Genomic DNA, 56,267 nt, shown 5'->3' on the forward strand with positions numbered 1-56,267 from the left:
CACCCAAGCCTGAAAAACTGCCACCAACCTAAGCAAATCCGGGCCTGCGCAGGGGCTTGTTTTTTCTCCCGTAGTTGGCGTAGAGTTTGTTCACTGTGTTTGCATGGGTCGCTTGGAATCGTGACCTGGGCAGTAGCCTACAAGTTAGCTACATCCCGTTCGACGTCTTCTTACTCTCCTGCAACCAGCCCCAGTACTCTTTCATGAGAAAGAGACTGTCATTAATTTTAGCGTCAAAGGAAATAAGAAATGTCCCAACGTCAGAGCGGTACCGTCAAGTGGTTTAACGACGAGAAAGGTTTTGGTTTTATCACTCCAGAAAGCGGTCCGGATCTGTTCGTGCATTTCCGCGCTATTCAGGGCAACGGTTTCAAGAGCCTGAAAGAAGGCCAGAAAGTGACTTTCGTTGCTGTGCAAGGCCAGAAAGGCATGCAGGCTGACGAAGTACAAGCAGAAGCCTAATCTTCTGTAACGAAAAAGCCCCTGATGCTGACATCAGGGGCTTTTTTGTGCGCGTAAATCCGTAAAATGGCTTCTTTTTCGCCCAGAGGCTGCCATGTCGAAACACCTGCTCAAACCCCAGGGCGACTTCCCCGCCGTTGGCCTGGGTCGTCGCCTGGCAGCGATGTTTTATGATTTCTTGCTGTGCACCGCCCTGCTGATCGTCACCAGCGGCATCTACAAGATGATCCAGATGGCGATCATCGGGGAAGACAAAATGCGCGCCCTCACTGAAGCTGGCGCACTCGACGGTGATCCGCTGCTCTCGACGGTTTTGCTGTTCGTGCTCTTCGGCTTCTTCGCCAAGTTCTGGACCCACACGGGTCAGACGTTGGGCATGCAGGTCTGGGGCGTTCGCGTGCAGAACGCCGATGGTTCATCCATCAGCCTGTGGCAAGCGTTGCTGCGCTTTGTGGTATCAATCGCATCGCTGCTGTGCGTTGGCCTCGGGTTCGCCTGGTCACTGCTCGACAAGCAGAAGCGCAGCTGGCATGACATGTATTCCAATACCCAGCTAGTACGCATTCCAAAGAAACAAAAGTAACGCCCATAAAAAAGATCGCAGCCTTCACCAGCTCATGTAGGAGCTGCCGAAGACTGCGATCTTTTGATCTTGCCCTTAAGCGTTGCCAGCCAACTTCATCCGCGCAGCCTGAGTAAAGTCCAGCATCCGCTTCAGCGGCCGAATGGCCTGCGGAATCAACGCCGGATCAACAAAGATCTCGTTCGCCCCTTCCTTCAAGCTCTTCAGCGTGCGCTCAAGGGTGTTCATCGCCATCCACGGGCAATGCGCGCAACTGCGGCATGCCGCGCCGTTACCGGCCGTTGGCGCTTCAATAAACACCTTGTCCGGACACAACTGCTGCATCTTGTAGAAGATGCCACGATCAGTGGCGACGATCAGGGTTTTGTTCGGCAGGCTCTGTGCCGCCGCGATCAATTGACTGGTAGAACCAACGGCGTCCGCCAACTCGATCACCGATGTCGGCGACTCCGGGTGCACCAGAATCGCCGCATCCGGATACAGCGCCTTCATGTCCTCAAGCTGCTTGGACTTGAACTCTTCGTGAACGATGCAGGCACCGTCCCACAGCAACATGTCGGCACCGGTCTGGCGCTGAATGTAGGTGCCCAAATGCTTGTCCGGGCCCCAGATGATGGTCTCGCCGTTATCCATCAGGCTTTCGACGATCTCCAGCGCACAGCTGGAAGTCACGACCCAGTCGGCCCGGGCTTTAACCGCCGCGGAGGTGTTGGCGTAAACCACCACCGTTCGCTCCGGGTGCTGATCGCAGAACGCGGAGAACTCATCAACCGGGCAACCCAGGTCCAGCGAGCAGGTCGCTTCCAGGGTCGGCATCAGGATGCGTTTTTCGGGGTTGAGGATTTTGGCCGTCTCGCCCATGAATTTCACCCCGGCGACCACCACGGTCTTGGCCGGATGAGCGTTGCCGAAACGGGCCATCTCCAGCGAATCGGAAACACAGCCACCGGTTTCTTCGGCCAGAGCCTGAATGATCGGATCGCAATAGAAGTGGGCAACCAGCACCGCGTCCTGAGCCTTGAGCTCGGCAGCGATAGCAGCACGGTAATAGGCCTCTTCGTCGGCGGTCAGCGGCTTGGGCTGCTTGGCGTCGAGGTGGGCTTGAACCAGAAGGCGTTCGGAAATTTGCGTCATGTTCGCAAGACCTGCAAGCGCATTCGCGCGAAAGTCGAGTATACACCCGGCTCCGGACCCTACAGGGTACCGCCGGGAAAGTGAGTATTCATCAGGCACGGACAGCGTTGAAGCTGGGCAAGGCTACAGAATATCCAGTGGATGCAAAAGATGATTTTGACCTGCGTTACGCGGTGCAGCTTCGGGACAGCACTAAATCGCAGGCAAAAAAAAATCCGGAAATCCTCACTTTCGTGGGCCTTCCAGACTTTTAAAACTGCTTGAAAATGGTGGGTCGTGTGGGATTCGAACCTACGACCAATTGGTTAAAAGCCAACTGCTCTACCAACTGAGCTAACGACCCGCTGTGTGGTGGCGCGTATAATACTGATTTTTAAGGACTATTCAACACCTATTTTGAAATAAATCAAAAATAAGGTGTTGGGTCGCTGATTCCGGCTGCCGCGAAGCCTTCCGCACGCAGTCGGCAGCTGTCGCATTTGCCGCACGCACGGCCGTTGTCGTCGGCCTGATAGCAAGAAACGGTGAGGCCGTAGTCCACGCCAAGCTTCACGCCGGCCTGAACGATTTGCGCCTTGCTGAGGTTTTGCAGTGGCGCCTGAATCCGGAAACCATTCCCTTCCACACCAGCTTTGGTCGCCAGATTGGCCATGCGTTCAAAGGACTCAATGAACTCGGGTCGGCAGTCCGGGTAACCGGAGTAATCCACCGCATTGACGCCGATAAAGATGTCACGCGCGCCAAGCACTTCAGCCCAGCCCAATGCCAGGGACAGAAACACCGTATTACGCGCAGGCACGTAAGTCACCGGAATGCCCTCACCCAACTCTTCCGGAATATCGATGCTGCTGTCGGTTAATGCCGAGCCGCCCATGCCGTTCAGGTTGAGACCGATCACCTTGTGCTCAACCACTCCCAAATCGCGGGCAACACGTTCGGCGGCATACAGCTCAGCGTGCGAACGCTGACCGTAGTCGAAACTCATGGTGTAGCAGCTGTAGCCTTCGGCCCGAGCCATGGCCACGACGGTTGCCGAGTCCAGACCGCCGGACAGCAGGATGACCGCACGTTTTTCCGCAGTGTTCAGTTGTTCCGTCATTTCAGCGCCCCGGCTCGTCATTCCAAAGATATTTATGCAGCTGCAGTTGCAGACGCACTGGCAGATTGTCCGCCACCACCCAGTCAGCCAGGTCTCGAGCATTGAGATCATGGTGACTTGGCGAGAACAGGACTTCGCCGGCACGCTGGTCCAGACCGTACTGGATCAACTTGGACACGGACCAGTCATAGTCTTCCCGCGAGCAGATGACAAACTTCACCTGATCGTTCGGCGTGAGCAGCTCAATGTTCTCGTAGCGGTTACGGTGCGCTTCCTTCGAACCCGGAGTTTTCAGGTCGACAACGCGACTGACCCGGGAATCTACCGCCGAGATGTCGATAGAGCCACTGGTTTCCAGTGACACTTCGTAACCGGCATCGCACAACTGCTTGAGCAATGGAATGGCGTTGGGTTGCGCCAGGGGCTCGCCGCCCGTGACACAGACATAACGCGGGCGAAAACCGGCGACTTGCTCAAGGATGTCGTCGAGCGTGCGAATGGTCCCGCCAGTGAATGCATAGGCGCTGTCGCAGTATTGGCAACGCAGCGGGCAACCGGTCAGGCGCACAAAAACCGTGGGCAGGCCGGCGGTCCGAGTTTCACCCTGCAACGAGTAGAAAACTTCGGTGATTCTCAATGTGTCTTGCATAGTCGCCACGGGCGTAACAGCTAAACAGGCTGTCCGCCTCCGTCAGGCACTTGAAGGAACCCCGGCAATGCGCAGGTCCCAAAAAGCGTGTTTCAGAAAAAGGGGGTGAATTCTAACGAAAAAACCCGCGACAAGCGCGGGTTTCTTCGAAACGGGTCAAGCAGCCCTTACATTTTTTGCAGATCGCGCTGGGCCAGCTGAGCGGCGGATGTGCCCGGATATTGGGCAACCACCTGTTGCAGAATGCCTTTCACCTTGTCGGTATGACCGAGGCGACGCTCTACGTCAGCGAGCTTGTACAGCGAATCAGGCACTTTGGCGTGCTTTGGATACAGCTGCGAAACCTTGGCAAAAGCCTGACCTGCGCCTTGCAGATCGCCCTTGGCCAGGTTCACTTCGCCCAACCAGTACTGGGCATTGCCCGCATATTGGCTGTTCGGGTATTTGCGCAGGAATGCGGCGAAAGCCTGACTGGCCTTGTCGAAATCCTTGGCCTTGATCAGGTCGAAGGCTGCATCGTAATAGAGCTTTTCCTTCGCCGGATCCGCCGGTTCGCTACCTGCGGCAGGTGCTTGAGCGGCTGCCGCCCCTGCACTCGCGCCAGCTGCTGCGGCAGGGGCATTCAAATCGCCACCGCCGGAAGAATTCTCAGGAGTCGCGGCTGGTGCAACGCCGGTTCCTATGCGCCGATCAAGATCCTGGTATCGCTCCAGGCTTTCTTGCTTCATGCGCGCTACATCATTTTGCAGAACTTCGATTGCGCCTTGCTGGCGCTCGATTTGTTGCTGCATTTGTTGCAGTTGGTTGAACAGCTCGCCCTGTGCCGAGACAGGGGCCGAAACCCCTCCCCCGGCATAGGCGCCGTTCGTACCGTAACCTGCAGGCGGATAACTGCTCCCGCTGTTGGAACCGGAGTTGTTATCGACCACAGGAACCGCAGCCCACACCGCAAGCGGCGCGAGGCTGAGAGCCAGAACAGTTACAGCACGACGGCACGTTCGCATGACGAATTACTTACGCAGTTCGACGCGACGGTTTTGAGCCCAGGACTGCTCGTCGTTACCGGTAGCTACTGGACGCTCTTCGCCGTAGGAAACCAGTTCCAGCTGAGCTGGGGAAACGCCTTGCAGTACCAGGTAGCGCTGAACGGCTTTCGCACGACGCTCGCCCAGTGCCATGTTGTACTCACGAGTACCACGTTCGTCGGTGTTGCCTTCCAGAACAACGCGAGCGCCGTTTGCTTTCAGGTCTTTGGCGTGAACGTCCAGAGCGCGCATGGCTTCTGGCTTCAGGTCCGAACTGTCGTATTCGAAGTAGAAAGTAGTGATAGCGCGCAGTGCAGCTTCTTCGCTCAGGGAGCCGTCAACTGCACCAGTGTTTGCGCCGTAACCAGCGTTTGGATCTACTGCGCCTTCACCGGCATTGTCGCCGCCTTTGGACGAGCAACCTACAGCTACAGCCATGGCCAGAGCCAGCGCAGCAAATTTACCAAACTTCAGCATTTCCATCGTGAAACTCCTAATGAACCCCAGTGTGTTAAGTAAAACGTATAGCGCCGCGTCAGTTCAGGTAAGGGGACCAGGAAGGTTCTCTGACTTCGCCTTGTGCGGTAGGAAGCGGGAGCCTTACGCGTCCATTGATGGACACGAGCATCAAGACTCCCCGGCCCTGCTGGCGGGTGGCGTAGATTACCATGGTGCCGTTGGGCGCAACAGTAGGCGACTCGTCCAGAGTGCTATCAGTGAGGATTTTTACACTACCGCGCTGCAAATCCTGGGCTGCCACTTTGAAATTGGTGAAACCGTCCTGGCGGTGAATCATTACCAGGGTCTTTTCGTCCGCCGACAGCTTAGGGTTGGCGTTGTAGTTACCCACGAAAGTCACACGCTCCGCACCGCCGCCACCAACGCTGGTTTTGTAGATTTGCGGTTTGCCGCCACGGTCGGAAGTGAAGTAGATGGTCGAGCCATCCTTGCCCCAGAACGGTTCGGTGTTGATGCCAGGACCGTTGGTGACGCGAGTGATCTGACGCGAACCCAGGTTCATCACATAGATGTCCGGGTTGCCGTCTTTCGACAATACGAACGCCAGGCGATTGCCATCCGGTGACCAGGCTGGTGCACCGTTCAGGCCTTCGAAGTTGGTGATCTGTTCACGGCGACCGGTGTCGATGTTCTGCATGAAGATACGCGGACGCTTCTGCTCGAACGAAACGTAAGCGATGCGCTTGCCATCCGGTGCGAAACGCGGCGACAGGATCGGCTCGCGCGATTGCAGCAGGGTTACGGCACGAGCACCGTCATAGTCCGAACGTTGCAGCGTGTAGCGAGTGTTCTTCTCGGAGAAACGCTCGGCCGTCACGTACAGCAGACGAGTCGAGAACGCACCCTTGATACCGGTGAGCTTCTCGAACGACTGGTCGGCGATGTAGTGCGACATGTCACGCAGTTGATCGACGCCGCCCGACACACTGCCGGTCAGCACTTGCTGTTCGGTGGCGACGTTGAACAGCGCGTATTGCACCTGCAGGCGACCGCCCGCCGGAACAATGCTGCCGACCATGACGTACTGGGCGCCCAGCGCCTTGAAGTCACGGAAGATGATTTCGCTGGCCTGGCTCGGCTGGCTGATCATGTTCTGCTTTGGAATCGGCGAGTAGTAACCCGAGTTGCGCAGGTCGTTACCGATGATTTCCGCCATGTCGTCCGGCAGTACGCTGCCGCCCTGGTTGCCGAACGGTACAACGGCGATCGGAGTAGCCCGATCGCTGCCGCTGGTGACCAGAATGTTTTTCTCATCTGCCATCGCCATCCCTGCCACGCAGCAGATAACGACCAGCATTCCTCGAAGAAGGTTTCTCACAAGGCTAGATCCTCAGGTGTGAATGTCATCTTGAATGAACGATACGGAGCGAAATCGCTCGGCTTCATTCCCTGCATTTCTGTCAAACGTCCAATATTCTTCACCGCTGCTACAGCCGATGCGTCAAATGGACCGTCACCACTGGATTTGGCCACGCTGACCGAAGTCACCGTACCGTCCGGCAACATGCCGATTTGCAATACGACCGTCATGCCTTTGCGGGCCGAAGGTGGACGAGCCCAGCCTTCCGCTGCACGAGCCCGAATCAGGTCATCGAAACTGCCGGCGACTTCGTCACCCTGCTCATCGGCCAAGGCCTGCTGACGCTGTGGCGTGTCGGAAAGCAAATCAGCCAAGGCCTGAGCCTTTTTGTCTTCGGCAGATTTACGCGCCGCATCCTGCGATTTCTTCTTCGCAGCATCGGCAGCAGCTTTCTTCTTCGCGTCTTCGGCGACTTTCTTCTTCGCCTCTTCAGCTTCAGCTTTCTTCTTGGCGTCTTCCGCGGCTTTCTTCTTCGCGTCTTCGACGACTTTCTTCTTCGCTTCTTCAGCGGCCGCTTTCTTGGCCTCTTCTTCAGCAGCCTTCTTGGCTTCTTCTTCCGCTTTCTTCTTGGCTATATCAGCCAATTGTTTCTCTTCTGCCTTCTTGGCTTCGGCGGTCTTCTTCGCTTCATCGGCTTTCTTGGCTTCATCAGCCTTTTTCACCTCTTCCGCTTTCTTCGACTCGTCGGCCTTCTTGGCTTCCTCGGCCTTTTGAGCCGCTTCTTCTTTCTTTTGTTCCGCAGCCTTCACCGCTTCCTGCTCGACCTTCTTCTGCTCCATCTGCTCTTCTTCGGTCTGGCGTGCGGCGGATTTCTTCGCCTCACCCGCAATCTTCTGATTGGTCTGGGTGGTTGCCTGACTTTTCGATTTCAGCTGGTACAGGGTCGCCTGGACAATCGGCTTGGCCGGCGGCAGCTCCGGGGTAAAGGCAAAACTGACGAACAGCATGCCGAACACCAGCACGTGCAAGCCAATCGCCCAAACACTAGGCCAGAAGTAGCTTTCCGAGGCGGACGGCTCTCGCTGTTGCTGCATCAGGGCGCCTCGGTAATCAAGCCAACATTACCGACCCCGGCTTTCTGCAACCCGCCCATGGCGCCCATGACGGCACCGTAGTCAACCGTCTTGTCGCCGCGAATGAAGACCTGCGTGCGCTTGCCGCCTTCGTTGCCGACGCGAATGATCTTGGTCACGGCGTCAGTCATCTGCGGCAGGGTCATGGCCCGGTCTTGCTGCTTTTCAGTGTCGACTTCGCTGCCAAGGTTCCAGTAGTAGGTCTTGTCAGCCTTGATCGAAATGGTCAGGACCTGGGTGTTGTTGTCCTGCGGCAAGGCTTCGCTGGAAACCTTGGGCAGATCAACCTTCACGCCCTGATTGAGCATCGGCGCGGTCACCATGAAGATGACCAGCAGTACCAACATCACGTCGATGTAAGGCACCACGTTCATCTCGGCGACCGGCTTGCGCTTGTGTCGAGCTCGAGCGATTAAAGCCATTGGAAATTACCTGCTTATTCTTCGCTGGTGTGCACTTTGCGGTGCAGGATCGCCTGGAATTCATCGGCGAAGGTGTAGTAACGGCTCAGCAGGGTTTCGCTGCGAGCAGAGAAGCGGTTGTAAGCGATAACGGCCGGGATGGCGGCGAACAGACCGATCGCGGTGGCAATCAGTGCTTCGGCGATACCTGGCGCTACCGTGGCCAGCGTCGCTTGCTGGGCAGTTGCCAGACCACGGAAGGAGTTCATGATCCCCCAGACCGTACCGAACAGACCGATGTACGGGCTGACGGAACCGACGGTGGCCAGGAACGGCAGGCTCTGCTCGAGCTTTTCTTCCTCGCGGGAGATGGCAACGCGCATGGCACGGGCCACACCTTCCATGACCGCCTCAGGGTCAACGCCTGGCTGCTGGCGCAGACGGGAGAATTCCTTGAAACCGGCGCGGAAGATCTGCTCGACACCCGAATCCGGGTCCGGGTTGCTGCCCGCCTGACGATAGAGTTTGGACAGGTCGATGCCCGACCAGAAGCGCTCTTCAAAGCTCTCCAGGGCACGTCGACCAGCGCGTATCAGATTGCTGCGCTGAAAGATCATGATCCATGAGGTCACCGATGCGGCTACCAGGATCAGCATTACCAGTTGCACCACGATACTGGCATTGCTGACCAGGCTCCACATGGAGGAATGGTCGACGACGTTAGCTTCCACGCTTTATCTCCTGCTTTGAGTGTGTACCCGCGCCGCTCACGTCGGCAAAGGCCGCTCGTAGAGCTTCGGGAATGGCCCGGGGTTTTAAACTTTCAGTGCGCACACAGGCCACCAGAAACTGCCCTTCACAGAGCAGCACATCATCCGTAGCCCGCCTGACCTGCTGTTTGAAGCGCAGGCTGGCACGGTTCAATTCGATTACTTCAGCGCTTACCAGCAGCTCGTCATCCAGTCGCGCCGGCGCGTGGTAGCGCGCTTCGCTGGAATGCACGACGAACAACAGGTCCTCCCCTGCCAGCTGCGATTGGGCAAAGCCCAGTTCTCGTAGCCGCTCGGTTCGAGCCCGCTCCATAAACTTGAGGTAATTAACGTAATACACGATGCCGCCCGCATCGGTGTCCTCGTAATAAACGCGACAACGATGTGCGAAAGGCTCAAGCCCGTTTTGCGCGCGCATACTCTAGTGCTTACTCCTCAGGTTGCCAATCCGGCCAGGCAACTGTTTTTCGATGTTCTGCGGCTTTCGCGCAAAAGTACGGTCCTGGGACCACACATTGCCCGAAAAAATCAGCACGCAAAGTTAATTAATCGTCCACGGCATCAAGGAACTCGTCTACCACGGGCATCTCGCCCAATCGTGACGGAATGTTTAAGCCGAAGTGCAAGTACGCATGCCGGGTAACGACCCGCCCCCGCGGGGTGCGCATGATGTAACCCTGCTGGATCAGATACGGCTCCAGCACATCTTCAATGGTGTGGCGCTCTTCACTGATGGCTGCGGCGAGGCTGTCGACCCCGACCGGTCCGCCATCGAACTTCTCGATCATGGTCAGCAACAGACGCCTGTCCTGGTGATCGAAGCCACGCTCGTCGACATCGAGCAAATTCAAAGCCAGGTCGGCAATCGGCTTGGTGATGTGACCCTTGGCGCGAACCTCGGCGAAATCCCGCACCCGACGCAGCAGACGGTTGGCGATCCGCGGAGTGCCGCGGGCACGGCGAGCGATTTCGAAGGCGCCTTCCGGGTCCAGCGGCAAGCCGAGGATGTTCGCCGAACGACTGACGATCGTCGCCAGGTCGGCGGTGCTGTAGAACTCCAGGCGCTGGACGATGCCGAAACGGTCGCGCAGCGGGTTGGTCAGCATGCCCGCGCGAGTGGTCGCGCCGACCAGGGTGAACGGCGGCAGATCAAGCTTGATCGAACGCGCGGCCGGCCCTTCGCCGATCATGATGTCGAGCTGGAAATCCTCCATCGCCGGGTACAGCACTTCTTCGACAATCGGCGACAGCCGATGGATCTCATCGATGAACAGCACGTCGTGGGGTTCGAGGTTGGTCAGCAGCGCCGCCAGGTCACCCGGGCGCTCAAGGACCGGCCCCGAGGTGCTCTTGATCGAAACGCCCATTTCCTGGGCGATGATGTTGGCCAGTGTGGTTTTACCGAGGCCCGGCGGACCGAAAATCAGCGTGTGGTCCAGGGATTCGTTACGCCCACGGGCGGCCTGGATGAACAGTTCCATCTGCTCGCGTACGGTCGGCTGGCCGATGTATTCGGCCAGGCTGACAGGACGTATCGCCCGGTCCTGGACTTCCTCGCGATCACGGGGGCCACCTGTGGCGGCGATCAGACGATCAGCTTCAATCACTTAAATCATTCCCTTCAGGGCGCGACGAATCAGGTCTTCGCTGCTCAAACCTTTCTCCTTGATCGCGGAAATCGCCTTGCTGGCTTCCTGCGGTTTGTAACCCAGGGAAATCAGCGCGCTGACCGCGTCATTTTCGGCGGTGTTCACTGGCGCGGGTCCATCGGGCTGATTCGGTACCAGGGCAAACATGGCCGGCACGGTTTCCCAGGCCTTGAAGCGATCCTTGAGTTCAACCAACAGGCGCTCGGCGGTTTTCTTGCCTACGCCCGGCACCTTGGTCAGCGCCGACGTATCCTGGGATTGCACACAACGGACCAACTCGTCGACTTCCAGGCTCGACATCAAGGCCAGGGCCAATTTCGGTCCCACACCATTGAGACGGATCAACTCGCGAAAAAAGTCTCGCTCACGTTTGCCGACGAAGCCATAGAGTAACTGCGCGTCTTCGCGTACGACCAAATGGGTGTGCAGCGTCAGTGGCTCACCGACCGACGGCAGACGATAAAGCGTGGTCATGGGCACTTCCAGTTCATACCCCAGACCATTTACATCCAGTATCAGATGCGGCGGCTGTTTCTCAGCCAGTGTGCCGCGCAAGCGTCCAATCACGTTTCAGATCCTTGAGCGTTGGCCAGATCAGTGCTGGCGTCTGACAGAACAAGGGTTTTGCGCCGACACCCCAGGCGCAAAAGCCTCATTCCCTAAAATTGACTGCTGATGCTATCAGAGACGCAGGCGCCCGCCACGACTGCGTGCCGTACCCAAGCCATGAGGCAACAGACTGGAACGGGTGTGCGCATGGCAAATGGCAATGGCCAGGGCATCCGAGGCGTCGATTTGCGGCTTGCTGGTCAGCTTGAGCATATGCATGACCATCATTTGTACCTGTTCTTTGTTCGCCCCACCGGTGCCGGTCACTGCTTGCTTGACCTGGGTTGCGGTGTATTCGGCGATTTCCAGGTTTTCTTCGGCTCCGGCGACGATCGCCGCGCCGCGAGCCTGGCCGAGTTTCAAGGCCGAGTCGGCATTGCGCGCCATGAAGACCTTTTCGATGCCCATCGTCACCGGGCCATAGGTCTGGATGACCTCGCGAACGCCGCGATAGACGATCTGCAAGCGTTGATGCAACTCGCCGGAACCCGTGCGGATGCAGCCTGATGCCACGTAGACACAGCCACGACCGGTATCGCGTACCACGCCATAACCGGTAATGCGCGAACCGGGGTCGATACCAAGAATTAAAGTCATAACGCCTGCGGGTTCGAAAAACACAAAATTCAATACATCGCATAACGAATGAGGGAGCTGGCTTGCCAGCGATGACGGAGTGTCAGACGACATCATTGTCTGATGTGCCGACGCCATCGCTGGCAAGCCAGCTCCCACATTGCAGCCTAGTCGCTCTTAACCGAGCTGAGCGGCCACGTCTTCCGGAATATCCGCGTTGGAGTAGACGTTCTGCACGTCATCCAGGTCTTCGAGCATGTCGATCAGCTTGAGGACTTTCTCTGCACCTTCCAGATCCAGTTCGGCACTGGTGGTCGGCAGCATGACGATTTCCGCATCATCACCCTTGAAACCCGCCGCTTCCAGCGCGTTACGCACGGAATAGAAACCGGCAAACGAAGTGAACACGTCAATGGAGCCATCTTCGTTGGTCACTACGTCGTCGGCGTCAGCTTCCATGGCCGCTTCCATCAACGCGTCTTCATCGACACCGGACGCGAAGGAAATCTGCCCCTTGCGCTCGAACAGGTAGGCCACCGAACCGTCGGTGCCGAGGTTGCCGCCGCACTTGCTGAACGCGTGACGAACGGCCGCAGCAGTACGGTTGCGGTTGTCGGTCATGCACTCGACCATCACCGCGACGCCGCCAGGGCCATAACCTTCGTAGGTCAGTTCGACCATGTCATCGGTGTCGGCTGCACCGGCACCGCGGGCCACCGCGCGATCGATGATATCGCGACTCATGTTCGCACCCAGGGCCTTGTCCAGGGCCAGACGCAGACGTGGGTTGGAGCCCGGATCGCCGCCGCCCTGACGGGCAGCAACGGTCAGTTCACGAATCCACTTGGTGAAAATCTTGCCCTTTTTGGCATCCTGACGTTCTTTGCGGTGCTTGATGTTCGCCCACTTGGAATGACCTGCCATATCTCGCTCCGAATTCTCTTTGAAACATTGCCCGCCACGCGGTATCGCGCCAGCCAGCAAACAAAAATATCGACCTGTTCCATCTATAAAGAAAGGGCGCATCCACAGATGCGCCCTTCAGGTCAGCCTTACTCGGCCTTAGGCGTTTCGCGCAAACGAATGTGCAGCTCGCGCAGCGCCTTGGCATCCACCACACCCGGCGCTTGCGTCATGACGTCCGCGGCACTCTGGGTTTTCGGGAAGGCGATCACTTCACGGATCGACTGGGCACCGGTCATCAGCATCACCAGACGGTCCAGACCGAAGGCCAGACCACCGTGTGGCGGCGCGCCGTACTTCAGGGCATCGAGCAGGAAGCCGAATTTCTCTTCCTGTTCCGCTTCATTGATACCCAGCAGGCGGAACACCGACTGTTGCATCTCTTTACGGTGGATACGGATCGAACCGCCACCCAACTCGGTGCCGTTCAACACCATGTCGTAGGCACGGGACAGTGCGCCAGCCGGGTTGGCTTCCAGCTCTTGCGGCGTGCACTTCGGCGCGGTGAACGGGTGGTGCAAGGCGCTGAAGCTGCCGTCGTCGTTCTCTTCGAACATCGGGAAGTCGACGACCCACATTGGCGCCCACTTGCAGGTCAACAGGTCCAGGTCGTGGCCGAGCTTGATACGCAGCGCGCCCAGGGCTTCGCTGACGATCTTGGCTTTGTCGGCACCGAAGAACACGATATCGCCATCGACTGCGCCCACGCGATCGAGGATCACGTTGAGGTTGGCTTCAGGGATGTTCTTCACGATTGGCGACTGCAGGCCTTCGACGCCTTTGGCGCGCTCGTTGACCTTGATGTATGCCAGGCCCTTGGCACCGTAGATGCCGACGAACTTGGTGTAATCGTCGATCTGCTTGCGCGGCATGCTCGCCCCGCCTGGAACGCGCAGTGCGGCGATGCGGCATTTAGGGTCGTTGGCCGGGCCGCTGAACACCTTGAAATCGACTTCTTTGAGTTGATCGGCAACGTCGACCAGTTCCAGCGGGTTTCGCAGGTCTGGTTTGTCGGAACCGTAACGACGCATGGCCTCTTCGAAGGTCATGTGCGGGAACTCACCGAATTCCAGATCCAGCACTTCCTTGAACAGGTTGCGGATCATGCCTTCGGTCAGGCCCATGATGTCTTTTTCATCGAGGAAGCTGGTCTCGATGTCGATCTGGGTGAATTCCGGCTGGCGGTCAGCACGCAGGTCTTCGTCGCGGAAGCACTTGGCGATCTGGTAGTAACGATCGAAACCGGCCACCATCAACAGTTGCTTGAAAAGCTGCGGCGATTGCGGCAAGGCGAAGAACGAACCGGCGTGAGTACGGCTCGGCACCAGGTAGTCACGTGCGCCTTCCGGAGTAGCACGGGTCAGGATCGGCGTCTCGACGTCGAGGAAGCCGTTCTCGTCCAGATAGCGACGGATGCTGGTGGTCATGCGCGAACGCAGACGCAGTTTTTCGGCCATTTCCGGACGACGCAGGTCCAGGAAGCGATAGCGCAGGCGGGTTTCTTCGCCGACGTCAGAGAACTCGTTCAGCGGGAACGGCGGGGTTTCCGACTCGTTCAGCACTTCCAGCTCGTAGCCGAGGACTTCGATCATGCCCGACGCCATGTTGGCGTTGGTGGCACCGGCCGGACGCGGGCGAACCTTGCCGGTGATCTTGACCACGTACTCGCTGCGCACGCGATCGGCAGCGGCGAAGGATTCAGCGCGATCCGGATCGAACACCACCTGGGCCAGACCGTCACGATCACGGATATCGAGGAAAATCACCCCACCGTGGTCACGGCGACGATGGACCCATCCGCAAAGGGTAATTTCCTGGCCTTCCAGGCTTTCGTTCAGTTGGCCGCAATAATGGCTGCGCATCATGGTAGTGGTTTCACTTCTCGTAATTCGAAATTCGGTTGGAGGGCTTGCGCACGAACCAGATGGCCGATGACGCAAGAACTCGCACGTGTCGTTCAGTTCAGACTTTCGACCCTAGTCAGCTTTGTCGCCGCCGGCCAGGTTCTTCTTCGAACCGGTCTTGAAATCGGTCTCGTACCAGCCAGTGCCGCTGAGGCGGAAGCCTGGCATGGACAGCATCTTCTTAAGCTCTGGCGCCTGGCATGCAGGGCAGTCGACCAGCGGTGCATCGCTGATCTTTTGAATGGCTTCCAACTGATGACCACAGGAAGCACATTGATAATCGTACATCGGCATGGGGGTTGTCTCGGCGATCAGATTGCTACCGCGCACGCTGGGTTTTGCGGCAAAGAGCGGGATTATATCCATTAAATGCAGCCTGTGCAGCCGTAAGACTGCACAGACTGACACTCTGCTCTTTCACTGCCCTGGCTAGGCCATGACGACGCCCCCTCCTTCCTTCAGGCTGTGCACGACACAGACGACCCGCACCAGCCCGCTGAAATTTTTCACCCCGCCATGACGCAAATGCACTTCGCGATCGACGTGGGACAACAGCGCGCTAACCGAACAGCAATTGACCTTGGCCATTTCGCCCAAAATATCCCAGTACACCTGCTCAAGCCGCAAACAGGTGGCGAAGCCATTCAAACGCACCGATCGGGAAAATGGCTGAGCCAGCCCCATATCGAACTCACTGACAAACGGATCAATCCTGATGTCCTTGTGTGAACCGACCCTCCCCTCGCATTGCCTGCTTTCATAAACCATACCGTTGACACTCCTTTGCCATCCCTGGTTTTGCATAAGCATCTGTTGGCTTATAAAACCGTGCGGGCAAAGTTATATCCAGATGACTTTTTGACCATCCGCGTAGGATAAGCCAACAACTGACGGCGGATCATGGAGCGCGTCCTAGTCCGGACCTTTTCCCACGCTGGCTGGCGAAAGATCGTTCCGCGGATAGGGTTTTTTCGACGAGAGAGTGACAGAGCGCGAACAACGCCTGAAAGGCGCTACCCGCGCACCAAGGGACTTACTCTGCCAGCAGCGATCGCAGCATCCAGGCAGTTTTCTCGTGAACTTGCATGCGCTGGGTCAGCAGGTCAGCCGTTGGCTCGTCACTGACTTTGTCGAGTAGCGGAAAAATTCCGCGAGCCGTACGCGTCACCGCTTCCTGACCCTCGACCAATTGCTTGATCATGTCTTCAGCGGCTGGCACCCCCTCCTCCTCTTTAATAGAGGAAAGACGCGAATAAACGGAATAGGCGCCAGGCGCAGGAAAACCGAGGGCGCGAATTCGCTCGGCGATGGAGTCTACCGCCAGGGCCAACTCGTTATATTGCTCTTCGAACATCAAATGCAGGGTCCGAAACATGGGACCGGTGACGTTCCAATGGAAATTATGGGTTTTCAAATAAAGTACATAAGTGTCCGACAGCAGACGTGAAAGCCCGTCAACGATGGATTTGCGGTCTTCTTCACTGATACCGATATCGATTGCCATGCTTTTCCCCTAAAGGTGATTGGTTTCATCCGACAGGTGCAGAACCACTCTAGCAAGCTTGCTGGCACGCCGCAGCCCTGAATCCCCCGCGAAGTTGCGACAAATCGCCCCGAATGCACCGCTGGACTCCTTGATTTGAGTAGCCACAAGCTTTGCTGTTAAATAGACAACGTGTCGCTGGCGTCCTTATTTTCCGGGCACTGCGCATAGGCTGATACCGGATACGTGCTCTACGCCTCTTTTATTGTTCTGAAGCGAACCGTGCCCCGTCAGCTCTTCCTTGTGATCCGTCTTAACGTGAGTTAATCAAAATGTTGAAAATCGTCCACCTGCTAATGGGCGCAGCAGCCTTGCTGCTGTCCTTCATCCCTAGCCTGCGAACCGAAGCGGTACCTTACCTGCAACAACCCGATGCGCTGTACCTGGCCTTGTTCGGCCTGCTCAACCTCACCCTTGCACCTGTCATCCCCAACTGGAACAAAGGCACGCGCCATCAACTGCAAAACCTGGTCAGCGCCCTGCTGATTCTCGCCGTTGTCTTGCAAACGCTGACGCTGATCGCGCCAATGCCGGTCATTGCCGGTCAACCTGCGGTTCTGTTCAGCCTGGTCGCCGCCCTGATCGCCGTTGTCCTGCACCTGGCCATCAGCTTCTACAAATCGTCACCGGCCGCCGCCTCGCCAAGCTATGACATGAGCAACCGCGATACCGGCACCGTCAAGTGGTTCAATACCTCCAAAGGCTTCGGCTTTATTTCCCGCGACTCCGGCGACGATATTTTCGTGCATTTCCGGGCCATTCGTGGCGAAGGTCACCGCGTTCTGGTCGAAGGCCAGCGTGTGGAGTTCTCCGTGATGAATCGCGACAAAGGCCTGCAAGCCGAAGATGTGATCGCCGCTCTGCCGCGACGCTGATTCAAGGCATAAAAAAACCGCGAACAGCCTGACTGTTCGCGGTTTTTTATTGCCCGCATTTTAGTAATGCGGTGGTGGCGCTTCTTCTTCGAATGATTCGAACTGGCCGACCATTTCTTCCTGACGCTTGAGCAGCGCGGCCATTTGCAGTTGCAGACGCTCAACCACGCGCTGTTGTGCCGCCAGCACATCATTCAACGCCTGGATGGTGTCATCCTGAAACGCCAATTGACTCTCCAGATCGGTAACGCGGTCTTCCAGGCTCATGTTTCAACCCTCCAGAAACGTGAAATCTTCGGTCAACACCAGACGCAACCGCTCGCGAATCACCGCGATTTGCTCCGCATTGTAGGGGTTGGCCGGGTGCTTGCCCCAGACCGGAGCCGGCCAGGCAGCGTCCTCTCGCTTGCGCACGATGACGTGCATGTGCAACTGGCTGACCACATTACCCAGGGCCGCGACATTCAGCTTGTCCGCGTCGAACGAGTCCTTGAGCGTTTCTGCCAGCGCAGTCGTTTCCTGCCAAAGTTGCAGCTGATCTGCGACATCCAACTGAAATATCTCACTGATATCTTCGCGGCGTGGTACCAGGATGAACCAGGGATAGTTCGAATCATTGGACAACAACAACCGACAAAGCGGGAAATCACCGATCGGTAACGTATCTTGTTGAAGTCGTGGATCTAAAGCGAACACTGCGCGCACTCCTGCCTGGTCATCATTTTTCAGCTTAGCGCCCATCCCGAGGGATCGCGCATCAAGCGACTGGACGGCAGCATACCTGCGAACGTCGCCGGCTTCACGACGAACCACAGTCGAAGCCCGCCTGCGATCGTCAAATGGCCCATCGCCCGCCCCGAGATGAGACATTTATTGCCCGGACGCACCATTACCGAACCAGCACTCCGGATAAACCCACTGGGATGACTGATAACCAACGACCCATTCAACCCGGGAGAAACGTCGAACTGTATGAATTCAGTACAGCGATTGAAATTTTTTGCACCAAAACCGCACAGCACGTCTACGCTGAGTGCTTCGACATCCGCCGATTACTCACTGGCGGGGTGAACCGGTAACGTTTTTGATTGTCACCGGGCGGTAACAAGGTGATCAACACGATAGAAACCATGGCGTCAACCCCGAACGATAGAAGCATCAGACCCCCGGTTTTATGAGGTTTTTACGGCGCCAGGCAGCTCTTCAGAAAAAAATGCCAGCGAAATTCTGATTTGTGCACGCTTGTTGCATTCACACCCACATCGTCTATAAGGCACCGCGGGAAGCGGGAACCTCCTAGACAAAAAAAACAGTGGCAGGGTAGCCCAATGGAGATTCAAACGTTTCACCAGGGACTCTTTTTAATCGATGCGCCAGCCCAGAAAAACAGCATTAAAGTTGTCGAGTCCGGTTGCATCGGGGCTGTAAATTTGCGACATCCAGCTAGCCGTTTACGACAGGGTCGTAAAGAAGCTGAAAGGTTAGATGCGCAAGTATCGCCAACATTGTCGGCGTGATATAAGTTTGCGCCGACACAAAAAGAAAGAGCCGCCCAGATAATAAAACAGGTGGAGCGGCAGTACTCTTCTAAAAACCAAAGGAGCAAATCACGATGCGCGTGATGAAGTGGAGCATGATCGCACTGGCTGTTGCAGCTGGTACCTCGCAGTTCGCTGTAGCGTCTTCCCAAGACGAATCCAAGGGTTTCTTCGGCGACCAAAGCCTGAAACTCAAAACCCGTTTTGAGTACATGAACCGCGATTACAAAAACGGTGCAAGCAACAACGCAGACTCCGGCTATCGTCAAGACTCCGGTATCAGCCAACTGCTGACTTACGAGTCGGGCTTCACTCAAGGTATTGTTGGTTTCGGTCTCGACGCCATGGCAATGGGCTCGGTCAAACTCGACGGCGGCTCGGGCCACCGCGGTAACGGCCTGTTCGCAATCGACAGCGATAACAACGAAGAAAAATCCCAGGGCAAGATCGGCGGTGCAGCCAAACTGCGCTTCTCCGACACCGTCCTGAAATACGGTCAGCAATTCGTTGCCAGCCCTGTATTCGCAACCGACGACAGCCGTATGCTGCCAGAAGTCGCTACCGGTACCCTGATCACTTCCAAAGAGATCAAAGGCCTGGAACTGAGCGCTGGTCGCTTCACCTCCCTGAGCGCCCAAACCGGCATGGGTCGTGACACCGTCGGCGGTCTGCCAGATGCAAATGGCAACCACGGCGAAGGCATCAGCAAAGGCATCAACATCTTCGGTGCCAGCTACGCCTTCACTGACAACTTCACCGGTGCCGTAGCTGCGTCGGACGCTGAAGAGTACTTCAAGAAGTACTACGTCAACCTGAACTGGACCCTGCCAATCAACGACGACCAGTCGCTGAACTTCGACCTGAACGGTTACAAAACCAAGGGCGATACCCGTGGCGACCTGGTTGACGCCATCGGCGACGGCACCCTTGGTGTGGACAACAACCTGTGGTCCCTGGCAGCTGCTTACAGCCTGGGCGCTCACAAGTTCACCCTGGCTTACCAGCAATCCAGCGGCGACAACGCTTACTACTACGGCGTTGACGGTAACAGCACCATCTTCGTTTCCAACTCCATTCAGATCTCCGACTTCGTGGGCCGCGAGGAGAAATCCTACCAAGCTCGCTATGACCTGAACATGGCTACCTACGGCGTTCCTGGTCTGAGCTTCATGACCCGTTACGTAATGGGTGACAACATCAAGACCAACGGTCTGGGTGAAGGTAAGGAAAACGAGTGGAACATCGAGTCCAAGTACGTTGTGCAGGAAGGCCCGGTCAAAGACCTGTCGTTCCGTGCTCGTTTCGCCAACTACCGTGCGAACGGCGCGTACCAGAACTACTCGCGTGACAACTACGACACCCGTCTGATCATCGAGTACCCGCTGAACATCCTGTAATCAGGGTGTAACACCGGCAGTACTGATAAGACAAAAACCGCCCACCCTTCCAGGTGGGCGGTTTTTTTATGCCTGCCACATACCGAATCCGTCAGCAAACAACTTCGCTTCATAACATTAGAACTTTTTTCAATGAACTGACTGAAACGCAGGAAAAAGCCCAAGAGACTATTTATCTCTTGGGCTCATTACTGTCAGTACCAACTAATAAAATAAGGCTTACTGCGCTGTTGCTTCCTGAACCACACGAACTACACGCTGAGGAAATGGAATGTCAATACCCGCCGTTTTCAATCGATCACGGGACTGTTCGTTAAACATGAACATCACATCCCAATAATCCGCAGTCTTTACCCACACACGCAAGGAAACAGTGATCGAACTGTCACCCAGCGTCGAGATGACTGCCTGAGGCTCCGGATCAGTCAACACACGCGGATCCTTGGCCAGTTCCAGCAATACTTGACGGGCCTTTTGCAAGTCCGCTTCGTAATCAACGCCGACATCAAACACCACCTTGCGGGTTGGTTGACGGTTGGTGTTGGTAATAATGCCGTTCGACAGGTTGCCGTTAGGCACGATGATGGTTTTGTTGTCGCCGGTGCGCAGCACGGTGTGGAAGATCTGGATGCTGTCGACAGTGCCGGCAACGCCTTGAGCTTCGATCCAGTCACCAATACGGAACGGACGGAACAGCAAAATCAATACGCCGCCAGCGAAATTCGCCAGGCTGCCTTGCAAGGCCAGGCCGATAGCCAGACCCGCCGCACCAATCGCCGCCACGAACGAAGTGGTTTCCACACCAATCATCGAGGCCACGCTGACGATCAGCAGGACTTTGAGAATGATGTTTGCCAGGCTGCTGATGAACCCTTGCAGGGCCAGGTCTGCGTTACGCAGGGCCAGAAGACCGCCGAGCTTTTGCGTGACCTTGTTGATCAACCACCAGCCGATGGCCAGTGTGAGAACTGCCAGCAGCACGCGGCTGCCGTATTCCATGATCATCGGAATCCAGGTTTGGGATTCCCTGACCAGGTTATCTACTTCAGCATTCAAATCCATGTACGTTCTCCTGATTTGCGGCTATCTGACACTCGAAAAAATTCGGCAGAAAAGACCGAACCTGCCCGGATCGATCGTTTCTGCCGTTGCTTGGGCCTCGGACGCCGAAAACGCCGAGAGGTTCCCGCCGCAGGTCAGTCGCGGAAGTTGTTGAACTGCAGCGGCATGTCGAACGTCTTGGCACGCAGCGCTGCGATGGCTTCCTGCAAGTCGTCGCGCTTCTTGCCGGTAATGCGCACTTGCTCGCCCTGAATGGCCGCCTGGACCTTGAGCTTGGCATCCTTGACGTGAGCGACGATTTTCTTCGCCAGCTCTTTGTCGATGCCTTCTTTAAGAACCGCTTCCTGCTTCATCAGCTTGCCCGATGCATAGGCATCCTTGACTTCAAGGCACTGCACGTCGATCTTGCGCTTGACCAGCGCCAGCTTGAGGATCTCAATCATCGCCTCAAGCTGGAAATCCGCTTCGGCGGTCAGGTTGACGGTCAGGTCCTTTTCCTTGAACTCGAAGCTGCCTTTGCCTTTCAGGTCATAACGACGATCGAGTTCCTTGACGGCGTTCTCGACCGCGTTGGTGACTTCGTGTTTGTCCAGTTCGGATACCACGTCGAACGACGGCATGTAATCTCTCCAAATAAAAGGCGCACCAATGGAGCACGCCTGGCTTGCGGTAAAAATCCGCGCTGATTATAACGGGTCTTTCCCATCATTCACTGCGAGCCTTCCATGCGCGCGTTAAACAGAGCAAAAAGCTGATGTCCACCACCTGGCATGTTCTGGGCGCTGGCAGCCTCGGTACGTTGTGGGCGACTCGTCTGGCTCGGGCCGGAGTGCCGGTGCGGCTGATCGTGCGCAATGCTGCCCGATTGCAGGCTTATGAGGCGACAGACGGACTGACGCTGGTCGAGCATGGGGAAGCCAGGTGCTACCCGGTGCCTGCCGAAACGCCCGACGGCGCAGAGCCGATCAATCGACTGTTGGTCGCCTGCAAGGCCTATGACGCCGAAAAAGCCGTGGCTCAACTGGCACCGCGCCTGGCTCCCGGCGCTGAGCTGATCTTGTTGCAGAACGGCCTGGGCAGCCAGGACGCCGTGGCGGCGCAAGTACCGCAGGCGCGCTGCATCTACGCATCGAGCACCGAAGGAGCATTCCGCGACGGCGACTGGCGTGTGGTGTTCGCCGGTCACGGCTTCACCTGGCTCGGCGATGCCGGCCATCCCGTGGCGCCGATCTGGCTGGATGACTTGAACGCAGCGGGAATCCCCCACGAGTGGAGCACCGAGATTCTGACCCGGTTGTGGCGCAAATTGGCGCTCAACTGCGCGATCAATCCGCTGACCGTCCTGCACGATTGCCGCAATGGCGGATTGCAAGACCATCACTGCGAAGTCGCCACCCTATGCGGCGAACTGAGCGAGTTGCTTGAACGTTGCGGCCAGCCCGCAGCGGCGGAAAACCTGCAACAAGAAGTCGAACGGGTAATCCACGCCACCGCTGCCAACTACTCATCGATGTACCAGGACGTCAGCAACCAGCGCCGAACCGAAATCAGTTACTTGCTGGGCCATGCCTGTAAAGTCGCCTCGCGGCATCAATTGAACCTGCCGCACCTCAATCAATTGCAGCAACGACTGATCACCCGTCTGCAAAGCCTTGGATTGCCCAGCGACTGAGCAGCGGCTACGCTGCCCACTTGTTCCTTCGCAGCGAATTACCCGATGCCATTGCGCCAGCGCCTTGAAAACCTTCCTGTCGGCCAGAAACTCCTGGCCGCCCTGTTGGTGCTGTTGACCACGGTTTTGCTGGTCGCCAACCTGACCTTTATCAGCGCCGCGTATTACATCTCCCAGGAAAGCATGGCGCCCCAGGCACTCCAGACCATTGGCCGACTGGTATCCAATCCGAGCCTGGTGGACCAGGCGCTGGAGTCACCGCAAAGCGCGCAACGCTTGCTTGATGAACTCAACAGCTATTCCCCCCTGCGCGCAGCCGCGCTGTATGACGGCAAGGGCGAGCGCCTGGCGCAGTTGCAACACGGTGATCATCTGAACCTGCCGTCGCGTTATCGGCATATCGAATCCTGGCAAGCCACCGAATTTCGCAGCAATCAAGTGATCACCCTGCCCCGCCCCGGCACCGCGCCGGGCCATCTACTCCTGGTGGCCAGCAGCGAACTGCCAATGGCGTTCTATACCGGGACATTGACCGCCAGCCTCGGCATCCTGATATTCAGTGTGCTGCTGTGGCTGATCATCGCCCGGCAGATCAAACGCCTGATCACCCGGCCGATCCATCAACTCGAAGAGTTGTCCCGGCAGGTGACCCGCGAAGAGAACTACGCCCTGCGCGCCTCCCGGGGTAACCACGACGAAATCGGTAGCCTCGCCGAAGCGTTCAACACCATGCTTTCGCGCATCGAAGCGCGGGAGCAGCAACTGAAACGGGCACGGGACGACTCCCAGGCTGCGTATGACCAGGCCCAAGGCCTGGCCGAAGAAACCCGGCACACCAATCGCAAACTGGAACTCGAAGTCCAGGTGCGCAGCAAGATCGAGAAGAAGCTCACCGGGTTTCAGAATTATCTCAACAGCATCATCGACTCCATGCCCTCGGCGCTGATTGCCCTCGACGAGCAGCTCTACGTGACGCAGTGGAATCAGGAAGCCAGCGCCCTCTCCGGCACACGCCTCGACGAAGCCCTCAACCAGCCGATCTTCCTCGCCTTCGAGCCGCTCAAGCCGTTTCTGCCGCAACTCAAGCAGACGGTTGAGCAACATACAGTGGCCAAGATCGAGCGCGTGACCTGGATCAAGGACGATGAACCCAAACACTACGCCCTGACTTTCTACCCGCTGATGGGCGGTGCCGGACGCGGCGTAGTGATCCGGATCGACGACATCACCCAGCGCCTGTCCCTGGAAGAAATGATGGTGCAGTCGGAGAAAATGCTGTCCGTCGGTGGACTCGCCGCCGGCATGGCCCACGAGATCAACAACCCGCTGGGCGCGATCCTGCACAACGTGCAGAACATTCGCCGACGCCTGTCTCCGGAACTGCCGAAGAACCTTGAGCAAGCCGAGCAAATCGGCATCGAGCTGGCGACGGTCAATAACTACTTGCAAGCAAGGGAAGTGCCGCAGCTACTCGACGGCATCCAGCAGGCCGGTGCGCGGGCGGCGAAAATTGTGACCCACATGCTCAGCTTCAGCCGCCGCAGCACCCGGCAAATGGCCCCGTGCGACCTGCCGGCGCTGATCGATCAAGCCGTGGAAATCGCCGGAAACGACTTCGACCTGGCCATCGGTTTCGACTTCAAGGGCCAGGCGATCATTCGTCAGTTCGATCCTGCGCTCGGCCCGGTACCCGGCACCGCCAACGAATTGGAACAAGTGCTGCTCAATCTGTTGAAAAACGCTGCGCAAGCCATTCACCAGCGTGAAGACGACAGCGAACCGGGGCGGATCATCCTGCGCACCCGACTCAATCCACCATGGGCGGAAATCCAGGTCGAAGACAACGGCATCGGCATGAGCGAAAGCGTGCGCAAACGCACGTTCGAACCGTTTTTCACCACCAAGGAAATTGGCCAGGGCACCGGTCTGGGCTTGTCAGTCTCGTACTTCATCATCACCAATAACCACAAGGGCCAGATGGAAGTGCAATCGACCCTGGGCCAAGGCACTTGCTTCACCTTGCGCCTGCCCTTGGCGGGCACTCAGCTCGTCTCTCAAGAATTCAATCAGCTATCGAGGTAACCATGGGCTTTCGCTTGTCGAAAATTTACACCCGCACCGGCGACAAAGGCGAAACCGGCTTAGGCGACGGCCGTCGTGTGCCCAAGGACCACCCGCGGATCGAAGCCATTGGTGAAGTCGATACGCTCAACAGCCAAGTAGGCGTGTTGTTGGCCGGGCTGACGGCGGGGAGCGCCGAATATCCGGAGTTGCAGGAAGTAATCGAGGTGCTGGCACCCTGTCAGCATCGCTTGTTCGACCTCGGTGGTGAACTGGCGATGCCGGAGTATCAGGCGTTGAACGTGGCGGAAATCGAACGCCTGGAAGCGGCGATTGATGTATGGAATGAGGAGCTGGGGCCGCTAGAGAACTTCATTCTGCCGGGTGGTTCGATGTTGATTGCCCAGGCACACGTCTGCCGCAGCCTGGCCCGCAGTGCCGAGCGCCGGTGTCAGCATTTGAATGCCGTCGAGCCCTTGGCCGGGGTGGGTTTGGCGTACATCAATCGCTTGTCGGATTTGCTGTTTGTAGTGGCGCGGGTGATTGCCAGGCGCCAGGGGATCGCAGAGATTCTTTGGCAGGCGGCGGCGAAGCCTGAGGTTTAGACGGCGCCCGTCAGGCCGCCTTCGCGAGCAGGCTCGCTCCTACAGTTGATTGCGTTTTTTACTGAAACGACTCGGTCAACTGTAGGAGTGAGCCTGCTCGCGATGAGGCCAATGGCTACACCAACGGATCAGGCCAAAATGCCCGAATCCCTGCGACACCCTGGGCACCCGCTTCCCAGGCCTTCTGAACTTCCGCCGGCCCCACACCACCGAGCAGGAATACAGGTCTGCTAAATCCCTCGATCAAGCTCGAAGCCTGCTCCCAACCCAGCGGTTGCGCCTCTGGATGAGTCAACGTCGGCTGCACCGGCGACAAGGTCACGAAGTCGACACCCATCTCTTCAGCCAATGCCAGCTCTTCAGCGTTATGGCATGACGCCGCCAACCAGCGCGATGCCGGCAACGGCCGACCGGCAGCGGCGTACTTGCGCAACTGCGCAGAGGTGATGTGCCAACCGGCGGACGGGAAATCCCCCAACCACTCGAAAGGCCCCTTGATCATCAACTGCGCCTTGCCGGCACACAGCCCCACGGCATCCACCGCCAGATCACGGTACTTCGGATCGTAACCATTGGGTGCGCGCAGCTGGATCAGTTTGATCCCGCCCGCGATGGCTTTCTGAATGCCCCGCAGCAACGCCGGGGTTTCCAGGTCTTCCGGGGTGATCAGGTACTGCTCGGGTAGCCGCGCGGCAGCGACGATCGGCCGGTTGGCCTCGGGAAATTCGTAGCTCGACAACTCACGCGCCGTCACCCACGCCAGTGGTTGACCTTCGGCGCCGTGCGGCTCGCCAGTAAACGCCGAGACTTCCCAGACATCCAGCAACACCTGCTTGTCCGGGTAATCGTGGCAGACCTTGATCAACGGGCGCGCCGCGCTGACCACGATGCCAAGCTCTTCGTGCAACTCGCGGGAGAGTGCGGCCTCGACCGACTCATCGGCCTCGACCTTGCCACCGGGAAATTCCCAAAGACCGCCCTGGTGCTGAGTGTCGGCACGCCGTGCGATGAGGATCTTGCCGCTGTTATCACGGATAACGGCGGCGGCTACGTGAACTCGTTTCACCGCTCGATTTCCTCCAGTCCGGCCTTCTGCCAGGCCTTGAACGCCGGCCATTGGTAGACGGTTTCAACATAGGCTTCGTCAGCCGCGGGCAGTTTCACCTGATAGGTGCGCAAGCGCACGGCAATCGGGGCAAAGAACGCATCGGCCAGGGATATACGGCCAAACAGGTACGGGCCACTTTCGGTCGCGGCGGCGCGACACTCGGCCCACAAAGCCAGCATGCGCTCAACGTCCGCTTGTACATCAGCGGGAACCGGTGACAGCGGTGCATCGCGGCTCAGGTCGAACGGCATATTGCCGCGCATGGCGAAGAATCCGCTGTGCATCTGCGCGCACGCCGAACGGGCCTGGGCACGGGCGCTAACGTCTTTGGGCCAGAGGGCGGCGTCCGGGAACTGATCTGCCAGGTACTCGGCAATTGCCAGAGAATCGGCGATGGTGCCGTGCTCGGTTTTCAGCAGCGGGACTTTGGCGGTCGGCGAGTGCTTGAGCAGACGTTCGCGGGTGTCTGGCTGGTTGAGCTTGATCAGCTCTTCGGTGTAGGAAGCGCCGGCCAGATCAAGGGCCAGGGCGCCACGCAGGGACCAGGAGGAATGCAGTTTGTCGCCGATGATCAGATGAAGGCTCATGCTCGGGACCTTTTGATGAGGTGGACAGGCCAAATTTTTGCGTCTGGGTATCCGTCATCGCGGGCAAGCCCGCTCCCACAGTGACAATGTTGAACACAACATTTGTGTACGCCACCGAACCTGTGGGAGCGGGCTTGCCCGCGACGGGGTCGACTCGGTCTTAAGTACGATACTCAGCGTTGATCTTCACGTACTCGTGGGACAAATCGGTGGTCCAGATGGTTTCGCTGCAATCGCCGCGACCCAGTTCGATACGGATGGTGATCTCTTCCTGCTGCATCACCGCCGCGCCCTGGGCTTCGGTGTAGGTCGCGGCACGGGCGCCACGGCTGGCGATGCACACTTCGCCGAGGAACACGTCGATCTTGCTAACGTCCAGGTTTGGAACGCCGGCACGGCCCACGGCGGCCAGGATGCGGCCCCAGTTCGGGTCGGAAGCGAACAGCGCAGTCTTGATCAGTGGCGAGTGGGCCACGGTGTAACCGACGTCCAGGCATTCCTGATGATTGCCACCACCGTTGACTTCAACAGTGACGAACTTGGTCGCGCCTTCGCCGTCACGAACGATGGCTTGGGCCACCTCCATGCAAACTTCGAACACCGCTTGCTTCAATTTGCCGAACAGCTCGCCGCTCGCTTCGGTGATTTCCGGCAGTGCAGCCTGACCGGTGGCGATCAGCATGCAGCAGTCGTTGGTCGACGTGTCGCCGTCGATGGTGATGCGGTTGAACGACTTGTTGGCGCCATCCAGCATCAGGTTTTGCAGGACGTCGCGGGAGACTTTGGCGTCGGTGGCGATGTAGCCGAGCATGGTGGCCATGTTCGGGCGAATCATGCCCGCGCCTTTGCTGATGCCGGTCACGGTGATGGTCACGCCGTCATGCTGGAACTGGCGGCTGGCGCCTTTCGGCATAGTGTCGGTGGTCATGATGCCGGTGGCGGCCGCTTCCCAGTTATTCACCGACAGGTCATCAAGGGCGGCTTGCAGTGCGCCTTCGATTTTCTCGACCGGCAGTGGCTCGCCGATCACGCCGGTGGAGTACGGCAGCACCAGGCTGGCGTCGACACCGGTCAGCTGGGCCAGTTTGGCGCAGGTGCGCTCGGCGGCGGCCAGGCCTGGCTCGCCGGTACCGGCGTTGGCGTTGCCGGTGTTGGTCAGCAGGTAACGCACCGGGCCTTGCACACGTTGCTTGGCCAGGATCACCGGAGCGGCGCAAAAGGCGTTCAGGGTGAACACACCCGCCACCGTCGAGCCTTCGGCACAACGCATAACCACAACATCCTTGCGCCCCGGGCGCTTGATACCGGCCGAGGCAATACCGAGTTCAAAACCGGCAACCGGGTGCAACGTTGGCAAAGGACCAAGACCAACAGCCATGAATGCGCTCCTTACTCAATGATGTCTGCACCGCGTCAGTAAGAGCGGTGGTTTAAATGGCAAAACGCCGCGACGGCATAGGCCGGTCGCGGCGCGGGTATTTCAGCGTATGAAACGGGTTTTACTGGATCTGCCCGTGGCAATGCTTGAATTTCTTGCCCGAACCGCAGTAGCACAGCTCGTTGCGACCCAGCTTCTGATCGTTGCGAACCGGTGCCGTGGCGAGGGCCACATCGACCTCTTCACCCAACACTTCCGGCTGCTCCAGACCTGGGGCTTCTTCATGCAGGAACTGCATGCGCGCCGCCAGTGCCTCGGCTTCCTGACGCAGACGCGCCTCTTCTTCGGCCGGATCTTCGCGGCGAACCTGAACGTGCGACAGCACACGGATCGAGTCGCGCTTGATCGAATCCAGCAGCTCGGAGAACAGCGTGAACGACTCGCGCTTGTATTCCTGCTTCGGGTTCTTCTGGGCGTAGCCACGCAAGTGGATGCCGTGACGCAGGTGATCCATGGTCGACAGATGGTCTTTCCACAGGTCGTCCAGCACACGCAGAACGATTTGTTTCTCGAAGGTGCGCAGCGCTTCGGCGCCCGCCTGGTCTTCTTTCTCGTTGTACGCCGCGATGAGCTCCTGCATCAGCTTCTCGCGCAGGGTTTCTTCGTACAGGTGATCGTCTTCGTCGAGCCATTGCTGGATCGGCAATGCCACACCGAAGTCGCTCTGCAACGCGGCTTCCAGACCGGCAACATCCCACTGCTCAGGCAGCGATTGCGGTGGAATGTGCGCACTGACGGTAGCGTTGAGCACGTCCTGACGGAAATCGGCGATGGTTTCACCGATGTTATCGGCAGCCAGCAACGTGTTACGCATGTGATAGATCACTTTACGCTGTTCGTTGTTGACGTCGTCGAACTCGAGCAGTTGCTTACGAATATCGAAGTTGCGACCTTCAACCTTGCGCTGAGCCTTTTCGATGGCGTTGGTCACCATGCGGTGCTCGATCGCTTCGCCAGGCTGCATGCCCAGGGCTTTCATGAAGTTCTTCACCCGGTCAGAGGCGAAGATACGCATCAGGCTGTCTTCCAGCGACAGGTAGAAACGGCTGGAACCGGCGTCACCCTGACGACCCGCACGACCACGCAACTGGTTGTCGATACGGCGCGATTCGTGACGTTCGGAAGCGATCACCTGCAAACCGCCCGACTCGAGCACTTGCTGGTGACGTTTCTGCCAGTCGGCCTTGATCTGGGCAATCTGCTCAGGGGTCGGGTTTTCCAGCGAAGCCACTTCCACTTCCCAGTTGCCGCCCAACAGGATGTCGGTACCACGACCGGCCATGTTGGTAGCGATGGTCAGTGCGCCTGGGCGACCCGCCTGGGCGATGATTTCAGCTTCTTTTTCGTGGAACTTGGCGTTCAGAACCTTGTGTTCGATGCCTTCCTTCACGAGCAGGCTGGACATGTGCTCGGAGGTTTCGATGGTTGCAGTACCCACCAGCACCGGACGGCCCGCGGCCATGCTTTCCTTGATGTCGGCGACGATTGCCGCGTACTTCTCTTCGGCAGTCAGGAACACCAGGTCGTTGTAGTCCTTACGGGCCAACGGCTTGTTCGGTGGAATGACCATGACCTGCAGGCCATAGATCTGATGGAACTCGAACGCTTCGGTGTCGGCCGTACCGGTCATGCCGGACAGTTTGTTGTACAGACGGAAATAGTTCTGGAACGTGGTCGATGCCAGGGTCTGGCTTTCGGCCTGGATGTTGAGGTTTTCCTTGGCTTCGATGGCCTGGTGCAGGCCTTCGGACAAACGACGGCCCGGCATGGTACGACCGGTGTGTTCGTCGACCAGGACAACCTGACCGTCCTGCACGATGTATTCAATGTTGCGGTTGAACAGCTTGTGCGCACGCAGACCGGCATAAACGTGAGTCAGCAGGCTCAGGTTATGCGCCGAGTACAGGCTCTCCCCTTCAGCCAGCAGGCCGATGCGGGTAAGGGTTTCTTCGACGTACTGGTGACCGGCTTCGTTGAGTTCGACCTGACGGGTCTTCTCGTCAACGGTGTAGTGGCCAGCCTTGGTGACTTCGCCTTCGACTTCTTCGACGTGCAATTCCAGCTGCGGGATCAGTTTGTTGATCTCGATGTACAGCTTGGAGCTGTCCTCGGCCTGACCGGAAATGATCAGTGGGGTACGGGCTTCGTCGATGAGGATGGAGTCGACTTCGTCGATCACGGCAAAATTGAGTTCACGCTGGAATTTTTCTTCCACGCTGAACGCCATGTTGTCGCGCAGGTAATCGAAACCGAATTCGTTGTTGGTGCCGTAGGTGATGTCGGCGGCGTAGGCAGCGCGCTTCTCTTCCGGCGGCTGGAACGGCGTGACCACACCGACCGTCAGGCCGAGGAATTCATAGAGCGGACGCATCCAGTTGGCGTCACGACGGGCCAGGTAGTCGTTCACCGTCACAACGTGCACGCCTTTGCCGGACAATGCGTTGAGGTAAACGCCCAGTGTTGCCACCAGGGTCTTGCCTTCACCGGTACGCATTTCAGCGATCTTGCCTTCATGCAAGGTCATGCCGCCGATCAGCTGGACATCGAAGTGGCGCATACCCATGACGCGCTTGCCGGCTTCGCGGGCGACCGCAAAGGCTTCTGGCAGCAGCTTGTCGAGGGTTTCCCCTTTGGCGATGCGGGCCTTGAACTCATCTGTCTTGGCACGCAATTGATCGTCCGAAAGGGCTACCATTTGCTCTTCGAAGGCATTGACGAATTGCACCGTCTTGAGCATGCGTTTGACTTCACGCTCGTTCTTGCTTCCAAAAAGTTTCTTTAACAAAGGCGCAAACATATCGGCAGGATCTTCCACACTAAAGGGATGGAGGGCGGCCCCGTGAGTCGCCCGTGCAGCCCTCATGGCCGCATGCGAACGAGCATTCTACCCGGAAACGGTGGTGAGGAAAGTGGCGATATTCCACGATGCTGGCACTGCGCTTTGTCGGGGCTCACTTAAAATAAGGGCGTTTTGCTCAACTTCAACCCGTTCAAGGAAGAAGTTAGTTGTTGATTTAATGGGTAAAGCATCCACAAAAGCAATGGCGCGAGTTCATCCGGTGCTTTCTGCTACCATGGCGGCTCTGTTACTTCAGGTGTCTGATCATGGCATTTCGCCCACTTACGGCCAAAGTTCCGGCCGTTCTACTACGCGAAGCCAAGCCGCTTAAAGCCATTCTTGGCCACGCTCAACGCCTGGGTCATCTGCAACGTTTGCTCGAAAGCCAATTGCAACCCGCCGCTCGCGAACACTGTCATGTGGCGTCGTGGCGCGAAGGCAGTTTGTTGCTGATTGTCACCGATGGCCATTGGGCCACCCGTCTGCGCTACCAGCAAAAGCGCCTGCAACGGCAATTGCAGATGTTCGACGAGTTCACCAGTCTCACGCGGATTCTGTTCAAGGTTCAGCCGCCTACCGTTCAGCAAGGTGCGGCCGGGCATACGATGGATTTGTCCAATGATGCGGCTGCGACCATTCAGGCGACGGCGGATGGCATCAGTGATCCGAATTTGCGGGCGGCGCTGGAGCGTTTGGCTGCGCACGCCAAGCCCAGGAATTAGAAGCAAGATCAGAACATCGCAGCCTGCTGCAGCTCCTACAGGGGAACACTGCCGCAGGTTGCGATCTTTGCTTTTAACGGCGTTTTTTGCCGCCTAATAACGAGCCCATCAACCCTCGTACCAACTGTCGGCCTAATTGATTCGCCGCCTGCTGCATCGCCGACTTCAGCGCCTTCCCGGCCGCCGTGCCGAGAAACTCTCCGGCCTGTTCGGTGAAACTCGGTTCAGCCGGTTTGCCCGGTACCACTTCAGGTTCCGGCGCCAACCCCTTGCGCCCCATCAGCACTTCATACGCCGACTCGCGATCAATCGGCTTGCCATAACGACCCTGCAACGACGAACCGGCGATCAGCCCCCGACGCTCGGCATCACTCAGCGGCCCGATCCGCGATTGCGGCGGTGCCACCAAGACTCGCTGGACCATTTCCGGCGTGCCCTTGTCCTGCAAAGTGCCCACCAGCGCCTCGCCGATCCCGAGTTCAGTCAACACCGATAAAGCATCGAACGCCGGATTCGGCCGGAAGCCCTCGGCCACCGCACGCAAGGATTTCTGCTCCTTGGCAGTGAACGCACGCAAACCGTGCTGAATGCGCAGACCCAGTTGCGCCAGCACGTCATCCGGCAAGTCGCCCGGCGACTGGGTGACGAAATACACGCCCACGCCTTTCGAGCGAATCAGCCGTACCACTTGCTCCAGCCGATCCTGCAAGGCCTTGGGCGTCCCGGCGAACAACAAGTGCGCTTCGTCGAAAAACAGCGCCAGCAACGGTTTGTCACCATCGCCGCGTTCCGGCAGTTGCTCGAACAATTCGGCCAACAGCCACAACAGGAAGGTCGCGTAGACCTTCGGCGCTTCATGCACCAGACGGCTGGCATCGAGCAAATGAATGCGTCCACGGCCCTCGGCGGTCGGTTGCAGGATGTCTTCGAGTCGCAGCGCCGGCTCGCCGAACAGCGCTTCAGCACCCTGCTGCTCCAGGGTCGCCAGACGCCTTAATAGAGCCTGACTGGAACCGGTGGTCATTAACGCCGCGTCGTCGCCCAGCAAGGCCGGATTGTCCTTGAGGTGGTTAAGCAGCGCCTTCAGGTCCTTCAAATCCAGGAGCAACAGGCCTTCGCGGTCCGCAACCTTGAACGCGGCGTACAGCGCCGACTGCTGACTGTCAGTCAGCTCCAGCAAGCTTCCTAATAGTAGCGGTCCCATTTCACTCAAGGTTGTACGTAATGGATGACCGGACTGACCGTGAATGTCCCACAGGGTGACCGGATAAGCCTGAGGCTTGTGATTCAACCACGACATCCCGGCGATCCGTTCGGCGATCTTGCCCTGGGGATTGCCAGCGGCGCCCAGGCCGCACAGGTCACCTTTGATATCGGCGGCGAATACCGCCACGCCGGCATCGCTGAACGCTTCGGCCATACGCTGCAAGGTAACGGTTTTGCCGGTGCCCGTGGCCCCCGCAATCAAACCGTGACGGTTGGCCAGGCGCATGGCCTGGGCGATCGGCTGCCCCGCGAGATCGGCGCCGATAACGAGTTGCAATGAGTCAGGCATTTGGTCACCCATGGTTAAACTTTGATCGTTCATTGCCGATAACAGGACTGCGTTGATAATCCGCTAGGGCGAGGACGGAAATATCAACTTGATTTCACCGTCGCCCATGATGCGTTCCTTTTTATAAAAGCACGCCGTGGGAGTTAAGACCTTATCGGAGCTCCAAGCCATGAATAAAAACATGCTCTTCAGCCATAAGATCCTGCTAGCCGCCGCCCTCATCGTCACTGCCGCCTTTGCTTCATTTACGCTGTACAACGACTACAAGCAACGTAATGCGATCCGCAATGATCTGGACAACTACCTGCAAGAAATGGGCAGAGTGACTGCCAACAACATCCAGACCTGGCTGAACGGAGGCAGCCTGTTGATTGAAAACCTCTCACAAAACGTCACGCTGAATCCTGACCCGAGCAACATTACCAAACTCCTTGAACAGAAGGCGCTGGCCGCGGCCTTCATGGGCGTCTTTCTGGGTAGCGTCGATGGCACCTTCATCATCCGCCCGGACGCCAAGATGCCAGAGGGCTTCGACCCCCGCATCCGGGATTGGTACAAGAGCGCCCAGCGCACCAGCGGCTCGGTATTGACCGAACCCTACATCGACATGGCCACAGGCCAACAGGTCATTTCCATCGTTCACAGTGTATTCAAAGACGGTCAATACATCGGCGCAGTCGGCGGTGACCTGAGCATGAAAATGATCATAGACAGCCTGAACGCGCTGGACTTTGGCGGCATGGGTCATGCGTTCCTGGTCAGTGCCGATGGCAAGATCCTGGTGCACCAAGACAAAACGCGGGTAATGAAAGCCCTATCCGAGGCTTACCCGAACAACACCCCTCGCATCAGCAGCGAGTTCAGTGAAATCGAGGTCGATGGCAAAACCCGTATTGTCACGTTCACCCCCATCAAAGGCCTGTCTTCGGTCAACTGGTACATCGGTCTGTCGGTGGATAAAGAAAAAGCCTTCTCGAAGCTCAGCGAATTCCGCACCTCTGCGATCATTGCGACCATCATCGCGGTAGCAATAGTCATCGCCCTGCTGGGCATGCTGATCCGCTTCCTGATCCAGCCGTTACACGTCATGACCCGCGCCATGGCCGACATTGCCGACGGCGAAGGCGACCTGACCAAACGCCTGACCATTGTGAACAACGATGAATTCGGCATCCTCGGCACCGCGTTCAACCGTTTCGTGGAACGCATTCACGGTTCGATCCGCGAAGTGTGCTCGGCCACCGGCCAAGTCAACGAAGTGGCGTTGCGTGTGGTAGCGGCTTCGAACTCGTCGATGTACAACTCCGACCAACAGGCTTCGCGCACCAACAGCGTGGCAGCGGCGATCAATCAGCTCGGCGCCGCCGCCCAGGAAATCGCCCGCAACGCCGCGCAAGCGTCGAACCAGGCCAGCGATGCCCGCAGCCTGGCGGAAGACGGCCAGCAGGTGGTGGATCGCAGCATTGTCGCGATGAATCAACTGTCGAGCATGCTCAGCGCCTCCAGCATCAACATCGAGTCGCTCAACAGTAAAACCGTGAACATCGGGCAGATTCTTGAAGTGATCACCAGCATCTCCCAGCAAACCAACCTGCTGGCGCTCAACGCCGCCATCGAAGCGGCACGGGCGGGTGAAGCCGGACGCGGGTTTGCCGTGGTGGCCGATGAAGTGCGCAACCTGGCGCACCGCACTCAGGAATCGGCACAACAGGTGCAGACCATGATTGAGGAACTGCAAGTTGGCGCCCGGGAATCCGTCAGCACCATGAGCGACAGCCAGCGCCACAGTCAGGACAGCGTGGAAATCGCCAACCTGGCCGGCGAGCGCCTGAGCAGCGTGACCCAGCGCATCGGCGAGATCGACGGCATGAACCAGTCGGTGGCCACGGCGACCGAGGAACAGACGGCCGTGGTCGAGTCGATCAACGTCGACATCACCGAGATCAACACCCTCAACCAGGAAGGCGTGGAAAACCTGCAATCGACATTGCGCGCCTGCTCGGATCTTGAGCAACAGGCTGCGCGGTTGCAGCAATTGGTAGGCAGTTTCCGCATCTAGCGTCGGATCACCAACCAATGTGGCGAGGGAGCTTGCTCCCGCCGGGTTGCGAAGCGACCCCAAAATCAGTGTCGGAGGTGTTTCAGGATGAACACTTCGGCTGATTTACGACTGCTTCGCAGCCGAGCGGGAGCGAGCTCCCTCGCCACAACAAGTGCCTGACTCAGTCACCACCCGCAAAACCCCAACCGAACATCTATTCTTCAGTAAGGTCAACCAAGGGAGATCAACGGACCGGAGGGATGTTCATCGTGCATATCGCGGACATAACCATGTTCTACGCCCCCGCCAGCGGTGGCGTGCGCACTTATCTGGATGCCAAGCATCGTCGCCTGTACACACGACCTGGCATCCGCCACAGTTTGCTGATCCCCGGGGCTTCCTTCAGTGAACAGGATGGCATCTACACCGTCCCCGCTCCTGCCCTGCCCTTCGGCAAGGGCTACCGTTTCCCTCTCCGCCTCGCGCCCTGGCGCAATGTCCTGCACGATTTGCAACCCGAACTGATCGAAGTCGGTGATCCCTACCTCACGGCATGGGCTGCCCTGGACGCCCGACGGCAACTGGATGTGCCTGTGATCGGCTTCTATCATTCGGACCTGCCATTGCTGGTCAGTAACCGGATGGGCAACTGGGTTACACCCAACGTCGAGGCCTATGTCAGCAAGCTCTATGGCAACTTCGACCGGGTACTGGCGCCAAGTCAGGTGATGGCGGACAAACTGATCGGTTTGGGGGTGAAGAACGTTTTCGTCCAGCCTTTGGGCGTCGATTTGCAAACCTTCCATCCCGAGGCCCGCGATCCTGACTTGCGAGCCGAACTGGGCATTGAGGAAAACACCCACCTGCTGATCTTTGCCGGACGCGGCTCCAAGGAAAAAAACCTGCCGGTCCTGCTCGACTGCATGAAGCGTCTTGGCCGGCGCTATCACTTGCTGCTGGTGGGCTCATCGATGCCGAGCGTCGTACCCGCCAATGTCACTGTCATCGACGAGTTCTGTCCCGCCGCCCAAGTCGCGCGCCTGATGGCCAGTGCCGATGCGTTGCTGCACGCCGGCGACCAGGAAACCTTTGGCCTGGTGATACTGGAAGCCATGGCCAGCGGCATTCCGGTGGTGGCCGTGGCGGCCGGAGCGTTTGAAGAAATCGTCACCGAACAATGCGGCTTGCTGTGCCGACCGAACGATCCCCTGGCGATGGCCAATGCCGTGCACGAGTTATTCAACGGGGGCAGCGCGGTCCTTGGCCGACAAGCCAGACGCCACGTCGAGCAGCATTACGCCTGGGACACCGTAGTCAATAGCTTGCTCGGCCACTATCACGCCGTGCTCGGCACCCAATGGCCGCGAGTGGCCAATGGTTGAATCCATGAATAAGCCCAGCCTGCTATTGGTGTTGCACGACGTCGCGCCGCAAACCTGGGCCGATTACCAACCTTTCGTCGAAGCCGTCGACGCCCTCGGCGATGTGCCGATGACATGGCTGGTGGTGCCGGATTTTCACAAACACAACGATCTGCAAGCGCACCCGGCATTTCGCCGCCTGCTCAGCGAAAGGTCGGCCCGGGGTGATGAACTGGCGCTGCACGGCTATTTTCATTGCGACGACGGGCCGATCGCGAGCAATCCCCGAGACTGGTTCATGCGCCGCATTTATACCCACGAGGGCGAGTTCTACAGCCTTTCGCGGCAAGAGGCGCTCGCCCGCCTGCATGCCGGCATCGATGTGTTCGAACGTAACCACTGGCCGCTGCACGGCTTCGTCGCGCCGGCCTGGTTGATGAGCGAAGGCACCCGTCAGGCGTTACGCCAACTGCCCCTGAGTTACACCAGTGATCCGCAACACCTCTATCGTCTGCCGGACTTCACGCCGGTCGATGCGCCGGGCCTGGTCTGGAGTGCGCGCAGTGCCTGGCGCCGTGGGTTGTCGAAACTCGTCAGCGATCAGCGTGAGCAGCAGTGGCGGCAAGCACCGGTGATTCGGCTGGGCTTGCATCCGGTGGACATGCGACATGAGTTTTCGCGTAACTATTGGCTGCAAACACTCAAGCGACTGCTCGCCGAAGGTCGTGTGCCGATGACCAAGGCGAATTGGCTCGCACTGCAAAGTGACCGCGTGGGTCGCGCCGCATGAGTCGGGGGATTCTGCTGTTGATCGGCCTGCTCGCGGCGGTGCTGATTCCCTGGCTTTTGGGCGGGAGCGAGACCTGGTCGCGGCTGCAGAGTTTTCCGCTAAGCGAGTTGCTGATCATGTTCGGCATGATCCTGCTGTGCTGGGTCGTCAACACGATCCGCCTGCGCCTTTTACTGGGGGATCAGCGCGACAAGGTGAATCCGGTCAAAAGCCTCGGGGTGGTGATGGCCGCCGAATTCGCCTATTGCGCCACCCCCGGCGGCAGTGGTGGACCGCTGACGATCATGGCGCTGCTGGCACGCAACGGCGTCCGGCCGGCGCGGAGCAGCGCTGTGTTCGCCATGGATCAACTGAGCGATTTATTGTTTTTCCTCTGTGCGCTGAGCGGGATTCTGATTTACGCGCTGTTCCAGCATCTGAGCCAGCGAATGGAGTGGCTGCTGATCGTCAGCGCTGTCTCCATGTTCGGCGGGTTGCTCAGCTGTATCGTGGTGGCTCGCTATCACCGTTTGCTGATTCGCCTGAGCGGTCGATTGCTGGCGCGTCTCAACGTCCAATCGACGACCCGTGTGCGTTGGGCGCGAAAACTCCTGCACTTTCTGGCGGCGTTTACTGACACGCTCAAGTTACCGTTTCAGACGCTGATCACGGTTTTTGCCTTGACCTGCCTGCATTGGATCTTGCGCTATAGCGTGCTTTATCTGGCGCTGCGTGGGCTCGGCGCGGATTTGCAGTGGGCCTGGTGTTTTCTGATCCAGATGCTGTCTTTGAGCGCTGGGCAGTTCAGCCTGTTGCCGGGTGGTGCCGGGGCGGCGGAACTGACGTCGGCGGCACTGTTGGCGCCAATGGTGGGGAAATCCACCGCGGCAGCGGCGATTCTGATCTGGCGGGCGGTGACCTACTACTTCTATTTGTTGGTGGGTGGGCCGGTGTTTTTGCTGATGCTTGGGCGGCCGCTGCTCAAGAAGTTGATGAAATTCAGGCAAGCTTGATCGCGAATCCGTAGGAGCTGGCTTGCCGGCGATAGCGGGTTGAAGGTCAATGCAGGGCTCAAAATCCATCGCCAGCAAGCCGGCTCCTACAGGTTGGGGTCTTCGTCTTTATCGTCAGACTCATCCTGCAACTGTTCCCACAATTCGGCAGCGCCAGGAAACTCCGTGCCGTCTTCAGGGCTCATGTCATCCGGGTCGTAACGGCTCAAACATCCCTCGCCCAATGTGGCGGGTGCCTTGGAAGTGGCTTTGTCCAGTGGATCGGCCATGGTCATGTCCTCAGTGCAGAAACGGCGAAGGGCCTGGGCGATTGAACGCCCAGGCCCTTCTAATTTCAACCCTGTGATGTTGCTGTGATCAGAACACCACGGTTTTGTTGCCGTGCACCAGCACGCGATCTTCCAGGTGATAACGCAGGCCGCGGGCCAACACCATCTTCTCGACGTCCCGGCCGAAACGCACCATGTCTTCGATGCTGTCGCTGTGGCTGACACGCACTACGTCCTGCTCGATGATCGGGCCGGCGTCCAGCTCTTCGGTCACGTAATGGCAAGTCGCACCGATCAACTTCACGCCACGCAGGGAAGCCTGGTGATACGGCTTGGCACCGACGAACGACGGCAGGAAGCTGTGGTGAATGTTGATGACTTTGTGGGCGTATTCGCTGCACAGCTCCGGCGGCAGGATCTGCATGTAGCGGGCCAGTACCACCACTTCAGCGTCGTGGTGTTTCACCAAACGTGAGACTTCGGCGAACGCCGGCTCTTTGTCCTGCGGGTTGACCGGCACGTGGTAGTACGGAATGCCGTGCCATTCGACCATGCTGCGCAGGTCGTCGTGGTTGGAAATCACGCAGGCGATTTCGCAATCCAGTTCATCGCTGTGCCAGCGGTGCAGCAAGTCGGCGAGGCAGTGGGACTCGCGGCTGGCCATCAACACCACGCGTTTCTTCTGCGCGGTATCAGTAATGCGCCAGTCCATCGAGAACTCTTCGGCAATCGGCGCAAACGCTTCGCGCAAAGCTTCGATACCGAAAGGCAGCGAGTCGGCACGAATTTCGTGACGCATGAAGAACCAGCCACTGAGATTGTCCGAGTGATGGCTCGCTTCGGTGATCCAGCCGTTATGAGACGCCAGAAAGTTACTGACTTTAGCAACGATGCCGACGCGGTCCGGGCAAGAAATCACCAGACGAAAAGTGCGCATGAGGGGGAAACTCCAGAACTTCGCAAAGGCGGCCATTCTAGCGATTGCGCAGCAAAACTGCAGTATTGATGACGGATGCCGCGCGCCGATGGTCAGCCACACCGGCTTTGGCGACGCTACGGGCTGCGCAGTCCCAGTGATGTAAACCCTCTTCAAGCACTCAATTGTGAATATCTGTACCGGGCACATCGAACTATTTAATCGCCCATTCAATGTGTGGTGAATTCACCGTAACTAATTTAAATAAACCCGGGTTTAATGTTTACTTGATGAAACACCCTGACTATTATTGCCGCACTGTTCCCTGCCCTCCTATGATCTGCATAAGGTAGTCATCATGTCCTTGATCAACGAATATCGCGCCACCGAAGAAGCTATCAAAGAGCTGCAAGCCCGTTTGAAGAACCTGTCCGAAGACGACAAACTGCAAACCGAGCTGGAATTCGAAGGCAAACTGCGCACCCTGATGGGCGAATACTCCAAATCCCTGCGTGACATCATCGCGCTGCTGGATCCAGAGTCCAAAACCAAGGCACCACGTGGTGGCGCAGTAAAAACTACCGGCACCAAACGTGCCCGCAAAGTTAAACAATACAAAAACCCGCACAACGGCGAAGTCATCGAAACCAAAGGTGGCAACCACAAAACTCTGAAAGAGTGGAAAGCCAAGTGGGGCGGTGACGTGGTTGAAGGCTGGGCTACCCTGCTGGGCTAAGCCAGAGCCTGTCACAGACAGACCTGCGATAAAAAATAACGCCAGCATTGCGCTGGCGTTTTTTATGCCTTGAGTTCAAGCCCCAGGAATTTTCGATTTCAAAGATTCAAACGTTTGCGTAATCCCTGGACATATTTTTGCCATTCATTCAGCACTTCTTGCTGAAGCGACGTCGCAGTAAGGTTCATTTTGGCTGCGGCGTCGGTGAAACTTCCCAAGGTATTCGGCGCTCCCCATTCAGGCTCCGATAAACGTTTCTGACAGAATATTCGCCAGCGTTCTTGCTCTTCGAAATTCAACGTATCTGGGAAGTTACGAGCGCGATATCGAAACAATAATTCAGGCAAACGTTCATCATCGAAAGGCCATTGCTCTTGCGCTAATTGCGCCGGGTCGACGGTTCTGACTTGCTCGCATAGACGCCGATCACGGTCACCGATAAAACCGTCGTACAACTGTTGTTCAGGGTCCTGGCTGGAGGAAAAATCCTCGCGGGCGTAAATTGCCAGAACTTTATCCTGCCAAACTTTCTGCGCGTCATTTAGCCGCAGCGCACGCTCCTGATACAGGGCCATGTCCAGCCCCAGGCGTTGCTGGTCTTCAGCGCGAAGTACCGACAACGGCGCCACCACCGGGCACTTATTGATATGGATAAGCTTGAGCGGCACCGGCAACTCACCTTCGGCCAGTTCATCGCGACGGGTGTACAGCCGCTGACGCAAGGTTTCAGCGTCCAGATCCAGCAAGCCCAGAGGATCGAGGTGCAGGTCGCAGACGATCAAGGCGTTCTTGTTGCGCGGGTGCCAGGCCAGGGGCAGCACCACGCCAACATAGCTGCGCGCCGCAGAAAAGCGCCCGGAAATGTGCACCATCGGTTGCAACAGACGAATCTGATCCAGAACCTTTTGTTTGCTGCGTAATTGAAATAGCCAGTCATACAGCTTCGGCTGCTTTTCCCGGATCAGGCGCGCCAGCGCGATAGTTGCGCGCACGTCCGACAGCGCTTCGTGAGCACTGCCGTGATCAATGTTGTTGGCAGCGGTCAGACGTTCGAGTTTAAGGGTTACCCGCCCCTCCTCGTCCGTCGGCCAAACGATGCCATCCGGGCGCAAGGCATACGCCGCACGCACCACATCAATCAAGTCCCAGCGACTGTTACCGCCCTGCCATTCCCGCGCATAAGGGTCGAAAAAGTTTCGGTACAAACTGTAACGGGTCATCTCGTCGTCGAAACGCAAGGTGTTATAGCCCGCGCCGCAGGTTCCCGGGGCCGCCAATTGGGCGTGCACGCGGGTCATAAAGTCGGCTTCGTTCAGCCCTTGTTCGGCCAACCGCCCAGGGGTAATGCCAGTGATCGCACATGCCGCCGGATGCGGCAGGATGTCGTCACTGGGTTGGCAATAGAGGTTGACCGGCTCGTCTATTTCATTGAGATCGAAATCAGTACGCAGCCCCGCCATTTGCAGTGGGCGATCGCAACGGGGGTTGATGCCCGTCGTTTCATAGTCGTACCAGAAGATAGAGGTCACGGGCTAATCCTGAACTGAAGATCGGCGAAGTCTAGGCGTTCACATCCCGCCTCGGCCAGTAATCTTGTCATTCCATCACGCCTGGCGACTCACTGTGCAATACATAGTTATGTCGTTTTCTCCGGTGAGGCTGCTAGCATCCGATGGAGAAACTTCCCGATCAGGTCACATCATCAGGTTGCCCATGCTCGAGACCACAGCACTGCCAAGGAAAGCACCGCTGTCACCGCCACTGGATACGCAGTACCAGGTCGAAACGCCGGAAGGCATCGATTTGCCCCTGCGTCCGGCCGGGCTGATGGTTCGTGCACTGGCGTTTTCCATCGATCTGGCACTTCGCGGGTTGATCCTCGGCCTGCTGTTCATTGGTCTGTCGATGCTCGGCAAACTCGGCGCCGGATTGGGCTCGCTGCTGATCTTCGGCGTGAGCTGGTGGTACATGGTGCTGTTCGAGGTTCTCAATCAGGGCCGCTCGCCGGGCAAACTTTGGATGGGCCTGCGCGTGGTGCAGGACGACGGCACGCCCATTGGCTGGTCGGCATCGCTGTTGCGCAACCTGCTGCGATTTGTCGACCTGTTGCCGTTCGGCTACTTTCTCGGCGCCCTCAGTTGCCTGCAACACCCCACCTTCAAACGCCTCGGCGACATCGCCGCCGGTACCTTGGTGATTTATCGCGACCAGCCGCTCACCCGACCGCAACTCCCACCCGCCGAACCCCGTCGCCCGGCGTTCGCCCTGACGCTAAACGAACAACGCGCCATCCTTGGCTTCGCCGAACGCCAGGGTCAACTCTCCACTGCCAGGGTCAATGAACTGGCATCGATCCTCGCCCAACCCTTGCAGGTACCGCCGTCACAGTCGGTGGCCGAGCTCAACGGCATCGCCCGTGGCTTGTTGGGGCCGGCATGAAGCAAAGTCTTTTCGAACATCGACACATGGCCGAGTGGGAGCAGTTTTCCCTGATGCTGGACAGGCTGGAACGGGACAAACATGCCGTGGGAGTCGACAGTTTCCCCAGCGATTATCGCCGCCTCTGCCAGCATCTGGCCCTGGCTCGGGAACGCGGTTACAGCAGCTTCCTCATCGACTCGTTGCAACAACAAGCCCTGCGCGGTCATCAGCAACTTTATCGTCATCGCAGCCGATTGAGCGCCCATGTGCTGGCGTTCATCCTCGCGGACTTCCCGCGACTGGTGCGCCAGCAATGGCGCTTCGTACTTGCGGCCAGCCTGATGTTTTTTGGCAGTCTTATTGGCATTGCGCTGCTGGTGTACCTGTTCCCGGACCTGATCTACAACCTGATTCCGGCTGAGCAGGTCAGCGAAATGCAGAGCATGTACGACCCCGACGCCGGTCATCTCGGGCGCTCGGCGGAACGCGCGGCCAGTGAAGACTGGGTGATGTTCGGCTACTACGTCATGCACAACATCGGGATCGCCTTTCAGACCTTCGCCAGCGGTTTGCTATTTGGTTTGGGCAGCGCGTTTTTCCTCGTCTTCAACGGCTTGATGATCGGCGCGGTGGCCGGGCATCTGACGCAAATCGGCTTTGGGCAAACCTTCTGGTCTTTCGTGATTGGCCACGGCGCCTTCGAACTGACCGCCATTGCCTTGTCAGGAGCCGCTGGCCTGCAACTGGGCTGGGCGTTGATCGCACCAGGACGCCTGCCCCGTGCCGAAGCCCTGCGATTGGCGGCGAGACAGAGTGTGTTACTGATCTGCGGGGTCATGCTTTTTCTGCTGATTGCGGCGTTTATCGAGGCCTACTGGTCATCAATGACGGCACCGTCGCCCCTGATCAAATACCTGGTGGGTGCGGCGCTTTGGGTGTTGGTAGCAATTTACCTGCTGTTTGCGGGACGGCCTCGCCATGCGCCTGAGTGATGCCAGTGTGGTGATCCGCCCGCGTCCGACCTGGGAAGCCATGGATCTGGGCGTGCTGTTGAGTCAGCGCCACCGACGCCTGCTGATGACCAGTTGGGCCATCGTCACCCTGCCGGTTTTCGCGCTGTTGACCTGGGTGTTCTGGGACTCGCCGACCCTCGCGGTGTTTATTTTCTGGTGGTTGAAACCGGCCTTCGAACGCCTGCCGCTGTACATCCTGTCCAAAGCCATGTTCGGTGAAACGCCGACGCTGAAACAGGCGTTGCGCCAATGGCCGCGCTTGCTGAAGCCACAACTGCTGGCCAGTCTGACCTGGCGGCGATTGAGCCTGAGCCGCAGCTTTTTGCTGCCGGTATTACAACTCGAAGGCTTGAGTGGAGAGGCGCGACAACAGCGTTTGCAAGTGCTGTTACAACGTGACGCCGGCGCGGCACGATGGCTGACGATCATTGGCGCGCATCTGGAAACTGCACTGTGGATCGGTTTGATGGTGCTGTTTTATCTGCTGCTGCCACAACAGGTCGCGCTCGACTGGAGCTGGCAGTCGCTGATTTCCGCAATGACTCAGGACTGGCATTGGCTGGAACACCTGACCAACGCGTTTTACGTCCTCGTGTTAGTGGCGTGGGGGCCGATTTATGTGGCCTGCGGCTTCAGCCTATATTTGAACCGACGCACCGTGATGGAAGCCTGGGATATCGAACTGGTGTTTCGTCGCATGCGCCAACGCTTGAGCGGTGCGACCCTCACGGTTTTACTGGCGGCTATCCTGATGATGCCGACTGCTCAAAACGTCTGGGCCGCCGAGCCAGTCATCTCCCCCGACAGCCCACACTTACTGAAACAGCCTCTGACCAGCCAGGCCTCCCGGGACAGCATCAAGGCAATCCTCGACCAGCCGCCGTTCAAGAACAAGGAAACAGTGACCCGCTATCGCTTCGGCGAGGACAAAGCCGCCGCCGAGCCGCGGGATAACGACAACATGCCGCAATGGCTGAAGGCGTTGATGAAGCTATTTGATTCCCAGCGCTTGGGTGCATTGGCTACCGTGATAGAGGCCTTGCTATGGGGCACTGTGATTGCTGTCATCGGCGTATTGATCTGGCGGTACCGCGACTGGTTACAGACCTTCGTCAGCCGTCGACCGAAGCTCAGGAAAAATACCGCGAGGACATTACCGCAACAGGCCTTCGGTCTGGACCTCAACCGCGAAACCCTGCCCACCGACATTGCCGCCAGCGCCGAAGCACTTTGGCAGACTCACCCTCGGGAGGCGCTTGGACTGCTCTATCGCGCCCTGCTCAGTCACTTACTGCACGACTTCAACATCGCACTGAAAGCCGCCGACACCGAAGGCCAGGTCCTTGAGCGCGTCCAACAACTGCAACAACCGGCCTTGTTGGCCTTCAGTAAAAACCTGACGGGCCACTGGCAGAACATGGCCTATGGTCACCGACTGCCACCCGCGCACTTGCAGCAGGAACTGTGTGACGGTTGGCGCGCCCTGTTCGGCCCCGGAGCCTCCCGTTGAACCGGCGCAACTGGCCATTGGCGCTCGGTGTGCTAATCGCCGTATTGCTGGGCGCGCTGAGCATTTATCTGTACATCAAAGCCACGCCCTATCCGGAAGTAATCGATCACGGCCCCTCACCGCAAGCCCAGGCCAACCCTTATCTGGCCGCCGAACATTTCCTGCGCAAACAGGCCCTGACCGTCAGCCATGCCAATCGCCTCGACGTCCTGCCTACCCTCGAACCGCGACGACACAGCCTGTTGTTGCTCGGCGATCGCCGCAACATGACCCCACACCAGATTGATCAGCTGATGAACTGGGTTCGGGCTGGCGGGCGCTTGCTGTTCGTCGCCCAGTCGCTGTGGGATGAGAAGACCGGGCAAAGCAACGACTTGCTGCTCGACCGGGTCCAGGTGCAGCAATTTTTGAGCAAGGACCTCAAGTCGTCGCCACCCAACACCACTGACGAACCGTATCCGAAACTCACCAAACTCTATCTGCCAAACGAAGACGCACCGGCCTACGCCAGCTTCGACACCGCGTTCCATCTCGAAGACCCGAAACACCTGGCGCAGTCTCGGGCCAGCAGTGGCAAGGCCACTCACCTGTTGCAGCTCAATCAAGGGCTCGGCTCGATCATTGTCGTCACCGACGCTGACCTGTGGAAAAACCAGACCATCGAACAATACGACAACGCCTGGCTGCTCTGGCACCTGACCGTAGGCACCGACGTGACCCTGCTGTTCAACACCGATCACGACAGTGTGTGGACCTTGTTGCTGCGCTACTTTCCGCAGGCGCTGGTGGCCCTGATCGCCCTGATCGGCCTTGGCTTCTGGCATGCCGGCGTGCGTCATGGCCCGCTGCTGGAACCGGAACCCAAAGCTCGCCGCCAACTGTTGGAACACTTGCGCGCCAGCGCTGATTTCATGCTGCGCCGCAACGGTCAGGACAGCCTTTTGCAGGCCTTGCAGCACGATATCTTGCGTCGCGTACGGCGCCGCCATCCCGGTTTTGAACAACTGGCTGTCGACGAACAATGGCAAGTGCTCGCACACCTGACTGGCCAACCCACCGGCATCATCAGCCAAGCCATGAGCCCGCGACCGAAACTACGACTTTCCAGCGTTGAATTCAGCCGTCTGGTCGCTCACCTGCAATCCTTGAGGAACGCCTTATGATCGAACCGACCGAGCCCGGTACACAGGAACACGACGCCCGGCAACGCGAGCGAGCCAGCCAATTGGCCCAAGCGATTCGTGCCGAGTTGCAAAAAGCCGTGATCGGTCAGCACGGCGTGATCGACGACGTTTTGACAGCCCTGATTGCCGGTGGCCACGTGTTACTCGAGGGCGTACCGGGACTGGGTAAAACCTTGCTGGTGAGGGCATTGGCGCGCTGCTTCGGTGGCGACTTTGCCCGCATCCAGTTCACCCCGGACCTGATGCCCAGCGACGTCACGGGGCATGCCGTTTACGACTTGCAGACCGAACAATTCAACCTGCGAAAAGGTCCGCTGTTCACCAATCTGTTGCTGGCCGACGAGATCAACCGCGCCCCGGCGAAAACCCAGGCGGCGCTGCTCGAAGCCATGCAGGAGCGACAAGTCACCCTCGAAGGTCGCGCCCTGCCCATCGCGCAACCTTTCATGGTGCTCGCCACGCAAAACCCCATCGAACAGGAAGGCACTTATCCGCTGCCGGAAGCCGAACTGGATCGCTTCATGCTCAAGGTGCGCATGGACTACCCCGACGCCGAGCAAGAGCTGGACATGGTGCGTCAGGTCAGCCGCTCGACCCGCGCCGACATGCTCGACGTGCAGCCGCTGCGCACCGTGTTGCAGGCCAAGGACGTGCTGGCCTTGCAGCGCATTGCCAGTGATCTGCCGCTTGATGACCAGGTGCTCGATTACGCCGTGCGCCTCGCGCGCACCACCCGCAGCTGGCCGGGCCTGATTCTCGGCGCCGGCCCACGGGCGTCCATCGCGCTGGTGCGATGTGCCCGGGCCCGTGCGCTGCTGCGCGGTGGCGAGTTCGTGATCCCGGATGACATCAAGGGCTGCGCGCTGGCGGTGCTGCGACATCGCGTGCGCATCGCGCCGGAGCTGGATATCGAAGGGCTGGAGGTGGATCAAGTACTGCGGCAACTACTCGATCAAGTGCCGGCGCCGCGGTTGTGAACCCATTCATGTCGAGTACAAACCCTGTGGCGAGGGAGCTTGCTCCCGCTCGGCTGCGCAGCAGTCGTGAACCCGGTGGTTGCGTTCTACCGGACAAACCGCGTCGTCTAATTTTGGGGCTGCTGCGCACCCCAGCGGGAGCAAGCTCCCTCGCCACAACAGGTGCGCACCGATGAAACCGACGCGCCTGCTGCTGATCTGGCTTGCGGTGCTGCTGGGTATCGGCATCGCTCTGGGCACGCTGCGCGCGTTGGAGTTGGCGGTTCCGTCAAGCCTGTCATCGATCAATTGGGGACTGTTAATGGCCCTCCTGGCGCTGGTGCTGCTTGATGCGATCCGCGTCAAACGCCTGCCATCTCCCCATGTACGAAGACATCTGCCCGGCAGCCTGGCACTGGGTCGTTGGAGTGAAGTTCGACTGGAGCTCGAACACGATTTCCACCAGCCGCTCCACATCAAACTATTCGATCATGTACCGAACGGCCTGAGCTTCGAAAACCTGCCGCTGTCAGTGCAATTGCAACCCGGGCAGCGCAGCCTGGTCGGCTATCGCCTGCGCCCGCTCATACGCGGTCACTTCAGCTTCGAATGTTGTGAGATCAACCTGCCAGGCCCCATGGGTTTGTGGACCGACAAGCGCCTGCTCAACGTAACGGACAACACCCGCGTCTATCCGGACTTCGCCCACCTCTACGGCGGCCAGTTATTGGCTGTGGATAACTGGCTCAGCCAACTCGGAGTGCGCCAACGCCAGCGGCGTGGGCAAGGGCTGGAGTTTCATCAATTGCGTGAGTTTCGCGAGGGCGACAGCCTGCGCCAAATCGACTGGAAAGCCACCGCACGCCAACGCACGCCGATTGCCCGGGAGTACCAGGACGAGCGCGATCAGCAGATCATCTTCATGCTCGACTGCGGCAGACGCATGCGCAGTCAGGACGGAGAACTGGCGCATTTCGATCACGCGCTGAACGCTTGCCTCTTACTCAGTTATGTCGCCCTGCGCCAAGGTGATGCGGTGGGCTTCAGCACCTTTGCCAGCGATCAACCGCGCTACCTCGCCCCGGTCAAAGGCACCGGGCAGATCAACGTGCTGCTCAACACTGTCTATGACTTGAACAGCAGCCAACGCAGCGCCGACTATCAAGCCGCTATCACCCAATTGCTGTCCCGGCAAAAACGTCGGGCGCTGGTGGTGCTGGTGACCAATCTGCGGGATGAAGACGATGAGGAATTGCTGACGGCTGTTAAACGCCTGGGCAAGCAGCATCGAGTACTGGTGGCGAGTCTGCGTGAAGACGTGCTCGACAATCTGTACGAAACGCCCGTGCAGACCTTGCCCGAGGCTCTGGCCTATTGCGGTACGGTGAGCTACCTGAATGCACGGGCTGAACTCCATGAACGATTGAGCGCGCATGGCGTGCCGGTGCTGGATGCGCGGCCCGGGGAGCTGGGCACGCAACTGGTGACGCAGTACTTGAGCTGGAAACGTAGTGGTGGTGCGTAGGATCAAAAGATCGCAGCCTGCCGCAGCTCCTACAGATACACCGCGATCTTTTGCGTTTCAGGCCGAAGCCGGCAATGTCTGAAAACTGAAATATTGCTTCAGCGCCTCCACCAGTTGCCCATACTCCGGGGGCGCCCGTTGTAGGCTGAACCCGGCGTCATAGTGGTGAGGGGTTGCGTCTTCATGGCACCACAGGCAACACGCCCGCAAATCGATGATCTGCTGACACCCGTCACTGGCGGGGATTTTCAGACGCAACTCGAAATCGGCACCGATCATCATCGGCAACTGACTGATAAGCATCAGGCCGTCTTCGGAAACGTTGCCCAGATAGCCGATGGGTTTGTCGGTGATGCTGTTGAACACTTTCAGAAAATACGGCAGTTGATGCCGCTCGATCCGGCGGTCGGTAAACATGCTGAATTCGCTACGCTAGGCCCTTAAGCAGGACCGCACTAATGCTTCGGAACGGGCCTGCCTGTTGCTATTGAAAAGGGCATTGGCGCGCTCTCCCCGATCCTGGTGCGACAGTCCATGAACCGCTGCCGCTTACTTCTGCCGATCACAGGTGTTACCTCGGTTAAAGGCAAGGGCTCTAAAACCGGTTTATTCGACTATAGCTCACCGCCGCCGGTCGGCCAGCTGTCAGATGACGGCTGACATCAGAACTGCGTCGGACGCACGGCCGCCGCGCTGCGCAGCGGGTAGTGGCCCAGACTCTGCAAGGTTTCGAGGCGGGCGCGGGCGCGGTAGGCGTATTCGCTTTGCGGATACGCGGCGAGGATGAACTGGTAAGTCTGCGCAGCATCGACGAACATTTTCTGACGTTCCAGGCACAGGCCGCGCATCATCGACACTTCCGGCCATACGTAAGGCCGCGCCCGACTTTCGCGCTCGACCTTGGACAGCTCAAGCGATACCTGCTCGCAATTGCCCCGGTCATAGGCTTTGTAGGCGTTATTCAAATGATGGTTCATCGACCAACGGGTGCAGCCCGTGACGCTGAGGAAAAGGGCGGCAATGAGCACGAATCGCATGGGGAATCTCCTGTCTTGATCGCTGTATCGACCCGTCGGCGGAAATCTTCAGGCTGCCTGGCGCAAAGTTGTAAGGTTCAATAAAGAAAGCAATAAGTAGTGCATTCGAACAATGACTACAACTTCGGACCATAGTAGCCTCACTCAGCGCTTGAACTCAGGAGTCTTTGCATGTCCGTCCGTCGTACCAAAATCGTCGCTACCCTAGGCCCGGCCAGTAACTCGCCGGAAGTTCTCGAACAGCTGATTCTGGCTGGCCTGGACGTCGCCCGCCTGAACTTCTCCCACGGCACCCCCGACGAGCACAAGGCTCGCGCGAAGCTGGTGCGTGACCTGGCTGCCAAGCACGGTCGCTTCGTCGCCCTGCTGGGTGACCTGCAAGGCCCGAAAATCCGTATCGCCAAATTCGCCAACAAGAAGATCGAGCTGAAGATCGGTGATCAATTCACCTTCTCCACCAGCCATCCCCTGACTGAAGGCAACCAGCAAGTGGTCGGCATCGACTACCCGGACCTGGTCAAGGACTGCGGCGTGGGCGACGAGCTGCTGCTCGATGACGGCCGCGTGGTGATGCGCGTCGACACCGCCACTGCTACCGAACTGAATTGCACCGTGACCATCGGCGGTCCGCTGTCCGACCACAAAGGCATCAACCGTCGCGGTGGCGGCCTGACCGCTCCGGCCCTGACTGAAAAAGACAAGGCCGACATCAAGCTCGCTGCGGAAATGGAAGTCGACTACCTCGCCGTGTCCTTCCCGCGTGACGCCGCCGACATGGAATACGCCCGTCAACTGCGCGACGAAGCCGGCGGCACTGCCTGGCTGGTAGCGAAGATCGAACGCGCCGAAGCCGTGGCCGATGACGATACCCTCGATGGCCTGATCAAGGCGTCCGACGCCGTGATGGTGGCCCGTGGTGACCTGGGTGTGGAAATCGGTGACGCCGAGTTGGTGGGCATTCAGAAGAAAATCATTCTGCACGCACGCCGCCACAACAAGGCTGTGATCGTCGCGACCCAGATGATGGAATCGATGATCCAGAACCCGATGCCGACCCGTGCCGAAGTGTCCGACGTGGCCAACGCCGTGCTCGACTACACCGACGCCGTGATGTTGTCGGCTGAAAGTGCCGCTGGCCTGTACCCGCTGGAAGCCGTGCAAGCGATGGCGCGCATCTGCGTCGGCGCTGAAAAGCACCCGACCAGCAAGACTTCCAGCCACCGCATCGGCAAGGAATTCACCCGCTGCGACGAGAGCATTGCGCTGGCGACCATGTACACCGCCAACCACTTCCCTGGCGTGAAAGCGATCATCGCGTTGACCGAAAGCGGCTACACCCCGCTGATCATGTCACGCATCCGTTCCTCGGTGCCGATCTACGCGTTCACCCCGCACCGCGAAGCCCAGGCCCGCGCGGCGATGTTCCGTGGCGTGTACACCATCCCGTTCGATCCGGCTTCGCTGGCTCCGAACGAAGTCAGCCAGAAAGCGATCGACGAGCTGGTCAAGCGCGGCGTCGTGGAAAAAGGCGACTGGGTCATCCTGACCAAGGGCGACAGCTACCACACCACCGGCGGCACCAACGGCATGAAGATCCTGCACGTTGGCGACCCGATGGTCTGAGTGACCGGTTGCTGAAAAACAAAAGCCCCGCCATGTGAATGGCGGGGCTTTTTGCTTCAATGATTTGATGCAGTGAAAGTAACATCGGGGGATGGTTTCGATTTGTCATCGTCAGTCACATGCACGGCATGGAAGGTATGCTTTTTCGGCACCAGACTTCGAGCTGGCCGCCCTTTCCACAAACCATCACTACCGATTGTGCACTCAGTCAAACTCGACAATCCGTAAATCATCACTTTGGCACCCGGCGTGCATTTGATTTCGATGTCCGGATCTACAGTAGTTGTAGCTCCATCTCGAGGTTTCAAAATTGTTGGAATTTCTAACTCGCTCATTTGATAACACTCCTTGGCACGTAAAAATTAGCGAGTACAAAACTTAAGTCTTTACCCTTGCTGAGAACTAGCTGATAGAAATGACAGTTCCGACTAACGGTAGACTGGGCTCCTACCGTCGAGTTACATCAATGAATGAGTGACAGAGCGCTGAAAAACAAAAGCCCCGCCATGTGAATGACGGGGCTTTTTTGTTTTCAGGACCATGAAGATCAAAAGATCGCAGCCTGCGGCAGCTCCTACATGGACCGCGTGCCTCTGTAGGAGCTGCCGCAGGCTGCGATCTTTTCCGGGCTCAATGCCTGTTGATAAATCCTGCCAACGCCGCCATCGCTTCCGGCGAACGTAGACGCTGGGTGAACAACGCGCCCTCCTCTTCTATCACCTTGCGCAACAAATCCCGATCCGGCGCCCTCATCAATTGCTTGCTGATGCGCACCGCTTCCGGTGGCAGCGATTCAAAGCGCATCGCCATCTCCTTCGCCTTGGCTAACGCCTCTTCGCCATTGCCCAAGGCCTCGGACGCAATCCCCCACGCCGCCGCTTGCTCACCATTAAAACCTTCACCCAGCAGCAGCAACTCCGCCGCTTTGGCCTGCCCGAGCAGGCGCGGCAAAATCAGGCTGGAACCGAACTCTGGGCACAACCCGAGGTTGACGAACGGCATGCGCAAGCGTGCGTCACGGCTGACATAGACCAAATCGCAATGCAGCAACATCGTCGTGCCAATGCCCACCGCTGCGCCTGTCACGGCGGCGATTACCGGTTTGCGGCATTCGAGCAGGTTGAGCATGAAGTGGAACACCGGACTGTCGAGGTTGCTCGGCGGTTGCTGGATGAAGTCGGCGATGTCGTTGCCGGCGGTAAAGCACTCACTGGAGCCCGTGATCAGCACCGCATTGATTTCCGGGTCTGTATCGGCCTGTTTCAGCGCTTCGGCCAGGTGACTGTACATGGCGCGGGTCAGGGCGTTTTTCTTGTCGGGACGATTGAGGCGCAGGGTCAGCAGGCCGCGTTCGCGTTCCAGCAGGATGGCTTCGGTCATGGTGTGTCTCAGCGGAGCGAGGCAGATGATTTCATTGTGGCGAGCGAACTTGCTCGCGCTGGGTTGCGCAGCGGCCCCAAAAAACAGTGAGCGCTACGCACTCAAGCGCGAGCAAGCTCCCTCGCCACAACAGTAGTTTCAGCACTCAACCGCGGGGCAGGAATACGTCGGCCAGCAGTTGATTGCGCGGCAATCCCGCCAGATACAGCCGCCGGGCAAAGGCGTCGACGCTGTCAGGCGCTCCGCAGAGTAAGGCCAGGGTTTGCCGGGAAACAAGCCGCAGTTGCGCCAAAGCCGCTGGCACCTCGGCCGCTGTCCACAGCTCGATGCTCAGGTTCGCACGGGTGGCGGCCATGGCTAGCAGGGGTTTGGCCAGATAATGCTCATCGGCATCATGAGCCAGGTGAATGACGCGGATGGCGCCTTGGTGATCCTGGCGCAACGCTTCACGCAGCACGCCAAACAACGGCCCCAACCCGGTACCGGAAGCCATCAGCCACAGCGGTCGGTTGTGCCAGTCCGGGTCGTAATGCAACGCCCCGCCACGCAGTTCACCGAGGCGGATCGGATCGCCAAGCTTCAGTTGACGCGCCGCGTCGCTGAACTGCCCTGGCTGGCGACAATCGAGATGAAACTCCAGAAAGCGATCGTCTTCCGGCAGGCTGGCGAGGGAATACGGCCGCGCTACGTTGCCCGCCCACAACACCAGATGCTGGCCGGCGCTGTAGCGCAACGGTCGCTGCGGGGTCAGGCGCAGGCGCAAGACGCTCGCGCTGAGCCAATCAATGGCGGTCACTTCGGCAGGTCGACCGTCCTGTAGCGGATCGAAGGTGTGCACCTGCAAGTCTTCGACCACCTGACACTGACACGCCAGCCGCCAGCCTTGCTGGCGCTGCTCCGCACTCAAGGCATCGGGCCGGCTGTCGCTGGGCAGACCTTGCACACATTGCACCAGACACGCATGGCAACTGCCGGCGCGACAGCTGTAGGGCACCGCCACGCCGTTCTGATTCAGCGCGTCGAGCAAATTGCTGCCCTGCGCCACCGACCATTGGCGGTCGCCGACACGCAACTCAGGCATCGACGTTTTCCCACGCTGCCGCGCAACGGTTGCGTCCGTCACGCTTGGCGCGATAGAGCGCCTGGTCGGCTCGTTGCAAGGCATCGTCGAGGTCATCGCCAAGCTCCAGCAAGGTCATGCCGGCGGAGAGGCTGAGGTTGCGCACGTTGAGGCCGATCAACTCGACATCAGTAAACGCGATACGCAAACGCTCACAGCAGGAAGTCAGGCTCTCGGCATCGCAGTCGGGCAACAGCACCACAAACTCTTCGCCGCCATAGCGGGCCAGAACGTCACCCTCGCGCAGACAGGCCGAGGCGACGCCCGCAAAGGCTTGCAGCACCTGATCACCGGCCGCATGGCCGTGCATGTCGTTGATCCGTTTGAAGTGATCGAGATCGATCAGCGCCAGGCCATGCACGACGCCAGCGTCCATGGCGTTCAGCTCACGGGAGGCCAGGCGCAGGAAATGTCGGCGATTGAATAACCCGGTCAATTCGTCGGTGGCGACCAAATCTTCGAGCTGACGCATCATCCCGCGCAGCGTGTCCTGATGCGCTTGCAAGGCAAAACGCCGCTGACGCATGCGGTGACGCGAGGCCTGGACGTAACCGGCGTAGAGCACCAGCCAGATCAGGACGATCAACAGCACGCACACTTGCAACGCCGCCAATGCCGGATTGGGCAACTGAAAGTGGTAGCCCTCCCACAGCGTGATCGCACTGAAACTGAAGAACACCAGCAAGGCGCAACGCAGAAATGCCCGTCGGGACAGGTGAAACAGCCCGAACAGCAGAATCAACAGGTAAAAAACCAGGAAAGCCCCGCGAGCATCTTCCAGATGCGCGATCAGCCAGGTTTGCCAGCCCAGCCCCAGCAACACTTGAACTTCGGTCAGGCTGGGGTCGGTGAAGCGCAGGTTATAGCCGGAATAAAAAACCGCGAACAACGCTGCCTGGCTGATGACCACCAGGGCACTGCCGATGGCGACGCCGGGGAGTGAGTCTTGATAATGACCGGTAAAAAACGCCAGCCACAGCAACAGCAATGCCAAGGCATAGGTGCCGGCCGCGAGGGCAAAACGTTTGAGCAACAGTCGCTGGATGGCGTTATGGGTCAATCGTTGACTCACCGAATGAAAGAGACTGACAGAGCGTCCTACTCTACAGGCCGTGCGCCACTTTAGTGGCGTGGCCGATAAATGACCATCCAATTTTCAGAGTAGATACCTCACACCACAACCATGTTCCTGTGTTGCGATAATCCTGTGGCGAGGGAGCTTGCTCCCGCTGGGCCGCGAAGCGGCCCTCCTGCATTCTTTCAGGAGAAACGTGTCGTCTTAATTACGCCTGCTGCGCAGCCGAGCGGGAGCAAGCTCCCTCGCCACAAATGTCATGCGTTTCGACTTGCCGATTGCCACTGTCCGATATGCGACCAACGTTTGACTAGCGGCGCGTGTGCCCTTCAGCGAGGCGCGGTATACTGCCGCGCCTTTTTAGCGTCGCGCCAGCAGCCCCGGCGTGCCTTGAAAGGTGCTTGCAACCGACCGATGCACCCAAGCTGCAAGCACCTTATTGAATGTTCCCGTCTTTTAGAGGAGCGCGACTCATGACCGTGATCAAGCAAGACGACCTGATTCAGAGCGTTGCCGACGCCCTGCAGTTCATTTCTTATT

The 56,267-nt window shown here is 58.4% G+C and carries 58 protein-coding genes, 1 tRNA gene and 1 pseudogene (1 of these 60 cut by a window edge); 23 read left to right on the forward strand and 37 right to left on the reverse strand.

What is annotated here, in order from left to right; translation table 11 throughout:
• Positions 1-249 precede the first annotated feature (249 nt).
• A complete protein-coding gene (locus KGB21_RS08560) occupies positions 250-462 on the forward strand; it encodes a cold-shock protein (protein ID WP_003175786.1) in 213 nt (70 codons plus the stop codon).
• 94 nt (positions 463-556) lie between these two features.
• On the forward strand, positions 557-1,045 hold the full coding sequence (locus KGB21_RS08565; RefSeq protein WP_223504737.1) for an RDD family protein: 489 nt from the start codon (positions 557-559) through the stop codon (positions 1,043-1,045).
• 75 nt (positions 1,046-1,120) lie between these two features.
• Here the strand turns inward: KGB21_RS08565 and nadA are convergent, their stop codons facing one another.
• Positions 1,121-2,179 carry a quinolinate synthase NadA gene (gene nadA, locus KGB21_RS08570; RefSeq protein WP_223504739.1) on the reverse strand — a complete coding sequence of 353 codons (1,059 nt, stop codon included), beginning with the start codon at positions 2,177-2,179 and terminating at the stop codon, positions 1,121-1,123.
• Positions 2,180-2,259: 80 nt separating this feature from the next.
• Between nadA and KGB21_RS08575 the strand changes: the two genes are divergently transcribed.
• Positions 2,260-2,433: a hypothetical protein gene (locus KGB21_RS08575; protein WP_223504741.1), complete on the forward strand. Its 174-nt coding sequence runs from the start codon at positions 2,260-2,262 to the stop codon at positions 2,431-2,433.
• 13 nt (positions 2,434-2,446) lie between these two features.
• On the opposite strand, the gene KGB21_RS08580 is transcribed toward KGB21_RS08575, so the two are convergent.
• From KGB21_RS08580 to KGB21_RS08665, 18 genes are all read right to left on the reverse strand, one after another.
• A tRNA-Lys gene (locus KGB21_RS08580) sits at positions 2,447-2,522 on the reverse strand.
• A 63-nt stretch (positions 2,523-2,585) separates the two neighbouring features.
• Positions 2,586-3,278: a 7-cyano-7-deazaguanine synthase QueC gene (gene queC, locus KGB21_RS08585; protein WP_034149150.1), complete on the reverse strand. Its 693-nt coding sequence runs from the start codon at positions 3,276-3,278 to the stop codon at positions 2,586-2,588.
• A 1-nt stretch (position 3,279) separates the two neighbouring features.
• On the reverse strand, positions 3,280-3,927 hold the full coding sequence (queE, locus tag KGB21_RS08590) for a 7-carboxy-7-deazaguanine synthase QueE (RefSeq protein ID WP_223504742.1): 648 nt from the start codon (positions 3,925-3,927) through the stop codon (positions 3,280-3,282).
• A 167-nt stretch (positions 3,928-4,094) separates the two neighbouring features.
• Positions 4,095-4,931 carry a tol-pal system protein YbgF gene (gene ybgF, locus KGB21_RS08595; RefSeq protein WP_034149148.1) on the reverse strand — a complete coding sequence of 279 codons (837 nt, stop codon included), beginning with the start codon at positions 4,929-4,931 and terminating at the stop codon, positions 4,095-4,097.
• Between the two features lie 6 nt (positions 4,932-4,937).
• Positions 4,938-5,435 (reverse strand): peptidoglycan-associated lipoprotein Pal, encoded by a 498-nt coding sequence (pal, locus tag KGB21_RS08600; RefSeq protein ID WP_003178634.1) that lies wholly within the window; start codon positions 5,433-5,435, stop codon positions 4,938-4,940.
• A gap of 52 nt (positions 5,436-5,487) precedes the next feature.
• Entirely contained in the window at positions 5,488-6,738 is a 1,251-nt protein-coding gene (tolB, locus tag KGB21_RS08605) for a Tol-Pal system beta propeller repeat protein TolB (RefSeq protein ID WP_411741344.1), read from the reverse strand.
• 47 nt (positions 6,739-6,785) lie between these two features.
• Positions 6,786-7,865: a cell envelope integrity protein TolA gene (tolA, locus tag KGB21_RS08610; protein WP_223504745.1), complete on the reverse strand. Its 1,080-nt coding sequence runs from the start codon at positions 7,863-7,865 to the stop codon at positions 6,786-6,788.
• The gene (gene tolR / locus KGB21_RS08615) at positions 7,865-8,317 is read right to left on the reverse strand and encodes a protein TolR (RefSeq protein ID WP_223504805.1); all 453 of its coding nucleotides are present in this window, start codon (positions 8,315-8,317) and stop codon (positions 7,865-7,867) included. Before tolR ends, tolA begins: the two co-directional genes overlap by 1 nt.
• A gap of 23 nt (positions 8,318-8,340) precedes the next feature.
• A complete protein-coding gene (gene tolQ, locus KGB21_RS08620; RefSeq protein ID WP_140667542.1) occupies positions 8,341-9,036 on the reverse strand; it encodes a protein TolQ in 696 nt (231 codons plus the stop codon).
• Entirely contained in the window at positions 9,026-9,493 is a 468-nt protein-coding gene (gene ybgC / locus KGB21_RS08625; protein WP_223504747.1) for a tol-pal system-associated acyl-CoA thioesterase, read from the reverse strand. The genes tolQ and ybgC overlap by 11 nt, the downstream gene beginning before the upstream one ends.
• Before the next feature lie 127 nt (positions 9,494-9,620).
• Positions 9,621-10,682 (reverse strand): Holliday junction branch migration DNA helicase RuvB, encoded by a 1,062-nt coding sequence (ruvB, locus tag KGB21_RS08630; RefSeq protein ID WP_034149142.1) that lies wholly within the window; start codon positions 10,680-10,682, stop codon positions 9,621-9,623.
• Positions 10,683-11,291, reverse strand: a complete 609-nt coding sequence (gene ruvA, locus KGB21_RS08635) for a Holliday junction branch migration protein RuvA (protein ID WP_034149141.1) — start codon at positions 11,289-11,291, stop codon at positions 10,683-10,685. It lies immediately after the preceding gene.
• Positions 11,292-11,405: 114 nt separating this feature from the next.
• Positions 11,406-11,930, reverse strand: coding sequence for a crossover junction endodeoxyribonuclease RuvC (gene ruvC / locus KGB21_RS08640; protein ID WP_223504749.1), 525 nt, complete (start codon positions 11,928-11,930; stop codon positions 11,406-11,408).
• Between the two features lie 156 nt (positions 11,931-12,086).
• Positions 12,087-12,833, reverse strand: coding sequence for a YebC/PmpR family DNA-binding transcriptional regulator (locus KGB21_RS08645; RefSeq protein ID WP_034149139.1), 747 nt, complete (start codon positions 12,831-12,833; stop codon positions 12,087-12,089).
• 128 nt (positions 12,834-12,961) lie between these two features.
• Positions 12,962-14,737, reverse strand: a complete 1,776-nt coding sequence (gene aspS, locus KGB21_RS08650) for an aspartate--tRNA ligase (RefSeq protein ID WP_223504751.1) — start codon at positions 14,735-14,737, stop codon at positions 12,962-12,964.
• 111 nt (positions 14,738-14,848) lie between these two features.
• Entirely contained in the window at positions 14,849-15,070 is a 222-nt protein-coding gene (locus KGB21_RS08655) for an FmdB family zinc ribbon protein (protein WP_007977333.1), read from the reverse strand.
• A gap of 135 nt (positions 15,071-15,205) precedes the next feature.
• A complete protein-coding gene (locus KGB21_RS08660; protein WP_034149137.1) occupies positions 15,206-15,544 on the reverse strand; it encodes a ribbon-helix-helix domain-containing protein in 339 nt (112 codons plus the stop codon).
• Between the two features lie 265 nt (positions 15,545-15,809).
• Positions 15,810-16,280 (reverse strand): Dps family protein, encoded by a 471-nt coding sequence (locus KGB21_RS08665; protein ID WP_034149136.1) that lies wholly within the window; start codon positions 16,278-16,280, stop codon positions 15,810-15,812.
• A 311-nt stretch (positions 16,281-16,591) separates the two neighbouring features.
• Between KGB21_RS08665 and KGB21_RS29440 the strand changes: the two genes are divergently transcribed.
• Entirely contained in the window at positions 16,592-17,194 is a 603-nt protein-coding gene (locus tag KGB21_RS29440; RefSeq protein WP_034149135.1) for a cold-shock protein, read from the forward strand.
• A gap of 60 nt (positions 17,195-17,254) precedes the next feature.
• Here KGB21_RS29440 and KGB21_RS08675 read toward each other — a convergent pair whose 3' ends face one another.
• Together KGB21_RS08675 and KGB21_RS08680 are read right to left on the reverse strand one after the other, a co-directional pair.
• Positions 17,255-17,461, reverse strand: coding sequence for a SlyX family protein (locus KGB21_RS08675; protein WP_034149134.1), 207 nt, complete (start codon positions 17,459-17,461; stop codon positions 17,255-17,257).
• Positions 17,462-17,464: 3 nt separating this feature from the next.
• On the reverse strand, positions 17,465-17,890 hold the full coding sequence (locus KGB21_RS08680; protein WP_034149133.1) for an HIT domain-containing protein: 426 nt from the start codon (positions 17,888-17,890) through the stop codon (positions 17,465-17,467).
• A gap of 916 nt (positions 17,891-18,806) precedes the next feature.
• On the opposite strand from KGB21_RS08680, the gene KGB21_RS08685 reads away from it, so the two are divergent.
• A complete protein-coding gene (locus tag KGB21_RS08685) occupies positions 18,807-20,129 on the forward strand; it encodes an OprD family porin (RefSeq protein WP_223504753.1) in 1,323 nt (440 codons plus the stop codon).
• 219 nt (positions 20,130-20,348) lie between these two features.
• Here KGB21_RS08685 and KGB21_RS08690 read toward each other — a convergent pair whose 3' ends face one another.
• Both KGB21_RS08690 and KGB21_RS08695 read right to left on the reverse strand, forming a co-directional pair.
• Positions 20,349-21,191 carry a mechanosensitive ion channel family protein gene (locus KGB21_RS08690; protein ID WP_034149131.1) on the reverse strand — a complete coding sequence of 281 codons (843 nt, stop codon included), beginning with the start codon at positions 21,189-21,191 and terminating at the stop codon, positions 20,349-20,351.
• A 134-nt stretch (positions 21,192-21,325) separates the two neighbouring features.
• Positions 21,326-21,811, reverse strand: a complete 486-nt coding sequence (locus KGB21_RS08695) for a YajQ family cyclic di-GMP-binding protein (protein ID WP_018926510.1) — start codon at positions 21,809-21,811, stop codon at positions 21,326-21,328.
• 134 nt (positions 21,812-21,945) lie between these two features.
• Between KGB21_RS08695 and KGB21_RS08700 the strand changes: the two genes are divergently transcribed.
• Genes KGB21_RS08700 through KGB21_RS08710 form a run of 3 tightly spaced genes read left to right on the forward strand, consistent with a single transcriptional unit; the run spans position 21,946 to position 25,529 of the window.
• Positions 21,946-22,863, forward strand: a complete 918-nt coding sequence (locus KGB21_RS08700) for a putative 2-dehydropantoate 2-reductase (RefSeq protein ID WP_034149130.1) — start codon at positions 21,946-21,948, stop codon at positions 22,861-22,863.
• A 45-nt stretch (positions 22,864-22,908) separates the two neighbouring features.
• Positions 22,909-24,945 carry a HAMP domain-containing sensor histidine kinase gene (locus tag KGB21_RS08705; protein ID WP_034149129.1) on the forward strand — a complete coding sequence of 679 codons (2,037 nt, stop codon included), beginning with the start codon at positions 22,909-22,911 and terminating at the stop codon, positions 24,943-24,945.
• 2 nt (positions 24,946-24,947) lie between these two features.
• Positions 24,948-25,529: a cob(I)yrinic acid a,c-diamide adenosyltransferase gene (locus KGB21_RS08710; RefSeq protein ID WP_223504755.1), complete on the forward strand. Its 582-nt coding sequence runs from the start codon at positions 24,948-24,950 to the stop codon at positions 25,527-25,529.
• A 115-nt stretch (positions 25,530-25,644) separates the two neighbouring features.
• Here the strand turns inward: KGB21_RS08710 and KGB21_RS08715 are convergent, their stop codons facing one another.
• The 4 genes from KGB21_RS08715 to secA form a co-directional block, all read right to left on the reverse strand.
• On the reverse strand, positions 25,645-26,595 hold the full coding sequence (locus KGB21_RS08715; protein WP_223504757.1) for a Nudix family hydrolase: 951 nt from the start codon (positions 26,593-26,595) through the stop codon (positions 25,645-25,647).
• Positions 26,592-27,224 carry a glutathione S-transferase family protein gene (locus KGB21_RS08720; protein ID WP_223504759.1) on the reverse strand — a complete coding sequence of 211 codons (633 nt, stop codon included), beginning with the start codon at positions 27,222-27,224 and terminating at the stop codon, positions 26,592-26,594. Before KGB21_RS08720 ends, KGB21_RS08715 begins: the two co-directional genes overlap by 4 nt.
• A 160-nt stretch (positions 27,225-27,384) precedes the next feature.
• The gene (gene argJ / locus KGB21_RS08725) at positions 27,385-28,602 is read right to left on the reverse strand and encodes a bifunctional glutamate N-acetyltransferase/amino-acid acetyltransferase ArgJ (RefSeq protein WP_223504761.1); all 1,218 of its coding nucleotides are present in this window, start codon (positions 28,600-28,602) and stop codon (positions 27,385-27,387) included.
• A gap of 121 nt (positions 28,603-28,723) precedes the next feature.
• A complete protein-coding gene (gene secA / locus KGB21_RS08730) occupies positions 28,724-31,459 on the reverse strand; it encodes a preprotein translocase subunit SecA (RefSeq protein WP_034149124.1) in 2,736 nt (911 codons plus the stop codon).
• 308 nt (positions 31,460-31,767) lie between these two features.
• Between secA and KGB21_RS08735 the strand changes: the two genes are divergently transcribed.
• Positions 31,768-32,223: a DUF721 domain-containing protein gene (locus tag KGB21_RS08735; protein ID WP_034149123.1), complete on the forward strand. Its 456-nt coding sequence runs from the start codon at positions 31,768-31,770 to the stop codon at positions 32,221-32,223.
• Positions 32,224-32,296: 73 nt separating this feature from the next.
• Here the strand turns inward: KGB21_RS08735 and KGB21_RS08740 are convergent, their stop codons facing one another.
• Positions 32,297-33,778, reverse strand: coding sequence for a helicase HerA-like domain-containing protein (locus KGB21_RS08740; RefSeq protein WP_223504763.1), 1,482 nt, complete (start codon positions 33,776-33,778; stop codon positions 32,297-32,299).
• 181 nt (positions 33,779-33,959) lie between these two features.
• On the opposite strand from KGB21_RS08740, the pseudogene KGB21_RS29575 reads away from it, so the two are divergent.
• From KGB21_RS29575 to KGB21_RS08760, 5 genes and pseudogenes are all read left to right on the forward strand, one after another.
• Positions 33,960-34,979 (forward strand): annotated as a pseudogene (locus tag KGB21_RS29575) (cache and HAMP domain-containing protein); the annotation flags it as partial.
• Between the two features lie 93 nt (positions 34,980-35,072).
• A complete protein-coding gene (locus KGB21_RS29580) occupies positions 35,073-35,837 on the forward strand; it encodes a methyl-accepting chemotaxis protein (protein ID WP_411741346.1) in 765 nt (254 codons plus the stop codon).
• 242 nt (positions 35,838-36,079) lie between these two features.
• Entirely contained in the window at positions 36,080-37,201 is a 1,122-nt protein-coding gene (locus KGB21_RS08750) for a glycosyltransferase family 4 protein (RefSeq protein WP_223504768.1), read from the forward strand.
• Complete coding sequence (locus tag KGB21_RS08755; protein ID WP_223504770.1) at positions 37,194-37,970, forward strand: DUF2334 domain-containing protein; 777 nt, start codon at positions 37,194-37,196, stop codon at positions 37,968-37,970. Before KGB21_RS08750 ends, KGB21_RS08755 begins: the two co-directional genes overlap by 8 nt.
• Positions 37,967-38,962: a YbhN family protein gene (locus KGB21_RS08760; RefSeq protein ID WP_223504772.1), complete on the forward strand. Its 996-nt coding sequence runs from the start codon at positions 37,967-37,969 to the stop codon at positions 38,960-38,962. The genes KGB21_RS08755 and KGB21_RS08760 overlap by 4 nt, the downstream gene beginning before the upstream one ends.
• An 86-nt stretch (positions 38,963-39,048) precedes the next feature.
• Here the strand turns inward: KGB21_RS08760 and KGB21_RS08765 are convergent, their stop codons facing one another.
• Both KGB21_RS08765 and purU read right to left on the reverse strand, forming a co-directional pair.
• Entirely contained in the window at positions 39,049-39,231 is a 183-nt protein-coding gene (locus KGB21_RS08765; protein ID WP_223504774.1) for a hypothetical protein, read from the reverse strand.
• An 88-nt stretch (positions 39,232-39,319) separates the two neighbouring features.
• Positions 39,320-40,168 carry a formyltetrahydrofolate deformylase gene (gene purU, locus KGB21_RS08770; RefSeq protein WP_034149117.1) on the reverse strand — a complete coding sequence of 283 codons (849 nt, stop codon included), beginning with the start codon at positions 40,166-40,168 and terminating at the stop codon, positions 39,320-39,322.
• Between the two features lie 337 nt (positions 40,169-40,505).
• Between purU and mvaT the strand changes: the two genes are divergently transcribed.
• A complete protein-coding gene (gene mvaT, locus KGB21_RS08775) occupies positions 40,506-40,883 on the forward strand; it encodes a histone-like nucleoid-structuring protein MvaT (RefSeq protein WP_218439787.1) in 378 nt (125 codons plus the stop codon).
• Between the two features lie 98 nt (positions 40,884-40,981).
• On the opposite strand, the gene sbcB is transcribed toward mvaT, so the two are convergent.
• Positions 40,982-42,412, reverse strand: a complete 1,431-nt coding sequence (gene sbcB, locus KGB21_RS08780; protein WP_223504776.1) for an exodeoxyribonuclease I — start codon at positions 42,410-42,412, stop codon at positions 40,982-40,984.
• 184 nt (positions 42,413-42,596) lie between these two features.
• On the opposite strand from sbcB, the gene KGB21_RS08785 reads away from it, so the two are divergent.
• The 6 genes from KGB21_RS08785 (at position 42,597) to KGB21_RS08810 (ending at position 49,492) form a co-directional block, all read left to right on the forward strand.
• Positions 42,597-43,322 (forward strand): RDD family protein, encoded by a 726-nt coding sequence (locus KGB21_RS08785; RefSeq protein WP_223504778.1) that lies wholly within the window; start codon positions 42,597-42,599, stop codon positions 43,320-43,322.
• The gene (locus tag KGB21_RS08790; RefSeq protein ID WP_223504780.1) at positions 43,319-44,296 is read left to right on the forward strand and encodes a stage II sporulation protein M; all 978 of its coding nucleotides are present in this window, start codon (positions 43,319-43,321) and stop codon (positions 44,294-44,296) included. Before KGB21_RS08785 ends, KGB21_RS08790 begins: the two co-directional genes overlap by 4 nt.
• A complete protein-coding gene (locus KGB21_RS08795; RefSeq protein ID WP_223504782.1) occupies positions 44,283-45,827 on the forward strand; it encodes a DUF4129 domain-containing protein in 1,545 nt (514 codons plus the stop codon). Before KGB21_RS08790 ends, KGB21_RS08795 begins: the two co-directional genes overlap by 14 nt.
• Positions 45,824-46,990: a DUF4350 domain-containing protein gene (locus KGB21_RS08800; RefSeq protein WP_034149111.1), complete on the forward strand. Its 1,167-nt coding sequence runs from the start codon at positions 45,824-45,826 to the stop codon at positions 46,988-46,990. Before KGB21_RS08795 ends, KGB21_RS08800 begins: the two co-directional genes overlap by 4 nt.
• A complete protein-coding gene (locus KGB21_RS08805) occupies positions 46,987-47,988 on the forward strand; it encodes an AAA family ATPase (RefSeq protein WP_034149234.1) in 1,002 nt (333 codons plus the stop codon). Before KGB21_RS08800 ends, KGB21_RS08805 begins: the two co-directional genes overlap by 4 nt.
• 172 nt (positions 47,989-48,160) lie before the next feature.
• Complete coding sequence (locus KGB21_RS08810; protein WP_223504784.1) at positions 48,161-49,492, forward strand: DUF58 domain-containing protein; 1,332 nt, start codon at positions 48,161-48,163, stop codon at positions 49,490-49,492.
• Between the two features lie 57 nt (positions 49,493-49,549).
• Here the strand turns inward: KGB21_RS08810 and KGB21_RS08815 are convergent, their stop codons facing one another.
• Both KGB21_RS08815 and KGB21_RS08820 read right to left on the reverse strand, forming a co-directional pair.
• Positions 49,550-49,909: a PilZ domain-containing protein gene (locus KGB21_RS08815; protein ID WP_034149081.1), complete on the reverse strand. Its 360-nt coding sequence runs from the start codon at positions 49,907-49,909 to the stop codon at positions 49,550-49,552.
• 245 nt (positions 49,910-50,154) lie between these two features.
• Positions 50,155-50,529, reverse strand: coding sequence for a tetratricopeptide repeat protein (locus KGB21_RS08820; RefSeq protein WP_034149080.1), 375 nt, complete (start codon positions 50,527-50,529; stop codon positions 50,155-50,157).
• A gap of 171 nt (positions 50,530-50,700) precedes the next feature.
• Between KGB21_RS08820 and pyk the strand changes: the two genes are divergently transcribed.
• Positions 50,701-52,152, forward strand: coding sequence for a pyruvate kinase (gene pyk, locus KGB21_RS08825; protein ID WP_034149079.1), 1,452 nt, complete (start codon positions 50,701-50,703; stop codon positions 52,150-52,152).
• Positions 52,153-52,208: 56 nt separating this feature from the next.
• Here the strand turns inward: pyk and KGB21_RS08830 are convergent, their stop codons facing one another.
• From KGB21_RS08830 to KGB21_RS08845, 4 genes are all read right to left on the reverse strand, one after another.
• The gene (locus tag KGB21_RS08830) at positions 52,209-52,487 is read right to left on the reverse strand and encodes a hypothetical protein (RefSeq protein ID WP_155292762.1); all 279 of its coding nucleotides are present in this window, start codon (positions 52,485-52,487) and stop codon (positions 52,209-52,211) included.
• A 295-nt stretch (positions 52,488-52,782) separates the two neighbouring features.
• Entirely contained in the window at positions 52,783-53,532 is a 750-nt protein-coding gene (locus KGB21_RS08835) for an enoyl-CoA hydratase (protein ID WP_223504786.1), read from the reverse strand.
• A 145-nt stretch (positions 53,533-53,677) separates the two neighbouring features.
• A complete protein-coding gene (locus tag KGB21_RS08840; protein ID WP_223504788.1) occupies positions 53,678-54,613 on the reverse strand; it encodes an iron-sulfur-binding ferredoxin reductase in 936 nt (311 codons plus the stop codon).
• On the reverse strand, positions 54,606-55,712 hold the full coding sequence (locus tag KGB21_RS08845; RefSeq protein WP_223504790.1) for a sensor domain-containing diguanylate cyclase: 1,107 nt from the start codon (positions 55,710-55,712) through the stop codon (positions 54,606-54,608). Before KGB21_RS08845 ends, KGB21_RS08840 begins: the two co-directional genes overlap by 8 nt.
• Before the next feature lie 488 nt (positions 55,713-56,200).
• Between KGB21_RS08845 and KGB21_RS08850 the strand changes: the two genes are divergently transcribed.
• Positions 56,201-56,267, forward strand: the 5' portion of a protein-coding gene (locus KGB21_RS08850) for a fumarate hydratase (RefSeq protein WP_223504792.1). It continues 1,457 nt past the right edge of the window; 67 of the gene's 1,524 nt are visible here — the first part of the coding sequence; its start codon is at positions 56,201-56,203; its stop codon lies off the right edge, out of view.

The sequence above is a fragment of the Pseudomonas sp. GL-RE-29 genome, from assembly GCF_019947275.1.
GTDB lineage: Bacteria > Pseudomonadota > Gammaproteobacteria > Pseudomonadales > Pseudomonadaceae > Aquipseudomonas > Aquipseudomonas fluorescens_A.

Excerpts from the sequence above, each read along its gene's own strand:
- KGB21_RS08560 (WP_003175786.1), top strand. The coding sequence starts at position 250 with ATGTCCCAACGTCAGAGCGGTACCGTCAAGTGGTTTAACGACGAGAAA.
- KGB21_RS08565 (WP_223504737.1), top strand. The coding sequence starts at position 557 with ATGTCGAAACACCTGCTCAAACCCCAGGGCGACTTCCCCGCCGTTGGC.
- nadA (WP_223504739.1), bottom strand. The coding sequence starts at position 2,179 with ATGACGCAAATTTCCGAACGCCTTCTGGTTCAAGCCCACCTCGACGCC.
- queC (WP_034149150.1), bottom strand. The coding sequence starts at position 3,278 with ATGACGGAACAACTGAACACTGCGGAAAAACGTGCGGTCATCCTGCTG.
- queE (WP_223504742.1), bottom strand. The coding sequence starts at position 3,927 with ATGCAAGACACATTGAGAATCACCGAAGTTTTCTACTCGTTGCAGGGT.
- ybgF (WP_034149148.1), bottom strand. The coding sequence starts at position 4,931 with ATGCGAACGTGCCGTCGTGCTGTAACTGTTCTGGCTCTCAGCCTCGCG.
- pal (WP_003178634.1), bottom strand. The coding sequence starts at position 5,435 with ATGGAAATGCTGAAGTTTGGTAAATTTGCTGCGCTGGCTCTGGCCATG.
- tolB (WP_411741344.1), bottom strand. The coding sequence starts at position 6,738 with ATGGCGATGGCAGATGAGAAAAACATTCTGGTCACCAGCGGCAGCGAT.
- tolA (WP_223504745.1), bottom strand. The coding sequence starts at position 7,865 with ATGCAGCAACAGCGAGAGCCGTCCGCCTCGGAAAGCTACTTCTGGCCT.
- ybgC (WP_223504747.1), bottom strand. The coding sequence starts at position 9,493 with ATGCGCGCGCAAAACGGGCTTGAGCCTTTCGCACATCGTTGTCGCGTT.
- ruvC (WP_223504749.1), bottom strand. The coding sequence starts at position 11,930 with ATGACTTTAATTCTTGGTATCGACCCCGGTTCGCGCATTACCGGTTAT.
- KGB21_RS08645 (WP_034149139.1), bottom strand. The coding sequence starts at position 12,833 with ATGGCAGGTCATTCCAAGTGGGCGAACATCAAGCACCGCAAAGAACGT.
- aspS (WP_223504751.1), bottom strand. The coding sequence starts at position 14,737 with ATGATGCGCAGCCATTATTGCGGCCAACTGAACGAAAGCCTGGAAGGC.
- KGB21_RS08655 (WP_007977333.1), bottom strand. The coding sequence starts at position 15,070 with ATGCCGATGTACGATTATCAATGTGCTTCCTGTGGTCATCAGTTGGAA.
- KGB21_RS08660 (WP_034149137.1), bottom strand. The coding sequence starts at position 15,544 with ATGGTTTATGAAAGCAGGCAATGCGAGGGGAGGGTCGGTTCACACAAG.
- KGB21_RS08665 (WP_034149136.1), bottom strand. The coding sequence starts at position 16,280 with ATGGCAATCGATATCGGTATCAGTGAAGAAGACCGCAAATCCATCGTT.
- KGB21_RS29440 (WP_034149135.1), top strand. The coding sequence starts at position 16,592 with ATGTTGAAAATCGTCCACCTGCTAATGGGCGCAGCAGCCTTGCTGCTG.
- KGB21_RS08675 (WP_034149134.1), bottom strand. The coding sequence starts at position 17,461 with ATGAGCCTGGAAGACCGCGTTACCGATCTGGAGAGTCAATTGGCGTTT.
- KGB21_RS08685 (WP_223504753.1), top strand. The coding sequence starts at position 18,807 with ATGCGCGTGATGAAGTGGAGCATGATCGCACTGGCTGTTGCAGCTGGT.
- KGB21_RS08690 (WP_034149131.1), bottom strand. The coding sequence starts at position 21,191 with ATGGATTTGAATGCTGAAGTAGATAACCTGGTCAGGGAATCCCAAACC.
- KGB21_RS08695 (WP_018926510.1), bottom strand. The coding sequence starts at position 21,811 with ATGCCGTCGTTCGACGTGGTATCCGAACTGGACAAACACGAAGTCACC.
- KGB21_RS08700 (WP_034149130.1), top strand. The coding sequence starts at position 21,946 with ATGTCCACCACCTGGCATGTTCTGGGCGCTGGCAGCCTCGGTACGTTG.
- KGB21_RS08705 (WP_034149129.1), top strand. The coding sequence starts at position 22,909 with ATGCCATTGCGCCAGCGCCTTGAAAACCTTCCTGTCGGCCAGAAACTC.
- KGB21_RS08710 (WP_223504755.1), top strand. The coding sequence starts at position 24,948 with ATGGGCTTTCGCTTGTCGAAAATTTACACCCGCACCGGCGACAAAGGC.
- KGB21_RS08720 (WP_223504759.1), bottom strand. The coding sequence starts at position 27,224 with ATGAGCCTTCATCTGATCATCGGCGACAAACTGCATTCCTCCTGGTCC.
- argJ (WP_223504761.1), bottom strand. The coding sequence starts at position 28,602 with ATGGCTGTTGGTCTTGGTCCTTTGCCAACGTTGCACCCGGTTGCCGGT.
- secA (WP_034149124.1), bottom strand. The coding sequence starts at position 31,459 with ATGTTTGCGCCTTTGTTAAAGAAACTTTTTGGAAGCAAGAACGAGCGT.
- KGB21_RS08735 (WP_034149123.1), top strand. The coding sequence starts at position 31,768 with ATGGCATTTCGCCCACTTACGGCCAAAGTTCCGGCCGTTCTACTACGC.
- KGB21_RS08740 (WP_223504763.1), bottom strand. The coding sequence starts at position 33,778 with ATGCCTGACTCATTGCAACTCGTTATCGGCGCCGATCTCGCGGGGCAG.
- KGB21_RS29580 (WP_411741346.1), top strand. The coding sequence starts at position 35,073 with ATGTACAACTCCGACCAACAGGCTTCGCGCACCAACAGCGTGGCAGCG.
- KGB21_RS08750 (WP_223504768.1), top strand. The coding sequence starts at position 36,080 with ATGTTCATCGTGCATATCGCGGACATAACCATGTTCTACGCCCCCGCC.
- KGB21_RS08755 (WP_223504770.1), top strand. The coding sequence starts at position 37,194 with ATGGTTGAATCCATGAATAAGCCCAGCCTGCTATTGGTGTTGCACGAC.
- KGB21_RS08760 (WP_223504772.1), top strand. The coding sequence starts at position 37,967 with ATGAGTCGGGGGATTCTGCTGTTGATCGGCCTGCTCGCGGCGGTGCTG.
- KGB21_RS08765 (WP_223504774.1), bottom strand. The coding sequence starts at position 39,231 with ATGGCCGATCCACTGGACAAAGCCACTTCCAAGGCACCCGCCACATTG.
- purU (WP_034149117.1), bottom strand. The coding sequence starts at position 40,168 with ATGCGCACTTTTCGTCTGGTGATTTCTTGCCCGGACCGCGTCGGCATC.
- mvaT (WP_218439787.1), top strand. The coding sequence starts at position 40,506 with ATGTCCTTGATCAACGAATATCGCGCCACCGAAGAAGCTATCAAAGAG.
- KGB21_RS08785 (WP_223504778.1), top strand. The coding sequence starts at position 42,597 with ATGCTCGAGACCACAGCACTGCCAAGGAAAGCACCGCTGTCACCGCCA.
- KGB21_RS08790 (WP_223504780.1), top strand. The coding sequence starts at position 43,319 with ATGAAGCAAAGTCTTTTCGAACATCGACACATGGCCGAGTGGGAGCAG.
- KGB21_RS08795 (WP_223504782.1), top strand. The coding sequence starts at position 44,283 with ATGCGCCTGAGTGATGCCAGTGTGGTGATCCGCCCGCGTCCGACCTGG.
- KGB21_RS08805 (WP_034149234.1), top strand. The coding sequence starts at position 46,987 with ATGATCGAACCGACCGAGCCCGGTACACAGGAACACGACGCCCGGCAA.
- KGB21_RS08810 (WP_223504784.1), top strand. The coding sequence starts at position 48,161 with ATGAAACCGACGCGCCTGCTGCTGATCTGGCTTGCGGTGCTGCTGGGT.
- KGB21_RS08815 (WP_034149081.1), bottom strand. The coding sequence starts at position 49,909 with ATGTTTACCGACCGCCGGATCGAGCGGCATCAACTGCCGTATTTTCTG.
- KGB21_RS08820 (WP_034149080.1), bottom strand. The coding sequence starts at position 50,529 with ATGCGATTCGTGCTCATTGCCGCCCTTTTCCTCAGCGTCACGGGCTGC.
- pyk (WP_034149079.1), top strand. The coding sequence starts at position 50,701 with ATGTCCGTCCGTCGTACCAAAATCGTCGCTACCCTAGGCCCGGCCAGT.
- KGB21_RS08830 (WP_155292762.1), bottom strand. The coding sequence starts at position 52,487 with ATGAGCGAGTTAGAAATTCCAACAATTTTGAAACCTCGAGATGGAGCT.
- KGB21_RS08835 (WP_223504786.1), bottom strand. The coding sequence starts at position 53,532 with ATGACCGAAGCCATCCTGCTGGAACGCGAACGCGGCCTGCTGACCCTG.
- KGB21_RS08840 (WP_223504788.1), bottom strand. The coding sequence starts at position 54,613 with ATGCCTGAGTTGCGTGTCGGCGACCGCCAATGGTCGGTGGCGCAGGGC.